Consider the following 57,671-nt stretch of genomic DNA (forward strand, 5'->3'; position numbering starts at 1 on the left):
CCACTCTCATCTTTTATAAATTTATTTCGTCGCAAGAATTGCTGCTTCTACTGCTGCTTTTTCCCGTTGGATCAAATCCACACGTGCTGCGATTTCCTTGATTCCCATGCTGATGTTTCGGCTGATAGCCATATCAGACAATTGTGGTTCAAAGAAAGCTTTGAATTCTGCTAAGCGATCTGCTGTTTTAAAGGTATTGGCTGGGTAGATGACAAACTTGTCAAAGCTCATGTCTCCGCCAAGAGTTGCTTTGACCCATTCCCAATTTTCACGCGCCCAAGTCCAGGCAGATTCCTGGGTGAAGTCATGATGTAAGAAAGTGAAATACCAACTCATTGCCAAGTCTTGTGGTTTCACAACATCCTTGTTCTTCCACTCTGTCAAAATCTTTTCAACTGTGTCTGCATTGGTTGTATAAGCCAAAGCTGTAGACAATTGACGCTTGAAGTTGCCATCTGTCGCTTGGGCATAAGTCGTCAAGTACAAATCAGTCAATTCTTTGCTTTCATGGTGTTTGATTTGGTTAATCAAGATTTGCAAACGAATGGCTGCTGGAAGCTTGCTAATATTGTCTGCATGGGCTGCATAGATTTCGCTTGCTTTGGCGCTTGCTTCTGCATCATCCCCCTTGATCATATTGGCAATCACCAATTGACGAACCATTTCATCCTCATCGGCTTCTCCAGCTTTTGGTTCAAAACCAAGGCGTTCAAAGTTGAATTGGTTAAAGGTTACCAACAAGGCTTTATAGGCTGCTTCGACTTCAGTCCCTTCATCCACAAAGAGGCTGAGACCTTGAAGAATGGATGAAACCGCAGATACAACCAAATAAGAACTTTCTTGCGTTAATTTCTCGATAACTGGCAAGAGGCTTGCATACGAGATGACACCACTTTCTGCTAGGAGACGGCGCTCTTGTACAACTTGAAGCTTGCTGGTGTTATCCAAGGAAGCCATGTTGTCTACAATCGCATCCAAGAGCTCTCCTTGGTAATCGGTAATGTAGTGAGCTGTATTTTCCGTATTGAAACGAAGAGGTTCTTTATTTGCAGCAGCAAGGGCAGCATAACCTGGAATTTCAAGGGTTTCTGTTTCAAGTGTATCTGGAATACCAGACCAGTTGCTGTTCAATGGCACAACCCATTTACGGCCTTGATCTTCATGTTCCCCAATGAAGAATTGTTTTTGGCTGATCTTCAAGGTATCATTTTCTACCACTGCTGTAAGGACTGGATAACCCGGTTGTTCCAACCAAGAATCCATGAAGGCAGCTACATCACGGCCAGATGCATCACCTAGGGCATTCCAAAGGTCACGTCCGATCGTATTGCCGTATTGGTGTTTTTCAAAGTAAGCTTTGAGTCCTTTACGGAATGCGTCATCCCCTAACCAACGACGGAGCATATGCATGAGACGGCTACCTTTCGCGTAGACGATGGCTGGGTCAAAAAGAGTATTGATTTCATCAGGGTGTTTAACTTCCACATGGACCGATTGAACCCCATCGGTTGCATCGCGTTTCAAGGCCAATGGCACACCAGTAGTCTGGAAGTCTTCGAAGATATTCCAGCTTGGTTCGATGGCATTGACAGAGACATATTCCATCATGTTGGCAAAACTTTCGTTCAACCAGAGGTCATCCCACCACTTCATCGTAACGAGGTTACCGAACCATTGGTGAGCCAATTCGTGAGCGACTACAAGAGCGACTTGTTGGCGGCTAACTGCCGTTGAGTTTTCATCGACCAGGAGGTAAACTTCACGGTAAGTCACCAAGCCCCAGTTTTCCATGGCTCCAGAAGAGAAGTCTGGAAGCGCCACGTGAAGAGATTGAGGAATTGGGTACTTAACGCCGTAATAGTCTTCATAAAATTCGATGACACGTACCGCTACATCAAGAGAAAATTCTAAGTTTTTCAAAGGATGGGCTTTGGTTGAGTAGATACCTACGAGAGTGCCATTTTTTGTTTTGGCAGTCACACCTTGAAGATCCCCAGCAGCAAAGGCAAGGAGGTAAGAAGACATCCGTGGAGTCGTAGCAAATTTCCAAATGCCTGTTTCTTTGCGGTTTTCCACATCAATTTCAGGCATATTTGAGAGGGCAATTTCACCTTCTTCTTGGTCAAATTTTAAAGACAGATCAAACGTTGCTTTGGCTTCAGGCTCGTCCACACTTGGAAAAGCTTCACGCGCAAAATGGCTCTCAAACTGGGTAGAGAGGACTTCCTTCTTCACGCCATCAATGCTGTAGTAAGATGGGTAAATCCCTGTCATATTGTCTGTGATCTTACCTGAATAAGTCAAGGTAACTGTTACTTGACCTGTTCCTTCCAATTCAACATAGACTGCTTCATTGTCATCATCAACCGTAAAGGGACGGGCTTGACCTGCAACCTCTACTGTTTCGATGGTCAAATCTTTTTGGTGAAGCGAGATCTTGTCCGCCTTGGCTTGACCTGTGATCACCACACGACCACTAAAGGTCTTAGTTTTACGACTTAAATCCAAAAACACGTCATAATGTTCTGGAACGAATGTTTCTACAAAATGTGCAACTGCTTGCATAATTTCCTCCTTTTTATTTCGATGCTTTCCTATCAAAAGCCCTAATAGGACTATTTTATCACAAAGTCGGGATAAAAGAAAAGACAAGCATGACAATGCCTGCCTGAGAGCTAAAAGAATGGGGCTTTGGGAGTCGAAATCAACGATTTTTAATCAATTCACTTTTCTTCTATTCCCAAAGATTCGTCTTTCTTACATTTCTACAATTTTACCTGTTTCAAAGTAGACAACCCATTCACAGATATTTTTTGCATAATCTCCGATGCGTTCCAAGAAGTTAATCACTTGGAAGTAATCACGACCGGTCAAGATAGACTCAGGATTTTTACGAATTTCTTCTGTCGTCAATTCTTGAATGCTTTCAAAGAAATGATTAATTTCTTCATCACGTGAAGCAACTGTATAGGCCAAATCAACATCGCCTTTGAGGTAGACATCAAGGGTCGCTTCGACAAAGTCTTTGACTTCACGTCCCATTTTGCTGATTTCTTCTTCAACAGATTTAATGCGCACTTCACCTTTCATCCGAATCGTTGCTTTGGCAATTGAAACAGCATGGTCACCCATCCGCTCTAAGTCAGAAACCGCTTTTAAGACGGTCATGACGACGCGAAGGTCTTGTGACACTGGCTGTTGAAGGGCAATGATCTCAAAGGATTTGCGCTCTAACTTCACTTCAAAATCATTGATCTTGGCATCGTCTTCGATGACTTGACGGGCCAATTCACGGTCATGTGTGACAAAAGCTCTTACTGTACGGTTGATCTGGCTCAACACTTCGTTTCCCATTGCATAAAACTGGTTATGCAACTTTTCTAAATCTTCTTCAAATTGAACTCGTAGCATTTTCTTTTTCTTCCTATCCAAATTTTCCAGAGACATAGTCTTCTGTTTCTTTCTTAGCTGGGTTCAAGAACATTTCATTGGTATCATTGTACTCGATCAAATCGCCACCTAAGAAAAAGGCTGTTTTATCTGAAATACGACTCGCCTGCTGCATGGAACGAGTCACCAAAAGCATGGTATAGCGGTCTTTTAGGCCATAGAGGGTTTCCTCAATCTTACCAGCTGAAATCGGGTCTAGCGCTGAGGTCGGCTCATCCAACAGGATGATTTTAGGACTGGTCGCAAGGACCCGAGCCACACAAACCCGCTGTTGTTGACCTCCAGAAAGGCCAATGGCTGAGTCATGTAAACGATCCTTGACCTCATCCCAAATAGACGCACGCTTGAGGGAGGTTTCTACTGCCTCATCTAAGACCGCCTTGTCCTTTATTCCATTGATCATCAACCCATAAGTGACATTGTCATAAATGGACATGGGAAAGGGGTTGGGCTGTTGAAAAACCATTCCGATTTCCTTGCGCAACTCAACAGTATCTGTCCGCGGACCGTAGATATTGTGGCCGTTGTAAAGTACCGTCCCAGTCGTCGTCACTTCAGAGTTTAAGTCTCCCATGCGATTGATGGCTTTTAAAAGGGTTGATTTTCCCGATCCTGATGGACCGATTAAGGCAGTAATCTCTTTTGACGCAAAGTCCAAGGAGACACTATTTAAGGCCTTCTTTTTGTTGTAATACACCGACAAGTCCTTGACTTGTAAAATTGGATCTGTCATTTTATATTCCTTTTTGTCCTTCTACCTTATCCAAAGTGACCTGACACATAATCGTTGGTCGATTGCAATTTGGCATTTTGGAAAATATGCGAAGTCTTGTCATACTCGATCAGGTCTCCAAGGTAGAAGAAGCCGGTATAATCGCTCGCACGGGCAGCCTGTTGCATGCTGTGTGTCACAATGACAATGGTATAATCTTTTTTCAACTCAAGCATGGTTTCTTCCAATTGCGCCGTTGCAATGGGGTCTAAGGCTGAAGCAGGTTCGTCCATCAGTAAGATGTCTGGCTTCACAGAGATGGCACGCGCAATACAAAGTCGCTGCTGCTGACCACCTGAAAGGGTTAAGGCAGATTTATGGAGGTCATCCTTGACCTGATCCCATAGGGCTGCCTGCTTCAAAGAAGTTTCGACCAATTCGTCCAAGACCTTCTTGTCTTTCACACCAGCACGTTCATGAGGGAAGGTGATATTTTTGTAAATCGATTTGGCAAAAGGATTGGGCCGTTGGAAAACCATCCCGATGTGCTTGCGCATTTCATAGACATTGATATCTGGACGGTTAACATCGATTCCTTCATACCAAATTTCACCCGTAACACGCGCAATATCGATGGTATCATTCATCCGGTTCAAACTACGAAGGTAGGTTGATTTCCCAGATCCTGAAGGACCGATCAAGGCTGTAATCTTATTCTTTTCAAACTGCATGTCGACGCCTTTGATGGACTCGTTCGTTCCATAATAGACATGCAAATCTTTAGTCGATAGGACCACCTTTTCTTCAGGAAAAGTAATGATGTGTCGCTCATCCCAATTGTATTTTGACATTTCTTCTCCTTTAAGCAGATGTTAGTTTTTTATGGAGGTAACTTCCGAGTTTGCGGGCTCCAAAGTTAAAGATCAAGATAAAGATCAAAAGAACAGCGGCTGAACCAGCTGAGACTTCGATTGAGTCTGGAATGGTTCCTTCACTATTGACCTTCCAGATATGGACAGCCAAGGTTTCAGCCTGACGGAAGATCGAAATCGGACTGGTTACACTAAAGATGTTCCAGTTTGACCAATCAAGAGCTGGAGCCGATTGACCTGCTGTATAGATCAAGGCAGCGGCTTCCCCAAAGATCCGTCCTGATGCCAATACGACCCCAGTAATAATGCTTGGAAGAGCCTCCGGTACCACGACATGAATCACGGTTTCCCAGCGAGACAAGCCCAATGCTAAACCTGCTTCGCGCTGCGTATGATGGACGTGCTGCAAGCTATCTTCGATATTACGGGTCATCTGAGGTAGGTTAAAGACAGTCAAGGCCAAGGCCCCTGAAATGATCGAAAATCCATATTTGAACTGGACAACAAAGACCAAGTAACCAAAGAGACCTACAACGACAGATGGCAAGGAAGACAAGATCTCAATACAGGTACGAACCAAATTGGTCAAGCGCCCTTTTTTAGCGTACTCAGAAAGGTAAATCCCAGCCCCAAGAGAAAGTGGGAAGGAAATCACCAAGGTAATGACTAAGAGGAAAAAGGAATTATACAATTGAATTCCGATCCCTCCCCCTGCTTGATAAGAAGAGGATCTACCAGTCAAGAAGTGCCAGGATACATGGGGCAAGCCACGGACCAAGATATAAAGGATCAATGAGGCAAGAATCGCAACGATGATCCCTGAAATAGCATACAGTACTCCTGTTGCAATTTTATCCATTCGTTTAGCGTGCATAGTTCTTCTTACCTCTTTCTTTCGTAATCAGTTTAATCACACTGTTAAAGGCAAGACTCATAAGGAGCAATACCAAGGCAAGCGACCAGAGAACATTGTTATTGACTGTTCCCATAACGGTATTTCCGATTCCCATGGTCAAAATAGAGGTGAGGGTGGAAGCTGGTGTAGTGAGCGAGGTTGGTACCACAGCCGAGTTTCCGACTACCATCTGAATGGCCAAGGCTTCCCCAAAGGCGCGCGCCATCCCAAAGACAACCGCTGTAAAAATTCCAGAGCGTGCTGCCTTGAGTGTGACATGCCAGATGGTTTGCCAGCGTGTCGCTCCCATAGCCATACTGGCTTCCCGGTAATGACGAGGAACAGCACGAAGACTATCGGTCGTCATAAAGGTCACTGTCGGTAGGATCATGACAAAGAGGACAAAGACACCTGAGAGAATCCCAAAACCAGTCCCTCCAAAGAGACTACGCGTAAATGGAACAACGACTTGGAGACCAATAAATCCATAAACAACGGAAGGAATTCCTACCAAAAGCTCAATCGCTGGTTGCAAAAACCGTGATCCTTTGGGAGATACTTCCGTCATAAATACAGCTGCACCAATGGCAAACGGTGTTGCCAAGAGGGCAGAGAGCAAGGTTACGATAAAAGATCCCAAAATCATCGGTAGGGCCCCGAATTCCTTAGCAGCAGGGTTCCAGGCGCTACCAAATAGAAAACTAAAGATATTGACTTTATTGACAAAGAAAGTCGACAAGCCTTTTTGAGCCACAAAAATCAAAATCATGGCGACGACGACGACAATCAAACTCATACATAGAAAGGTAATGGTCTTCCCAAATTTTTCTAGACGGGAGTTTTTGGATTTCGTCAGCATTTTTTTTGCTACTTCGTTCATTTTTTACCCAATTCTGTTATTTTTTTGTCACATTTCCTTTTAAATCACGGGTGACTTTCATGTCATTGATAGGAATATAGCCCATCTTTCCAACCACTTTTTGCTGGATCTCATCGGTCATCATATAGTCGATAAAGGTTTTGGCCAAGTCATTTGGCTTCCCTTTGGTATACATATGCTCATAAGACCAGATCGGCCATTTGTTGCTGATGACATTTTCTTTGGTGGGTTGGTAACCATTGAGCTTCATAGTTTTGACACTGCTATCTAGGTAGGTAAAGGCCAAATAAGAGATGGCTCCTGGCGTTTGGGAAACAATATTTTTAACCATCCCGTTTGAATCTTGCTCTTGGGCTTGCTTTGGCTGTTTGCCGTCCATTATGATGGTATCAAAGACAGCTCGGCTACCAGAACCTACGGCACGGTTCACAATCGTGATCTCAAGATCTGGACCACCCAATTGCTTCCAATTGGTATATTCTCCTGTGAAAATCTTCCGCAACTGCTCTGTCGTCAAATTATCGATGGAGATATCTTTATTTGCGATAACGGCTGTCCCTGCTACGGCTACCTGATGGTCAACCAAGCTTGATGCATCAATCCCAGATTTTTCTTCTGCAAAAAGGTCACTATTTCCAATATCGACAGCCCCTGATTGGACCTGGGAAAGTCCTGTACCAGAACCGCCTCCTTGCACGTTGACAATCTTTCCTGGATGTTCCTCAATGTAGCGGTCCACGACTCCTTCCACAAGAGGCTGCAAAGCAGTAGATCCAACGGCCGTGATGGATTCTCCGCGATTGATCCAAGAAGCACAAGCAGATAAACTTCCTGCTAATGCGATCGTCGCTAGTCCTAGGATCAGCTTTTTTGACTTTTTCAAATCGTATCTCCTTGATTGTTTACTATTTCAATTAAACTATTTGCCAAGTGATGTTTTGTAAAAAAACACCTCTACTTCCACTATATCATAGAACAGATTCTTTTCATAGTATTTTACCTAAAACGCAGACCCTTTGGATAGAAATTTTTTAGGGTCTGTCCGGTGACCTTAGCAAAACCTAAACCATTGCCTTCGACCAGGACCTGATACCAACCATTGGGATGATTTTCTTCCAATTGGATCGTCTCTCCCGCTACATAATGGACAAAGTCATCAGGTGTAATGGAAACCCTCGCTTTGACCTCGCTTGGTCTTAGAGCGAGTCCGAGAGCAAAGCTAGGCTCAAAGCGGTTTTTCTTGAAGGTCCCAAGGTGCAAACCATTGCGGGCAATTTTTATTTTTCGAAGATCTGGCAAACCTTTCGGCACCAGATAGAGCTCTTCTCCAAAAGTTTCTAGCACTCCATCGAGTGTAATGAATAGGTGTTTTTTGGCAAAATCTTGCCACAATTTCTTCTGTTCAGCAGTTAATTGGTCTTTCTTGGAAGGAGGTTTCGCAGCTCGATTCTCACCAAGATAACGGAACTTCGCAACGAATTGCCCTTCTCCTTTGAAGAGATGCGGGTACATGCGCGCCGTTTCAGGATAGCCAATGCCATCTGCCATGCCATTGATTTTTTCAATTCTATCCAGTTCCAACTCAAAGTTCTGTAACAACCAGGACACCATCTCTTCGTTTTCTTCAGGAGCCCAGGTACAGGTCGAATAAACTAAAAAACCTCCTGGAGCCAGCATTCTGATGGCATCCTCTAGGATCTCTCGTTGGAGGGAGGCACATTGCTCTGGATAGTCTAGAGACCAATAGTCCATAGCATCTGGTTGCTTGCGAAACATCCCCTCGCCCGAACATGGAGCATCTAGAACAATGAGATCAAAAAAGCCAGAAAAGACCTTTGCTAAACGATCTGCTGACTCATTGGTCACCAGTACATTTCGCGCACCAAAGCGCTCCACATTCTCAACCAAGATTTTGGAACGGCCTTTATGGATTTCATTGGAAACTAGCAGTCCTTGATTGTCCAAGTAGGATAGGAGCTGGGTCGTCTTCCCTCCAGGGGCTGCTGCTAAGTCAAGTACCTTCATTCCAGGCTTTGGCTGAGCTACTTGGGCTACCATCTGTGCAGCTGGCTCCTGCGAGTAGACCAAACCTGTCGCATGCTCGATCGATTTACCAGACACCTTTCCATAATGGCCCCAAGGGGTATTAGGAATAGAGTCCGAAAAGGCTTTTTGGGCTTCTTTCAAAGGATTGGTGCGAAAGGCTGAGACTGCTTCTTGGTCAAACGTCGCAAAAAAAGCAGCAGCATCCTCACCTAGAAGATGCTGGTATTTTTCTGTAAAACCGTTGGGAAAATTCATCTAGTTTCTCCCCTTCTTCAGATAGGTCTGGATTTCAGACAACTTGGCCTTCGGCACCATCATGATGGGCTCAATGGTTTGGTAATTTGGCTGATCTCCATTGAGATTCAAAATGGTATAGCCTAAGCGTTCGCCCATAATGGCAGCAGCTGCATAGTCCCATGGCCAAAGATAGCTAAAGTAAGCCAGAATTCCACCGGAAAGAATTTTTGAAAAACTAATGCCGGCACTTCCATAGACACGGATCCCAAGGCACTTCATCCCCAGATCGACCATTCCCCATTCATTTTTTTCTAGCATACCGACATTAGAGGACATCAAAAGGGTATCGAGAGGCCGGTCCACAAAAGGAGTGAGTTCTAGCTCATTGCGGTAAACTGGAAACTCGCCACCTCCATAAAAAAGCTGATCGCGCATCACATCATAAATCAGGCCAAATTGACCATGGCCCTCTTCAAAGTAAGCCACCATCACAGCAAAATCTTCTTTTTGGGCTACGAAATTATTGGTGCCATCAATCGGATCAATCACCCAAACAGATCCTTCTGAAATGGGGGAACGAAGGCCGTCTTCCTCCGCAAAAATCTGATCCGTCGGGTAACGTCGGGTAATCTTTTCAACCAAATCTTTTTGGACCTGCTGGTCCATCTGGGTTACCAAATCAGTTGGTCCTGTCTTTCTCATGATTTTCAATGAATCATCGAGATGCTGCCGGATATACTCTCCAGCCTCGAGAACGATCTGTTTGGCAAACTCTAACTTATTTCTCAAGTGAAAACCATCCTTGTTCTTTTTGTTTTGCGGCCTGGGTCGCACGGTAAAGAGAATAGCCGCTAACTTGCTCAAACTCTCGTCCAAGACGCTTTTCTTCTCCAATACTTGGTACGACTTGTTTAAAAGCCCGGTAGGCCTTGAGATATTCACCAGCCTCTACCTTGCTCTCATAAGCCTCTTCAACCTTGTTAAAAAAAGAAAGCACTGAAGCAAGCTCTTCAGTGCTCCACGATAAATCCAGTGGGTAACTATAATTTTCTATCATCCATCAAACTTCTCAATTTATTTCTGCTCTCAGAGTGGCAGAGCGTAACTCTTGTTTGCGATAACTTCGTGGCAAGAAGGCCCGAATTTCGTCTTCATTAAAGCCGATTTGCATGCGTTTGTTATCCAAAATAATGGGTCTACGCAAGAGACTTGGATTTTCCTCAATCAGTCGGATCAAGGCAGAAATCGACAAATCCTCCACATCAACGTCTAATTTTTGAAAAATTTTTGAGCGAGTTGAGATGATGTCGTCCGTTCCATTTTCGGTTAAGGCCAAAATACTTGTCAACTCCTGACTGCTCAAAGGACTTGTCATAATATTGTGTTCTTTAAATGGAACATCGTGCTTCTTTAACCAAGCCCGTGCTTTTCGACATGATGTACAACTCGGTGATAAAAATAATGTAATCATGTATTTCACTTCTTTATTGTATCTAACTATTTAACTCTATTATACAAAAAAAAGAGAGGCTTGAAAAGGCTTTTTTGATTTCTCGGCTATTTTTCTGAATTTCAGTGGAAATCAGGAAGCACTTTCATTTTCCTTAACATGGTAAGACGAAGAAAAAGGGGCATGACACCCCTTGAAATTATAGCTCCGACCACTGGCGTGCGACTGCTTCGTCCTCTTCTAATTGAGCTACTAAAGACGCTACACCATCAAACTTGACCATTTCTCGAATCTTGTCCAACCAATGAATGGTTAGGGTATGACCGTAGATATCACCTGTAAAATCGAAGAGATTGACTTCAAAACGCAATTCTTTACCATCAAAGGTGACATTTTTCCCGACAGAGGCCATTCCCCGATAGGTCTGCCCTTTAAAATCAACATCGACTACATAGACGCCATCTGATGATAGATAAGTCCGATCAATCGGGGCTAGATTAGCCGTTGGATAGCCAATAGTCCGACCACGCGCATCCCCGTGCACCACAATCCCTCGACTAGCTAAGGGACGTCCCAGCAGACGTGCCACTTCCTTGACGCGTCCTTCTACAACTGCTTTACGAATACGGGTTGAGCTGATCTTCTCACCTTGATCCAGTACGGGTTCAATGACTTCCACTTGGCCTCCAAAATAAGCGGATAAATCGGAGGCTGTTTTCTTATCACAACCGAAACTATAATCAAAACCAGCAATCAAGACCCGAGCTCTCAAGGCTTTTACAAATTGATCGACAAATTCTTTGGCTGTTTTAGAAGCAAAATCGGTCGTAAAATCAATGAGAAAGAGCTCATCCACTCCTAATTCGTTTAATTTTTGGAACCGATCCTCAGGACTTTGCAGATGGAGCAACAATTCTGGTTGGTAGCGAACAAAAGCTAGCTTGGGTGATTCCGGAAAGGTTAACAAAGCAACCTTCAAGCCTTTTTCATCTGCTATCTGGCGTGCCTTTTTAAAAAGTTCTTGATGCCCTAGGTGCAAGCCATCAAAGTAGCCCAAGACCAAAACCGTCTCACACTCCAAATGGATCTGATTTGCAGTAGTTATCGTACGAATATTCATGAATTTATTGTAACACACTTTCTGTCAGAAAAACTTTGCGAGGTTTGAAAAGTTCTTCCCTTTTCTCCAAAATAGCCACTAGTTTTCCTTGGTAAAAAGCAGCCAACTCTTTTGCCTCACTCTCAACCGGAATAAAGCGTCCCACTTGGACTTCGCCGACCTCTTCTACTGTCAGCTCTACTGTTTCCAGATCTCCAGTCCCAATCTCAAGTGGATGAAGGAAGCTCAAATCTCCTTGGACTACTTTTTCAGCCACTTCTTCTAAAGTCAAGGCATCTTCAAGGGACAAACCGGCTGCACTGGTGCGGATCAAGTGGGACATATGGGCTGCATAACCCAGTTTCTGCCCTAAATCCACCGACAAGGTCCGGATATAGGTCCCCTTACTGCATTTGACACGGAAGGGGAATCGGGCTGTTTTCTCTTCATAAACAATCTCTCCGGTCCTTGCAAACTCATAAATGGTCACTTTTCGAACAGGACGTTCCACTTCTTCTCCTGCACGCGCATATTCATAGAGCTTGCGCCCATTGACCTTGACCGCTGAATACATGGGCGGGACCTGCTCGATCTCACCCACCATCTGAGCAATCATACGGTCGACCTCTGCTGCATCTAAAGGTGCTTCCACTGGGGTCCGCTCTATGACTTCACCGCTGGCATCTTCTGTCGTTGTGGAAAAACCCAGAGTGATTTCACCCTCATAGATCTTGCCCTCATCTTGCATGAATTCAACCATACGAGTCGCCTTTCCTACGGCAATGGGAAGCACTCCTACCACATCCGGATCCAGGGTTCCTCCATGGCCAATCTTCTTGGTCCCCAGAATTTTGCGCAGTTTAAAGACCACATCGTGCGAGGTCATACCCACTTCTTTCTTTACATTAATAATTCCGTCCATCTGATTTGCTCTTTCTAACTGATTGTGTGATCATCCAAGTCACCGATCCTTTATTATACCATGAAAGCTCTCTCTTGTCGCTGATTCCCGTCTCCAAGGTGCTTCTAAAAAATTCCGTAGCAGATTTCAGACAATTTTTCGTTCATTTGATAAAATGAAAATCAAAGGAAGGTGTATAATATGTTAACGTATGATGTAATCGTTGTCGGCTTCGGGAAAGCCGGGAAAACTTTGGCCGCAAAATTGTCAAGCCAAGGGAAAAAAGTCGCTCTGATTGAAAAGAGCAAGTCCATGTACGGTGGTACCTGTATCAATATCGCTTGTATTCCAACTAAGACCTTGATTGTCGCAGCGGAAAAAGGCTTGGATTTTGAGCAAGCCATGAGCGAAAAAAATGCGGTCACCACTCGTCTCAACGGCAAGAACTACGCAACTATTGCTGGAACTGGTGTGGACATTATTGATGCAACAGCTCGTTTCGTTTCCAACAAGGTCATCGAAATTCAAGCTGGTAACGAAAAGGAAGAATTGACTGCTGAAACCATTATTATTAATACTGGTGCAGTACCAACTGTCCTTCCAATCCCAGGATTGGCTGAAAGTAAATTTGCTGTAGACTCAACCGGTATTCAACGTTTGGAAAACTTACCAAAACGCCTGGGTGTCCTTGGTGGTGGACCAATCGGATTGGAATTTGCTCATCTCTACAATACCTTAGGTAGTCAAGTAACAGTATTGGATGCTGCGGACACGTTCTTGCCACGGATTGAGCCAAGCATCGCAGCTCTTGCAAAAGGCTACCTTGAAGAAGATGGTATTCAGTTCCTTCAAGGTGTTCATACCCAAGAAATTAAAGATGGCCAAAACAGCTTAACGGTTGTAACCGATAAAGGAGACTTCGAGTTCGATATCCTCCTCTACGCAACTGGACGTAAGCCAAACACAGCTGGCCTTGGTCTTGAAAACACAGACATCCAAGTTACGGATCGTGGAGCGATTCAAGTCAACCGTCATTTGGAAACCAACGTCCCTGGTGTCTTTGCAGTTGGGGATGTCAATGGTGGTCCTCAATTCACCTATATGTCACTTGATGACTTCCGCATCGTCTTCAATTACCTTACAGGCGATGGAAGCTACAATCTCGAAACACGTAGAAATTATGCGACAACCCTCTTCATTGCTCCTCCATTGGCCCAAGTTGGCTTGACTGAGCAAGAAGCACGAGACAAAGGACTTCCAGTGGCTGTCAAAGAATTGCCAGTTGCTGCCATGCCACGTGGCCATGTCAATGCAGACCTCCGAGGGGCCTTCAAAGCAGTGGTCAATCCAGAAACCAAGGAAATCCTTGGAGCTACGCTCTTTGGAGAAGCTGCTGGTGAACTCATCAACCTAATCACCATGGCAATGGATAACAAGATCCCTTATACTTACATCGCAAAACAAATCTTTACCCACCCAACCATGGCAGAAAACCTAAACGATCTCTTTGCGATTTAACTAACATAAAAAAGCTGGAAATATTCCAGCTTTTTTAGTTTAAGAATCCACAGACAGCCTCTTGAAATACTTTATTTTCTTCATAAAGAGCATGCCCAGAATGCTTTAGAATAAGGAGCTGACAACCCGAAATCGCTTTTGCCAGTTCCTTGGATCCATTCACACCAATCACACCATCTTCGAGGGCACCAAGAACCAAGGTCGGACAATGAATTTCTTTTAAGACCTCAAGGCTATTATGTTCCAGGCAAGACTGAGACTGAATGACAATTCGTTTTTCATCTTTCATTCGTCCCAGGCGACCCATAATATGATAAAGCAACCGCCACTTTTGATAGCTCTTTTGCGTGTAGGAGTGCTGTGCGATATCCAGCATGAGATGCTTAAAATTTCCGGATTGACTGAGTTTTTGCCAATGCTCAATTCGTTCTCTAGCAAGTTGACTAGGCTTTGCAGTGGTCACAGCTAGGATGAGCCTTTGAACCCTTTCTGGAAAATCAACTGCCAACCATTGAGCAATCATTCCACCTTGTGAAATCCCCATGACATAGGCGGTATCTAGGTTTAGTGTCTCCATTGCTTCTGCTACATCTGCTGCCATATCCCGCGTCGTATAGCCCTGTCTCAGCTCATTGATTCGAGAAAAAACATAGATTTTATAGCGCTTAGCAAGTAGACGATAAGAGAGGGAAAAGAGCAGGGCCTTTCCTTTAACCGTCTGCAACCCATCCCCTAAGCCTGGTATGATAACTAGGGGCTGTTTTCCTTTTCCAAATGTCACATAATCCATGCTCTTATCGTTAAAATATAAGGTTTCCCCTTTTGTTGAAGACATTACTTCGTTCCCTCTACTATTTTTTCATGATTTATTTATTTTGAGTTTTTAAATGCAAGGCAAAGCCGGCAGTCACTTTTTCAAATCCAACTGCCTGATAAAACTGATGTGCAACATTTCGTTCAGCGGTTAATCCACTATTTAAAGCCAGTGCCTCAACTCCTTCTTTTACCGCTTGTTTTTTCAATTCATCGATTAGCCTACTAGCAATTCCTTGGCGTCTTGTTTCTTTTGAAACTGACAAAGCTAAAATACGATAGTAAGATCCATCTGCTTCAAAAAAGAAGAGCCTTGCATAACCTAAGAAACCTAAAATTTCTCCGTTTCTTTCAGCTAGAAGACAGCCATAGTGTGGTTGAGAAAGAATCATTTCTAAACGTCGAGACAGCTTAGAAGCGGTCGTTGGATAGCCTAAGTCTTCGTATAAAGACAGTAGGGCTTCAGCATCTTTCATAGTTGCTTTTCGTATCTGCATAGGATCCTCCTATTCTTCCTTCAGCGCATCAAATTTCGCTTTCATGGTTGGATTTTTGCGGGTCAATTTTTTAACAGAAACATCATCCAGCTTGTTGTTAGCAAGACGAAGTTGGTTTTCTGATGTCGTCAAGAACTTCTTAACTTCTTCCATCCGTTTGATGGCCTTGTCAATTTCATCGATAGCCTTGCCGAAATTGACTGAAGCTGAATTGTAGTTCTTAGCAAAGGCAACCTTGAAGGCGTCTAGGTCTTCTTCAAAGTGGGTGATGTCAATATTTTGCTCACGGATCAGTGCTAATTCTTGCTTGTATTTTAGAGAGTTAAGAGCCGCATTGCGTAAGAGACCAATCAACTGGATAAAGAACTGAGGACGCACGACGTACATTTTCTCATACTCATGGCTGACATCGACGATCCCTGTGTTAAAGTAGTCATTGTCTGCCTCTAACATGCTCACTAAAACCGCATATTCACAGTTCTTTTCTCGACGATCCTTGTCTAATTCCTTGTAGAAATCGGCATTCTTATGTTTTTTCTCTGTGCCGTCGGCCTCATTCTTCATCTCAAACATGATGGAAATGAATTCCAGCCCATTTTCATCAAAATCACGGAAGATGAAGTCTCCTTTAGAACCACGAGCAGAAATCTTGTTGTCCTTTTCGAAATAGGCATTTGGGAAGGCGAAACTACGAACCTTGTTAAACTCGCTCTCCGCATACTGTTCTAAACTTTCCCCAATGGCCTTGGTTGACTGTTGGGCCTTGAAATTCTTGTAGAACTCAACCTGCTCATTCGCTGCCTTAAGTTGGGCTTCATAGTTTTGTTTCACCGAAGTCAGAGAAAGCTCGTTTTCTTTTTCTTGTAGGAGGAGCTGATTTTTGACCTGATCACGTTCTTTCTCTAAATCAGAGAGTGTCTTTTGCAGTTGATTCTCATGCTCTAAACGTAAGGTAGCCAGCTGATTTTCCAGCGCCTGAACTTCTTTTTCCTTCTCTAACAGACTTTGGCTAGCCGTTTGCTCCACCTCTTTTTTAGCCAATTCTTTTTCAGTATCAAACTGTTGAACCTGATTTTGTAACCGAGCAATTTCTTGGTCCTTTTTTGCTAACTTCTCTTGTTGCTCATAAAGGGCCTTTTGCTCAGCTAAAGCCAACTCTTGCCGAATCCGTTCGTGGATTTCCTTATCAAACTCAGCTGTCCGTACCTGTGACAAGAGCTCGCTGTATTGACTTTCATTGACTGTAAAGACTTCCCCACAGTTGGGGCACTTGATTTCGTTCATAGCATGCCTCTTTCTCTATTCTTAGTCTATTATATCATGCTACCTGTAAAATCAAAACCAGCAAGCTAGGCCTGCTGGTTTAACCGAGTATTCATTCCTCTATTGGAGACTTTCCTTAGGTGAGGACGGACGGTAGCGACTCCCTTTGGGATTCCATACCTTAGATTTGAGCCTTCCGTCTCAAATCTACCGAGAGAGTGGGACAAAAGTCCTAGCCTCTCAATTGTTTTTGATTGTCGAGCAAGACGCAGTGGTTGAGTGGGCTCTACTACGCTGATTTCATCAGCTTTTACAGCCCTACTCAACTGTGCGGAGGTGGGACGACGAAATCGAATTCTAAAGAATGACCGATTTCTGTCCCACTCTCTTTCCTCACGGCGAAAAGTCTCAACCTATTCCTCACTATTCCCAAAAGTTCTTTTCTTGGAACTTTTTCATGTAGTCATCAATTAGATCCTCGAGGAGATAGTGATTGTTTATGTTCTGAAACAATATACTAGGCTTACTGGTTTCCGTTTATTTCTTTTCAATCGGAGCGACGCTGGCCAAGAGTTTCTTGAGACCCACTTCTGGGAAGTTAATCTTGAGTTCTTGGGTATTGCCACTACCAGAAACTTCTAGGACGGTTCCTTCGCCCCACTTCTTGTGAATAGCAATATCCCCAATGGACCAAGCGACACTTTCTTTGGCACCAGCTTGGTTGCCATTGCCAAAGGGAAGGCTTGAGGACGTGAGGGCACTTGGAGCTGCTTGTCTCTTGCGCTCTTGAAGGGCTTGCGACAGGCTCATTCCTTTTCCAAAGGTCGTTCCGCCACCATTGCTATAGGAAGCCTTAAAGCTCGTGTTAGCCGGACGCGCTAAGCCTTGGTAGGTCAATAAATCTGAGCTAATCTCATTGATGAAACGCGTTGGACGGTTGTAGCTGGTCCGTCCAAAGAGCAAACGAGAATTGGCATTGGTCAGGAAGAGAACCTTCTCTGCCCGCGTGATTCCTACATAAGCCAGACGACGTTCTTCTTCCAACTCATCCGGATCCTCAGCCGCTCGACTAAGAGGAAAGACGTTTTCTTCCATCCCAATCAAGAAGACCACTGGGAACTCCAGTCCTTTAGCCGCGTGAAGAGTCATCAAGGTCACTTCCGAAGTCTCTTGTGCCCCATCATCTGTATCGGCGATCAAGGCCAAGTCGTTCAAGAAACGACTTAAGGTATCTACACCTGATTCATCTTCAACAGACTCGTCGTTTTCATCAAAATTCTTGGTAACAGACAGAAACTCTTGGATATTCTCGATGCGGGCCTGACTTTCCAAATTTCCCTGATTGGTTAGAGCAGTCATATAGCCTGTCTTATCAAGGACTTCTTCGACCAACTCTGTAATGGTCAGCTGGTCCAACTTTTCTCTCAAATCAAGAATGAGATTGGCAAAGTCCCAGATGGCTTGGGCCGCTTTTCCTTTGATGCCAGAGAGCATGATATTGGCTGAAGCATCCAGGAGTGAGGACTCTTGCATTTGGGCAAAATCGCGAATCTTCTCCACTGTACCTGGCCCGATTCCCCGCTTAGGTTCATTGATAATGCGCTCAAAACTGATATTGTCACTGAGGTTAGCAATCAAGTTCAGATAAGCAATGACATCCCGAATTTCCTTACGGCTGTAGAACTTGGTTCCCCCTACCATAGTGTAAGGAATGTTGGACTTGAGCAAGGCTTCTTCAATGGTCCGTGACTGGGCATTTGTCCGGTAGAGAACCGCAAAATCACGGTGTTTGTAGCCCGCTTCGCGACTCAACTCTTCAATGGTTTTAGCAACAAAGACCGCTTCGTCCTGCTCGTCATTGGCCCGGTAATAGACAATCTCTTCCCCGTCTTCATTTTGGGTCCAGAGATTCTTCGGACGACGGTGGCGATTGTTTTTGATGACATCATTAGCTGCTTGTAAAATCGTCTTAGTCGAGCGGTAATTCTCTTCTAGGAGGACGACCTTAGCTTCCTTATAATCCTTCTCAAAGTCCAGGATATTCTGCATATCTGCTCCCCGCCAGCCATAAATAGACTGGTCCGCATCCCCAACCACACAGATATTTTTAAAACGTGAAGCCAAGAGTTTGACCAACTGGTATTGGGCATGGTTGGTATCTTGGTACTCATCTACATGGATGTATTGGAACTTCTGCTGGTAATAGGTCAGCACATCAGGATGCTGGTCAAAAAGACGCAAGGTCAGCATGATCAAATCATCAAAGTCTACTGCTTCAGACTGACGGAGTTCCTTTTGGTAAGCCTCATAACACTTGGCGACGATCTGAGTATACATATCTCCCGCTTGGCCAGCATAGGCCACTTCATCGATCAAGTCATTTTTGGCATTGGAAATAGTTCCCAAAATGGTTCGTTCATTCCATTTCTTAGGATCCAAGTTTAACTGCTTGAGAATACGTTTCATCAAGGTCCGTTGCTCACCCGGATCGACAATGGTAAAGTTACGATTGTAACCAATGTGATCCGCATCTCGGCGCAGGATACGCACACACATGGAGTGGAAGGTGGCAATCAAGCAATCTTGGGTCGCTGGATTTAGCTGATAAGCCCGCTCCTTCATCTCCCGAGCGGCTTTATTGGTAAAGGTAATGGCCAAAATATTCCAAGGATTGACCATCTTTTCATCGATCAAGTAAGCGATGCGGTGAGTCAAGACACGTGTCTTACCAGAACCAGCCCCCGCCATGATCAAGAGGGGTCCTTCTGTCGTTTGGACTGCCTCTGCTTGGCGATCATTCATACCATTCAATAAAGGATTCATCTCATTCTCCTCATTCATTCAATCGTTCTATTATACCACAAAAACCGACCCAGCTTATTCTAAAAAGGGACACATTTGAATTTCACTTCTAAAAACGATATAATAGTAACTTATAAACTATAATGTTCTCATTAGAAGGTTAGGAGGGTGTTTTGGACAAACCAAACAGTAACTTAAAACTGGCCGAACGTGGTGCTATCATTAGTATTCTCGCCTATTTATTGCTTTCATCAGCAAAATTAGCGACCGGTCATTTACTCCACTCATCCAGTCTGGTAGCAGATGGTTTTAACAACTTATCCGATATTATTAGCAACGTTGCCCTGCTCATCGGGATTCGTCTCGCCCGCCAACCAGCTGATCGCGACCACAAATTTGGCCATTGGAAAATTGAAGATTTGGCCAGCTTAGTAACTTCGATTATCATGTTTTATGTTGGTTTTGACGTCCTAAGAGATACCCTCCAAAAGATTTTCAATAATGAATCTATCAGTATCGATCCACTTGGAGCAACCGTTGGAGTCCTTTCGGCCATTGTCATGCTCGGCGTCTACGTTTACAATCTACGCCTAGCAAAACGAGCCAAATCAAAAGCCTTAAAAGCAGCCGCAAAAGACAATCTTTCAGACGTCGTTACCTCTCTTGGAACATCAATCGCGATTGCTGCTAGTGCTTTTAACTATCCCATTGTCGATAAGATCGCAGCTATCATCATTACCTTCTTTATCCTCAAAACAGCCTACGATATCTTTATGGAATCCTCCTTCAGCCTTTCAGACGGATTCGACGATAGCCTGTTAGAAGATTATGAAAAAGCCATTCTCAATTTACCAAAAATCGCCCGCGTAAAATACCAACGTGGACGGACCTATGGAAGCAATATCTACTTAGACGTCGTTTTGGAAATGAATCCCGATCTTTCTGTCTATGAAAGTCATGCGATCACCGAGGAAGTCGAAGACCTTCTTAAGCAAGAATTTGGCGTCTTTGACATTGACGTCCATGTAGAACCAAGCTCGATTCCTGAGGATGAGCTGATCGAAAACGTTGAAAAGAAACTCTTGACCTACGAAAAACGCCTCTATGCTAAGCAAGAGTTTGATACTTTGCTAGCGGATAATTATACCTTGATTGACGATACTGGTCACGAACACCACAAGGCAGAATTAATAAATGCTCTCGCAAGCGACCAAGTTCAATTTCAAAATTTTGAACTGGAGTCCATCAACCAAAAAACCAAACTCATCCGCTATGAATTAGACGGTCAAATCCATACCAGTCTCTGGCGTCGCCACGAAACTTGGCAAAAGATTTTCCATCAAATTACTAATAAAACCAACTAAAAAGCTAGGAAGTATTCCCTGGCTTTTTTACTTGATATCGTCTGTTGCTACATCAGTTCCAAACCACTTCTTAGAGATCTTTTGGAACTGGCCGTTTTGATAAAGTTTGATGAAGGCTTCATCAATTTTTTTCTTCAAAGTTTTATCTGCCTTACGCACTCCTACTGCAAAAGATTCTGATTCAAAACCAATCGGAAAAACATTGTAGTCTTTCAAAATGCCTTCTGTTTCTAGGTAATAATTCGCATAAACCCGATCGATCAATAGTCCATCAATCCGATCATTCTGAAGATCAATCAATGCCTCGTTAAAACTCTGGTATTGGGTAGCTTTCTGATTTTTGACTCTATTTTTTAAGATTTTAGGATTGGCTTCAAAATCCATATAACCAGAAGACCCAGTCTGAGCTCCCAAACGTTTCTCTTTCATCCCATCGACTGATTGGATCCCAGATGCTTTCTTGGTCACCAAGACCTGTTCATTTTTCATATAGGGCTTTGTAAAAGCAACACTTTCCCGACGTTCATCTGTTGCTGAATAGCCATTCCAGATGGCATCAATAGTCCCATTTTTTAATTCCGTCTCCTTCATGTCCCAATCAATGGGTTGCCAGTTGACACGAATCCCATAGGACTCAAAGACTTGATTGGCCAAATCAATATCAAACCCCGCATAGGTTCCATCTTTTTGCTCAAATCCCATGGGAACAAAGGTATTATCAAAACCAATCGTGATGGACTGCTCCTTTTGGTATTTTTGCCAGTTGTCTACTTTAGGATCACTCACAGTCTGACCACAAGCCGTCAGAAGGACGAGACTAAGGACACCTAGCAGCCATGGTATTACACGTTTCATAGGCACCTCCTATTTTGGATCAACCTTGACCAGTATATCCGCAATAGCCTCTGCAAATGGGATATCGTGGGTGACAACAATCTGGGGCATTCCTAGTTCACGGTTCAGCATGATGAGCTTTTCAACTTCCAATCGCAATGCAGGGTCCAAAGCTGAAGTTGGTTCATCATAGCCAATAATTTCAGGATCAATCATCATGGCACGTGCCAAAGCCACCCGTTGCTTTTGACCGCCTGATAAAGAGAATGGATAAGCATCCGCATGGTTTTCAAGTCCCAAGCGCTCCAGCAAGCTCAGCGCTTTTTTACTGGCTTCTGCCTTACTCACATTCATAGTCTTGATAGGAGACAAGATCAGGTTTTCCATAACCGATAAATGTGGAAATAATTGAAAGTCCTGGAAGACAAAACCGAGAAGATTTCGTTTTTCTAGGGCATCTAGAGGCAAGTTTTCACCGTCGTATATAATTTGACCAGAATCAATTGTTTCAAGACCTGCTAGCATACGAAGCAAGGTCGTCTTTCCTCCTCCAGAAGGACCAACAATGGCGACAATCTGTTTTTCAGGAACGAGCAGATTAAAATCTGATAAGATCTGCTTATCTCCAAAACGTTTCGAAATCTGTTTTAATTCTAACATGACCTTCTCCTCCTATTTGTAGTATGAAAATTTCTTTTCAACACGCTTAGCAATCACCGTTACGATCCCAATGAGAATCAAATAAATGGCGCCCGCCAAAAACATAGGTGCTAGACTGGCATCACGATTGGCTGCTGTCCGACTCGCTAAGATCAAATCACTGATTCCCAATGCATAGACCAAGGATGTATCTTTGACCAAGGACATCACTTCGTTAAAGACACTTGGAAGGACGATCTTGACTACTTGAGGCAAAATGATATACTGAATCGTTTGCCAGGAGCTTAGTTTTAAGACCTTAGCCGCCTCATACTGGCCATTTGGAATGGCAACGATCCCTCCACGAAAGATCTCGGCAAAATAAGCTGCATAATTCAGCGTAAAAGCTATAATTGCTGCAGGAAGACGGTCAATACGAATACCGATACTTGGTAGAACATAATAAATAAAAATTAATTGAAGTAAGAGGGGCGTTCCTCGCATAATCCAAATATAGATGGTTAAGAGCCCATGCAGGATCTTCGAACGTAATTGAAGTAGAAAAGCAACGACAATCCCCAGTGGGATCGACAAGATCAATACAACAGCAAATACTTGTAAGGTCAGACTGGCACCCTTTAACAAACTTGGTAAAATTTCCAAAGCATACTGCATAGCATTCTCCCCCTTAAAAAATAATTAAAAATTATCATACCATAACTATTCAAAAAATACTAGATAAATTTGAAAATCTATTAAAAAAATAGCCTTTCGGCTATTCTTCTACTTTAATAAATCCAAATTTGTTAAGAGGATAGAGACGAAGGTTTACAACTCCTTCAATTTGATTTTTGTGGATGTAACCAAATTCACGACTATCTTCCGTATCACTACGGTTATCATTTAAGACCAAATAAGTGTTGGACGGCACACGGCCAGCCTTGGTTCCCTTTAATTCTGATAAGAAGAAATCATCCGTATAATAGCCATTGCTAGTCGGAGCCGCTAAATGCTTGTTGAGCATTTTATTCAGGTAAACTTCTGGTGTCGCTTTTCCGTTCAAATACAGGACATCGTCCACATAACTGACTTTATCCTTCCCGATCGCAATCACCCGACCAAGGTATTCTTTTCCCCCCACCTTGTATAAGACCAAATCACTGCGATCAATGTGAGCATTGCTGGTTGCTACGACAAGATCCCCTTTTTTGACAGAGGCATTGGCCATCTTTTCATTGATATGAAAAGGATGAAATACAAACAAACGCAACAATACCAGTACCAAAACCAGTAACCCCGCAATGATAACATTTCTAATTAAATCTCTCCTTGGCATATCCGTCTCCCTTCCTTTTGATTTATTATACCATGTTTTTGATCTTTAAAAAAGAGAAAGTAAATATTAGTGAGAATTTTGATCAAGCCTTTTTCCAACTAAAAAAACCTCGCTTGCGATCTAATGATCGCAAACAAGGTTTTGAAATTTCTGTATTAGATTAGCGAACTGTACGGATACGCATTGTGTTTGTACGAACAGCTTCTCCAACTGGTACACCAGCAACGATAACGATATCATCACCAGATTTAACAAGACCAGCTTCAACTGCTTTACGTTCAGCAATATCGAACATATCATCAGTTGATGAAGGAGCTTGTGTCAACATAGGGATAACACCCCAGTTCAACATCAATCCACGTTCAGTCAATTCGTCAAATGTCAATGCCAAGATATCAGCATCTGGACGGTATTTAGAGATCAAACGTGCAGTGTGACCTGTCTTAGTCAATGTAACAACCAATTTGATGTCCATTGAGCTTGTAGCATCTTTAACTGCTGATGCCATAACTTCTGTCTTAGAATGACGTTCAAAGGCAGCTGGATTCAAACGACCATATTCTTTCAAAAGAGTTTGAGCGTTCATATCGATTTTCGCCATAGTCGCTACAGATTCAATTGGGTATTTACCATTTGCAGATTCACCTGAAAGCATTGTAGCATCCGTACCATCGATAACAGCGTTGAAGACGTCAGATACTTCAGAACGAGTTGCACGTGGTTTTTCAGTCATTGTTTCAAGCATGTTTGTTGCAGTGATAACAACTTTACCAGCAGCGTTTACTTTAGAAGTGATCATCTTTTGATAAACTGGAACCATTTCGAATGGTACTTCAATACCCATGTCACCACGAGCGATCATGATACCATCAGTTACTTCAATGATTTCATCCAAGTTTTCGATACCTTGTTGGTTTTCGATCTTCGCAAACAATTGAACGTGGCTATTACCAGTTTCTTCACAGATTGCACGAACTTCTTGAACGTCTTTTGCAGTACGTACAAATGAGATAGCGATGAAGTTGATTCCTTGTTTCAAACCGAAACGAATATCATCGTTATCGCGATCAGCAAGAGCTGGGAAAGGAATTTTTGTATTAGGAATGTTTACACCTTTTTGTTTTGCGATGATACCATCGTTTTCAACTTTAACAACAAATTCACGTTTAGCAGCATCTTTTTCGATAACACGAAGACCCAATTTACCATCGTCCACCAATACTTGGTGACCAACTTCAACATCATCAAAGATGTCAAGAGCTCCGGCAACGTTCAAAGCGATAACGTCACGAGTTGATTTAATTCCTTGTTTTGTCGCAATACGAAGAGTTTCACCAGTTTTGTATGAATATTCTTTTGCTTCACCTTCGAACAATTCAGTACGAATTTCAGGACCTTTTGTATCAAGAAGGTAACCAACTTTTTTACCAGCGATTTCTTCTGCACGTTTAACAGTTGCCATACGTTCACCTTGTTCAGCATGGTCACCATGTGAGAAGTTGAAACGGAAAACATTAGCACCAGCTTCGATCAATTTAGCAATATTTTGTGCTGAAGCTTCAACGTCAAGTTTTTCGCCCCAGTATCCATCTTCGCCAAATTTCTTACCACCACGGATTTCGACCGCAGGACCTAAAGTTGCAACGATTTTAACACGTTTGTTCATGATATACGACTCCTTTTTTATATATCTGTCTTTTTAAGACATGTTAACGAATTTAAGTAATGAAATTAAATAGATGACAAGCTACGGTTCAATTCAGCAAGACCAAGATCTGCTTTGTGCGGATTGTTTACGACGATCTTACCATCATCCGTCAAGCTAAAGAGAGCACCATCTTTTGCATCACCAAGGATTGGGTTTTCCACCATTTTTTCATTGCGGATCCCAACAGCTACACCACCGATCCCTTGCTTCAGAAGTTTAACAGCGTGAGCACCCATACGAGATGCAAGGACACGGTCACGCGCAGTAGGCGAACCACCACGTTGGATATGTCCAAGCTCCGTCACACGAAGGTCACTTTCATCACCAGCTTCTTTCAAAGCCTTACCAAATGCAGCCGCAGACATCACACCTTCAGCAAGGACAATGATGTTGTGCGTACGACCTTTTTTATAACCTTCTTTGATGCTTTCAACCACATCTTTGATAGCGAATCCTTCTTCAGGGACGATGATTTCATCCGCACCAGACGCGATACCTGACCAAAGCGCGATATCTCCAGCATTACGCCCCATCACTTCGATGACGAAAGTACGACGGTGACTAGATGAAGTATCACGAATCTTGTCGATGGCATCCATTGCAGTTGTCACTGCAGTGTCAAAACCAATGGTAAAGTCTGTTCCAACGATATCGTTATCGATTGTTCCAGGAAGACCAACAGCTGGGAAGCCAAGCTCTGTCAAGCGCATCGCTCCGTGATAAGAACCATCTCCACCGATGACAACTACACCTTCGATACCGTGTTTTTTCAACTGCTCAATCCCTTTTAATTGGCCTTCGCGCTGAGCGAATTCAGGATAGCGAGCTGAGTGAAGGAAAGTACCACCACGTGAAATGATATCTCCAACTGATGAAGCATCCAGCGGATGAATTTCTCCAGCAACCATTCCCGCGTATCCATCATAGATACCGAAAACTTCCATGCCTTCTGAAATTGCTTGACGAACTACCGCTCGAATAGCAGCGTTCATACCAGGGGCATCTCCCCCACTGGTTAAAACAGCAATACGTTTCATTTCGTTATTTGCTCCTTTTTTCTTTTACATTCTACGTAATTATAACACAAATGGGACTAAATATCTCGTATTTTCCATAGTTTTTATCGATAAATCGTTTTCAGAACCAGATTCTTGAGTTCTGCTTCTAACTCTTTGTTTTTTTGAACTGGATACCCTTTCAGTTGCAAGGTTTTCTTTTCATCTTCATAGCGCATCACAACAGGATAAGGACCAGGATATTTCTTCAAAATCGAAAGAATGGTCTGATCCTGGCTGTGATCTGCCAATTGAATCCAGAATTTCTCATTGGTCGCTAATTGCGCTTCTGATAGAACCATTTGCAAGTGACCCTCTCGTTCTTGGATTTTCCCAGACAAGTAATAAAAGCCACTTTCTTTGATCAAAGAAGAAAATCGATTGTAGGTTTCTGGGAAAAGGGTCACATCCAATTTTTTCTTGGTGTCACTGACTTGTAGGAAAGCCATGAGATCCCCTGCCTTCGTCCGAATCGTTCGGATGGATTGAACTTCCACCAAAATCCGAGCTTGTTGGCCTTGCTCCAGTTGCGAGATCGGCTGGATCTCAAAAGGACTCATTTGCGCAATAGTGGCTAAGGGATGAGGACTTAATCCAACCCCGATAAGAGCTTGCTCTTTCTCATATTTTTCAGCTTGGCTAAAGTCTTCTGTCTCCGTCCAAGAGTAATTGGAATCCCCGAACAGACTGCCCAATTCATCCGCAAAGACCAACAAATTCGGTAAATTTTGAAGGACTTTGCGCCTGTTTTTCTCAAAACTATCAAATAAGCCAAGCTCGACCAAAGGAGTTAATAAAGGCAATTTGTGATACTGATTTGGAAGTCGTAAAATGAAATCTTCGACACTTTCAAAGGGACGATTGTCGATGATCCAATAGGCAAACTCTCTCGGAAATCCCTTGATGTTTTTCATGCCTAAGTAGATTTTTCTATCTTGAAACTTATCCCTGTATGGAATGGTATTAATCGATAAGGAAGCTACTTTAAAGTCAAACTGGAGGGCATCTGTCAGATAGTCACTGCTAGAATAATTGAGCATGACATCAAAGAAAACATCTGGATAATGGACCTTGAAATAAGCCATTTGAAAAGCTAAGGCAGAGTAGGCATAGGCATGGGACCGGTTAAAACCATAGCCAGCAAATTTTTCCATGATGGCAAAGACTTCTTGAGCTTTTTCTTTGGTATGACCGAGATTTTGAGCCCCTGTGATGAAATCATCTTCCATCTTGTGCATTTCTGCAGCATTTTTTTTGCCCATGGCACGCCGCAAGATATCGGCTTTCCCAAGGCTAAATCCTGCAAAACGCTGAGCCACCTGCATCACCTGCTCTTGGTAGAGCATAATTCCATAGGTAGGCTCTAAGATATCTGCGATAGAGGCATCTAAAATTTCCACCTTCTCTTGGCCATGCTTTCGTTTTACAAAATTGTCAATGTAATCACTAGCTCCTGGACGATTAAGAGAGGTGGTCGCTACCACTTCTTCGAAATGATTGGGTTTCACACGCCTCAAAAGGCGAATGGCCCCGGCCTGTTCAAATTGGAAAATACCCTTGGTGTCTCCTGCCGCAAACAAGGCCAGCGTTGCTGGATCTTCTAAATCAATAGCTTCAATTCGTATATCTTCTTGATACTTTTCATAGACTGCTTCCTTCATTTTTTGAACAAAGGTTAAATTGCGCAAGCCTAAAAAGTCCATTTTCAACAGACCATTGGCTTCTACTGCATGGGCATCATACTGAGTAATGAACATGTCCTCTCCATACTTTAGAGGAATATGATCGGTCAAATCTTGGTCACTCATCACGACCCCAGCTGCGTGGATCGAAGTCTGTCTAGGTTGGCCCTCAATTCTTTTCGCAATCTCAAAGCCACGCTCAAATTCCGTTCGGCTATGGATTACTTGTCGAAAGGCCAGGTTCTTCTTATAAGCGGTCGTCAATGTATCTCTAAAACCAATTCGCTTGGTAATAGAGGTCAGTTCGTACTCAGGAACTCCAAAGCGTTTAAAGACATCGCGAATGGCTTGCTTAGCCCCAAAAGTTGAAAAGGTTACAATCTGAGCCGCATGGTAACTTCCATAACGGTCTCTCACATAGCGGATAAATTCAGGACGATAGATATCAGGAATATCAATATCAATATCCGGCATGGTATAGCGCTCCACATTTAAAAAGCGCTCAAAGAGGAGGTCCTTCTCCACAGGGTCAATCCCTGTAATCCCTAGGGAATAGGCAATCAGTGAGCCTACAGCAGATCCACGTCCCATTCCCATGTAATAGCCTTGAGAGCGTCCGAAACGAAGGAGGTCCCAGACAATCAAGAAATAATCATCAAAGCCCATTTGGTGAATAATCTCTAACTCATGCTCCAATCGTTCCTGGTAGATTGAACCTCTTAAGTTTTTCTGAACAAGACCAGCTTGAGCCAATTCTCTCAGTTCTTCTACTGCTGGTTTTTTATGGTTAAAACGAGGCAATTTTAACTGGGTATCAATTTGGTAATGAATACCTGCTACTAACTGTTCTAGATTTTCTACCGCCTGAGGAAAGGCTACTTCAAAGTCTTTTCTCAAATCTTGGGGACTTTTTAAGGCCAAGCTCGCATCCATCGAACCTGTTTCTGTTAAGGTTTGATTTTCCTTAATCGCAGCAAGCATCTGGAGAGCTTCCAGATCAGACCTTTCGAAATAACGTACCGTATGAAGAGGGAGAACAGGATGCGTAAATGAGGTTGCGGGTATGTCCGCAAAAACCCCAATATAGTAATCACAGGATAAAGGCAACTCCTCATTAGCATAAGGAGCCGGAACAATGACTGCGACATGCTGCATCAAGTGCTTCACATCTTCCCAGCTGTTCTTTCCCATCATTTTACTCGTTGAAATCTTCATCAAGTTCTGATAGCCTTGGGTTGACAAGGCCAACAAGCGAAAAGGAATGGTTTGATCCCCAAGCTCCAGCCCAATTTCCAGACCGATTAAGGGGTTGAGGTGAGCGGCCTCGCAAGCTTCGATAAACTCATAAGCACCATACAAATTGTCAACATCCATGATTCCCAAGGACTCATAGCCCATGCTTTTGGCTTTCTCGACATAATCTGTCAAGCTGACCACACTTTCCATGAAGGTATAAACTGTTTTGGTATCTAGCTGTGCAATCACTTTTTCTCCTTTCTGCATTGTCTATTTTGGTGACCCCTTTGGTCACTCCTTTTTGTACAAAAAAACACCACTGTTACACAATGATGTCTCAACAACGGAAGACATGGGATTCGAACCCACGCACGCTTTTACACGCCTACCGCGTTTCCAACACGGCCTCTTAAGCCTCTTGAGTAATCTTCCAAAATTATATATGGAGCCGGTGGGAATCGAACCCACGTCCAAACACCTGCCAGAATATTTGTCTACAACTATAGGTTATGTTTTGTTTTAACAGCCTCTCGACACATAACTCAAGCCCAAAAACTGCGAGTCTATTAATCTCTTATCAAGCTACTAGACAAAGCTTGATCGTATCTCGCTCAAATAAAGACCTGTCATCAAACGCGAGCGATTCGAATCGGGTCACGCCTGCTGGTGTTTAGGCAGCTAAAGCGTAAGAATTATTATTTTTTGCAGTTATATTTAACTGAGCGTTTACGTCGCCACACGAGTCGCAAAATATACCTCATAATGCCTGTCGAATCCGTAACGACCCCAAAACGAATACATTTAGTATATCAAAATGCAGCTAAAAATGCAAAAGAAAAAAATTGAACAAGGAAGCTTTCCTTTCGAGGCTTCCTCGTTCAATCCCTTGTTGATTATTGAAGGTTCAACTTGTACTTGCTGATGTAGTGAATGGTGAAGTACATAGAAACAATCTTAATCACTTCATAGATGAGTCCTGGTATAAATGAGATTCCCAATTCCTCCATATTCCCATAGTTATAGAGCAGACGGAGTAAATCATTCAAATCTCTAACTGGTTGGACTGCTATACCAATGATGCTTAACACAATGCACAAGAGAAAGAAAAACAGAATCGCCTTCAATCCACGACGATTTTGGAACAGTTGGCCAAGTGCGATTGATACATAAAATAGTAAGATTCCTGAAGCTGTGGTAAAAATCCACCAGATGATAATCCAATAAACGGTGGAATGACTAAAAGCCTCGAAAATACTAAATACAGGAGAGAGGTCTTGTCCCATGACAGCTCCCATCACAAGTATCGTGACAAAACTGCTAAAAAGTAGGAGGAATATACAATATAGACTCGCTACTAAGGCTCCCACAAATTTAGACAAAATGATGGCATGAGGGCTAGCTGGAAGGGTCCAGGTCAAATAGCCTTCGCGTTCGTATAAGTTAGAATAGAAACGACGGATAATGATATAGTAGTTACTGAGATAAAGGCCGATCACACCACCAAAAATGAGAATCCCAAGAATTCCTGATACTACTCTCAAGGTACCTACATCCATATGTAAAAAACTTGGTACAGAACTTGCACCGATAATACCTGTTAGTATGGACAAACCTAGTGCAATCAGGGTGATCAATAAATACCACTTAGCTGTCGATTTAAATTCATATTTTAATAATTTACCAAACATGGGTGCCTCCTAATAAACACGGAATTGATCACGGAAGATCGCATCGATTGATTTTCCGTGTTGATTGCGCAAAACAGTCGTATTTTCATGCAAGAGGATTCTTCCTTGGTTGATGAAAATCGCCTCATCCAAAACTTGCTCAATATCCGCAATCAAGTGAGTTGAAATTAAAACAGATGAGTTCGGACGTCTATTTTGAATAATAGTCCGCAAGATATAATCACGCGCAGCCGGGTCCACTCCCCCAATTGGTTCATCAAGAACATACAAGTCAGCTTCCCGACTCATCACCAAAATCAATTGCACTTTTTCCTTATTCCCTTTTGAAAGGCTATTCAATTTTTGATTTGGAAGCAAGTGCAAGTCATTGAGCAATTGGTAAGCACGTTGGACATTAAAATCTGCATAAAAATCTTGGAAATAGCGGATAGCATCCACGATTTTCATATTTTCATTCAGATAAGTCGTATCTGGCAAATAAGAGACGACTTTTTTAGAGGCTGGGGATGGCAATTGCCCATGAATATAGATATTGCCAAGGCTTGGTTGCAACAAACCATTAATCAATTTAATAATGGTTGTTTTCCCACTACCATTGGGACCAAGGAGGCCAATAATACGGCCAGGTTGGATATTCAAACTAACATCCATGAGAGCCACTGCTTGCCCATAGTTTTTCGTTACATGGTCCAAGTAGACCAAAGGATACTGATTCATGTAAATCTCCTTTTTTTCTATTTATGCTATTATACCTTGTCTCCTAAATGTTTGCAACTGTATATGAAAATTTGCAAAGAATTTGTAAAAGTTGTTCAAAAAACGGTTTAAACAGAAAAGGAGGCTGGGACAAAAATCCTAGCCTCTCTGATTTGTTTTGATGAATACTGTATCCATTGAAAATTTTTAGCTAATGCCAAGAGCAATTCGTGCATAGCGACTCATCTTTTCAACCGTCCAAGCAGGATACCAGACCAATTTCACATCAACAGTTGATACTTCTTCTACATCTGCCAACGCATCGTGGATCTGATCTGTCAATAAATCGGCCAAGGGGCATCCCATAGTGGTCAACGTCATATCAATCACGGTTGCACCTGTTTCACCATCAAAATGAATCTCATAAACAAGACCCAAATTGACAATGTCAATTCCAAGCTCAGGATCAATGACTTCTTCCAAGGCATTTAAAATTTTATTCTTGATTACTTCAATTTGCTCTGTTGTATAGGCCATTCTACACTTCCTTTCGTTTCTATTTTGCCTAACCAAAATTTAGCTAAATCAGGTCAGGTTAAAGATGTCCGCAGGACCTTCCTCGCTTCCAAAGTTCTTGGCTCGGGTTAAAAATGTTCACTGGACCTAGGTCGCTTTTTCATTTCTTGGCGACCGTTAAAAATGTCCCCCGGACATTTTTAATCCTCAATAAAATCACGCAATGGTTTGCTTCTGCTTGGGTGGCGGAGTTTGCGGAGGGCTTTGGCTTCGATCTGACGGATCCGTTCACGGGTCACGTTGAAGACTTTGCCGACATCTTCCAAGGTCCGCATTTTACCATCATCGAGACCAAAACGTAAACGTAGGACGTTTTCTTCACGGTCTGTCAGGGTATCGAGGACTTCATCCAATTGTTCGCGCAAGACAACACGAGTGGTGTAGTCTACTGGATTTTCAATCACTTCGTCTTCGATAAAATCTCCCAAATGGCTATCGTCCTCTTCCCCGATTGGCGTTTCCAAAGAAACAGGCTCTTGGGCAATCTTCAAGATTTCACGCACCTTATCTGGCGTCATATCCATGCGCTCAGCGATTTGTTCAGGTGTTGGGTCTTGTCCCAATTCTTGTAAGAGGTTACGTTGTTCCCGAACCAACTTGTTAATGGTTTCCACCATGTGAACCGGGATCCGAATGGTACGCGCTTGGTCTGCAATGGCCCGAGTGATGGCCTGACGGATCCACCAAGTGGCATAAGTAGAGAACTTAAACCCTTTGGTATAGTCAAACTTATCAACCGCCTTCATCAAGCCCATGTTTCCTTCTTGGATCAAATCCAAAAATTGCATGCCACGACCGACATAACGCTTCGCAATGGAAACGACCAAACGAAGGTTGGCTTCTGCTAGACGTTGCTTGGCTTCCAAGTCACCTTGTTCTACCAAAATAGCCAATTCTTGCTCTTCTTCGTTGCTCAACAAAGGAACAACCCCAATTTCTTTCAGGTACATCCGAACTGGGTCGTTGACTTTTGCAGAGTTACTTCCAAGCAATTCCTCATCTGTTAATTCGGGTTCTTCTTCATTGGTTAACACACGCGCACTTGGATTGCCGTCTTTATCTGTGATCGAAATTCCTGCATCTTGAATCCGTTGCAAAAGATCATCAATTCCGTATGCATCTAGTGAGAAAGGGATCACCAATTTGTCATTAATATCATCATCTGTAGCAGTCCCACTTTTCTTGTGGCCACGAATAAATTCTGCAATTTGAACGTCTAATGTTGTAATATCTTTTTGTTCTTTCGCCATTCCTACTCCATTCTTCTTTTTTGAGCGATCAAACGCTCAAGCTCCAATAAAGCTGTTTCTGCATCTCCTGTAGAGGAGGCTTCTTTCACTTTATTTCCAATTTGTTGGTTTTCTTTACGAAGCAACTCGCGCTGACGCGTCTCTTCAACTTCTTCTAATTCACCATCCGAAATCTCTTCTGGTAGGTCTTCTTCTAACATACGATACCAGGCATGCTGAACCCCTTCTGGTTGTTCTGATAAATCCTGAGAACTAACCTCACCATTTTGACAAAGTAACTTGTACAAAACTTGAAGCTCAGGCGTATCGAAGGAAAAATCCGATCGCAATCGGTAATCATTCAGAATCATTGGAAAATCCTTCATCCGATTCAAGAGATGATTTTCCGCCTTCACCAAGCGCGACATTCCACGATTTGGCAAGAGATCCACTGAAAAATTAGATCGTTTAGAAGCTCCACTCTTTTGCGTGGCTTCTCTCTGTTGCAATCGGCTATTATTGACAAGCTGCTCAACCTGCAAATAATCAAAATCTGGTAGCAAATCAGCTAGTTTATATATATAGGCATTTTGTGCAGTGATAGACTGCGTCTGTGCAATAATAGGGGCAAGCTTTTCGACAAATTCAATCTGCGCTTGCAGGTTCTCAATATAGGAAGGTTTCCAATAGTGCATTAAGAACTCGACCTTACTGATTCTGGAATCCTTTAATAGACTTGCCAACTCTTCCGGTGATGTTTTCTTAAGATACTCATCCGGGTCCATCTGGTCTGGAATACGCACGATTTCAAGATCCAGATCTTGCAAGACATCTAAGGCCTTGACCGTCGCCTCTAACCCTGCCTTGTCTCCATCATAGGTCAAAATCACTTTTTTTGTAAAGTGGGATAAGTGATGGACATGCTCTGGAGTCAGTGCTGTTCCCATGGAGGCCACTGCATTTTCAATCCCAGCTCGATAAGCCGCAATGACATCCATAAAGCCTTCCATCACATACATTTCACGGAGCTTTTTGGCACTCGTCCTAGCCTGGTCTAAATGATAGAGTTCAAAACTTTTATTAAATAAACGCGTGCTTCGACTGTTCTTGTACTTGGCTTGATGACTACCATCCACAGCCTCTTTCCATAGCCGACCTGAGAAGGCAATCACACGCCCTGTATCATCTGTCAGGGGAAACATGATCCGATCCTGAAAGGAATCAAAAACTGTCCCAGCATCGGAGATCGTAAACAAACCCGAATCTGTAATGACCTTTTCAGAAAACTTCTCAGAGAGATTTCGATAAAGATAATTTCCTTCTGCAGGAGCCAAGCCCAATTGAAAATGGCGGATAACCTCATCAGTCAGGCCACGTTCATGCAAGTAGCTTCGCGCTTCTTCCCCCATCTTGGTCGTCATCAGAATGGCTTGGTAAAACTTACTCGCCTCCTGATGAATGTCATATAAGTCTTGATTGGGGTTCACAAGGGTTGGTTGATGCGGCCTTGCTTGGTTTTGGATGGCAATCCCCGCCTTTTCAGAAACGATTTGAACCGCATCCATAAAAGTAACCCCTCGGTATTCTTCAATGAACTTAAAGACATCCCCAGAACGACCACATCCAAAGCAATGGTAAAACTGCTTATCTTCAACAACATTAAAGGAGGGAGTCTTTTCTCCATGAAAAGGGCAAAGGCCTAAATAATTGCGACCTGCCTTACTGAGAGAAACTACTTCCCCAATGATTTCAACAATGTTGACACTGTTTTTAATCTCTGCTATTTGCTCTTTATCAACCATAAACAGTGCCTCCATTCTACCATAGACTATCATTTTCTATTTTATACTAAAAATCCCTAAATGTAAATTTTTTCCTATCAATTTCAATCATAATGGACACATTTTCAAAAAAATATCACTAATTTAAAAAATTTTAGGCAAATTCCTTGTCAGCTCCATCAATTTCCGTTATACTATCAAAGTAAAAAATTATTATGAAAGGACATATTTAGGATATGTTAAAAGATTTAAAAGCTTTCCTCCTTCGTGGAAACATCGTTGACCTTGCTGTAGCAGTCGTTATCGGAGCTGCATTTGGAGCTATCGTAACATCACTTGTTAACGATATCATCACTCCACTTATTTTGAAACCAGCTATGAAGGCTGCTGGTGTTGAACAGATTGCACAATTATCATGGAACGGTGTGGCATACGGTAGCTTCTTGAGCGCTGTTATCAACTTCCTTGTTGTTGGTACTGTTCTTTTCTTCGTAGTAAAAGCTGCTGAGAAAGCTCAAAACCTTGGTAAAAAAGAAGAAGCTGTTGAAGAAGAAACTCCTGCTCCAACTCAAGAAGAGTTGCTTGCTGAAATCCGCGACTTGCTTGCAAACAAATAATCAGATAAAAAGACCCGATCTTCTAAAAAGAAGGTCGGATTTTTTGTTGCTCATGATAGCCCAAGGAAAACAAAAAACAGACCGAAGTCTGTTCCTGTATTCTATTAGAATTTTTTACGTTTACGAGCTGCTTCTGATTTACGTTTACGTTTTACAGAAGGTTTTTCATAGAATTCACGTTTGCGTGTTTCTTGAAGAGTACCAGCTTTAGTAACCGCACGTTTGAAACGACGAAGAGCATCGTCAAGAGATTCATTCTTACGTACTACTGTTTTTGACATGTTTTTCACTCCCTTCAAGCCTAAAATCTTATTTATTTTATCACACTTCTATATAGCTGTCAAGATTTTTTGCAACTTTTCTAGCATTCTAGGTAAGGACCTTTTTTCTTATCCCAGCTTTTTCATTCAACCCATTTTATGATACAATGGAGTCTAAGAAAACATGAAGGAGACACCATGTCAGAAATTTATGATATTACCATTATCGGTGGCGGACCGGTCGGTTTGTTTGCTGCCTTTTATGGCAATCTACGTCAAGTAAATGTCAAATTAATCGATTCTCTTCCTCAATTAGGAGGACAGCCAGCTATTTTGTATCCTGAAAAAAATATTCTCGATGTCCCGGGATTTACCAATTTAACAGGGGAAGAATTGAGCAATCGCTTGATCGAGCAAGTTCAGGGATTTGATACTCCAATCTACCTCAATGAAACGGTTGAAGACATTCAAAAAGAGGGAGAAATTTTCACCATCACCACTTCTCGCCAAGTGCATCAGTCTAAAGCTGTGATTATTGCCATGGGTGGTGGGGCCTTTAAACCACGCCCTCTTGATATAGACGGGGCTGAGGACTTTGACAATGTTCACTACCATGTTTCAAACATCCAACAGTATGAAGGAAAACAAGTGACTGTCCTTGGTGGTGGGGATTCCGCTGTAGACTGGGCTCTTGCTTTTGACAAGATCGCTCCGACAACCATCGTTCACCGTCGGGACAACTTCCGTGCCCTCGAACACAGTGTAGAAGAACTCAAACAATCTTCTGTTACTATCAAAACACCTTTTGTCCCAAGTCGCTTGATTGGTGAAAATGGTCATGCCACTCACCTTGAGATTACAAAAGTCAAATCCGATGAAACCGAGCTCATTCCAATTGATCACTTATTTGTCAATTATGGTTTTAAATCTTCGATTGGAAATTTAAAATCATGGGGCGTAGAATTGCAACGCCATAAAATTAAGGTTAACCGAAAACAAGAAACGAGCCTCGCTGGAATTTATGCCTGCGGAGACTGTTGCTTCTACGAAGGAAAGATTGATCTGATTGCGACAGGTCTCGGTGAAGCTCCAACAGCTGTGAACAACGCTATCAACTACATCTATCCAGATAAGAAGGTTCAACCCACTCACTCAACCAGTTTATAATAAAAAAGGCCAGTGGCCTTTTTTAGAATGTAGACAAACTATTTTTTACTAAAATGAGTACAGTATTCTACAAGGAAGTCGAAATAAATTCTAATTTTTAAAATTAATTAAAAATATATAAAAATTTTCCGCCATGAGAAAAGTGCTTGAAATGCGATCATTTCAAGCACTCGGGAGTTTTGAGACCTTAGGCTCAAAACTAAGTCATGGAACTTCGAAGAAGTTCGCTGACGTCCGTACTCACCTAAGGAAAGTTTTTAAGATGACTTTGTCTTCAATCTGAAAGGCCCCTCGGGCTTTTTTATTTATCTAAATCATCAGCAATCTTATTGATTTTTCGTAAACGGTGGTTAACACCGCTTTTTGAAATAGGAACTTGTAAGCTATCTGCGATCTGTTGGATGGAATAATCTGGATGGTTCATCCGGATATAGGCCACTTCTTGCAGATCACTTGGTAAACTTCCTAAACCGATCGTATCCACAATTTTACTGATATTATTGATGGTTTTCATGCTGGCTGTAACTGTTCTTTGAATATTGGCCATCTCGGCATTGTTGGCCCGATTGAGGTCATTACGCGTCTCTCTCATGACCTTGATCTCCTCAAATTCTTGCATGGCGTTCATAGCGTCCACTACAATCAGAAAATCGATGATATCTTCAGCCCTTTGCAGATAAGTCACTACACCCTTCTTCCGCTCAATGGTTTTGGCATCTAACAGAAAGCCTTGCATGAGAAGGGCTATTCCTTCAGCGTGGTCGGTATATACTGAATTGATCTCCAGCTGGTATTTGCCTTTTTCGGGATCTTTGATAGAGCCACTCGACAGAAATGCCCCTCTCAGATAGGCCCGACTTGCTGCCTCATCTTTAGAAATGCTGGCATCAATGCCCGTCTCAATCCCGAAAAAGGAATCTGCCAAATGAAGGTCTGCTAGAATAGCTTCTACTTTTTCATCCAAGAAAACCGTATAGACCCGATTTTTCCGTAAATTTGTCTTTTGGTGATGGCGAATATCTGATTTGACCCCATAAAAATGAAGCAACAATTCGTAGATATGACGAGCAATTTTAGCATTTTCTGTCGTCACCGACAAGGTCAAACCACCCGTAGAAATTCCAAGACTCCCAGACATCTTAATAATGGCAGCCAATTCACTCTTTTCAAATCGTTTGAGGGACAGCAATTCTTCTTTGACGCGAACCGTAAAACTCATTTTCTCACCTGCACGATCTGCATCAGCTCTTCGACTACTTTTTCACCATCATGAAAGGCTCCGCCATTGACTAGCTTTAAGAAATCAGAAGAAATCACTTGGGGGACTTGCGAGTGCAAACCCTTAAAATCGTGCTCGACCTGCACCAAGTATTCATCAAATTTATTACTGTTCATATAAGCTGCGGGAACCTGATTGATATTGACGAGAACAGTATCGATGAACTTTTCTCCCAAATGTTTGTGGAGTACGGCCACGTGGTCACTATCTTTGAAATGTTCGGTCTCTCCTCTTTGGGTCATGATGTTGCAGACATAGGCTACTTGGGCCTTGGTTTCAAGAATAGCTTTCCCGATCTCATCGATCATCAAATTAGGGAGGATAGAGGTAAAGAGAGAACCTGGCCCCAAGACCACCATATCACTTTCAAGAATAGCTTCTACCACTTTTTTACTAGCTTTTGGGCGCTCTTGATCAAAGGTATTGGTCACAAATACATGATCAATCATACCGGCGTAGTTGGCAATATGGCTTTCCCCAACCACTTCTTTTCCATCCTGAAAGACGGCATGTAGGGTCAAGGGCCGATCACTCGACGGATAAATCTTACCTGTCGTGTGGAAGAACTTGGTTAACAACTGCATGGCATTATAGGTCGAGCCTTGCATCTCTGAAATCCCTGCAATGATCAAGTTCCCCAAAGGATGACCAGCCAAAGGCCCATCATCATCGGCAAAGCGGTATTGAAAGACCTTCTCATAAAAACGAGGCATATCTGACATGGCAACCAGCACATTTCGAAGATCTCCAGGTGGTGTCAATTTTTGGATATTCTTTCGCAATTCACCAGAACTGCCTCCGTCATCCGCAACCGTGACAATGGCCGTAATATCAACTGGTTTCTTTCGTAAACTATCAAGGATAACAGAAATTCCTGTCCCACCACCAATAACCGTTACTTTAGGTTTTCTCATGAGCGATTCACCGTTTCTTTCCGTCTGTCCTTGTCTCTATGACTGCAATTGACCTGCCAATTTTTTTCTAAATCATGCGCTAAGCGCTCTGCAAAGGCTACTGAACGGTGTTGCCCACCGGTACAGCCCATAGCGATGGTGAGAACGGATTTACCTTCTCGTTTATAAGATGGTAAAATAGGAACGATCAAGTCATGGAGGTGACGATAAAAGTCCTCTGATTCAGGGTGATCCATGACATAATCATAAACAGCTGGATCTTGCCCTGTTAAATTCCGAAGCTCCAACTTGTAGTATGGATTTGGCAGAAAACGCACATCAAAGACCAAGTCAGCATCGATCGGAAGGCCATATTTAAAACCAAAAGACATGACCTCAACTCGAAAATCTGGCTGATTGTCTTGACTAGCAAATTGTTCAGCAATTTCTTTCCTTAGATTACGAGGTGTTAACTCAGTCGTATCGACCACATTTTGACTAATATTTTTAAGCGGAGACAAGAGCTCTCGCTCCAAGGTAATCCCATCCAAGACACGCCCATCTGCTGCCAGAGGATGGCTTCGGCGTGTTTCCTTGTATCGCGCCACCAACTCACTATCAGTCGCATCCAAGAACAAGACCTTGAAATCGAGGTCTTCTTGGTTGTCCAATTCATCCAAGACGGTGGGAATCTCATTGAAAAAAGAACGACTTCGCATATCCACAACAACTGCTAATTTATTATTGTCTGGACTAAGACGCATGAGTTCAATAAATTTAGGCAATAAGGCTGGTGGCATATTGTCAATAGTAAAGTAACCCAAATCCTCAAAAGATTGGATGGCGACGGTCTTACCAGCACCGCTCATCCCTGTCACTACGACCAGTTGAATCTTACTTTCTGTCATTTTCTCCTCCCAAATTAAAACAGAGTGGCAACCAGCTTCCTGCTCTCCACTCTGTCTTTTGTCTTTGAATCGTTATTAGGCTTTGATTTCCGCAATAACTTCAATTTCAACCTTCACATCACGTGGCAAGCGGGCTACCTCAACAGCTGATCGAGCTGGAAACTCATTGGTAAAGGCTGTTTTATAGACCTCATTAAAAGGTACAAAGTCATTCATATCACTTAAGAAGCAAGTGGTTTTGACCACATGATCAAAGTCTGTTCCGGCTTCTTTTAGAATGGCTCCGATATTTTTTAACACTTGCTCTGTTTGCTCTTGAATGGTTTGGCCAATGATTTCTCCTGTTTCAGGGGACAGGGGAACTTGACCACTTGCAAATAAGAGATTGCCGACAATTTTCCCTTGAACATAAGGTCCAATTGCTGCAGGTGCTTGATCTGTATGAATTGTTTTTCCCATCGTATTCTCCAAGTCTATTTACTTTTGCTGGTTTTCTTTTGCTAATTTTTCCCTTTGGAGACGCAATTTGCGTTTAGGGTTTAGCGTATTAAACAGTTCTTCTAATTTTTCAGCATTCCAAACATCGGCAGCTGAAACAAAATTTCCATTTTCATCTCGAAAAGAGATTGGTTTATCTCCCACTGAAAAAGCCTCATTTCTTATTTGGAATCCTAGATTCGGTCAGGATACACTTTAATCTACAAACTCAAATTCAAAGTTTCCGATCCGAACGATATCGCCATCTTTGGCCCCACGCGCACGGAGAGCTTCATCAACCCCCATTCCACGCAATTGACGGGCAAACTTCATCACCGCTTCATCACGATCAAAATTGGTCATGGTAAAGAGTTTTTCTAGTTTGTCACCAGACAAGACCCAAGCGGCATCGTCATCACGACTAATATCAAAGGCTGGTTGGTCTTCATCAAAGCCGTAGTAAACTTCTTCTTGCGCCAGTTCATCTTCAGTATACAAGAGGAATTCAGGCGTTTTATCAACCAACTCTGCCGTTGCTTCTAACAAATTGTCCAAGCCTTGTTGCGCTAGGCTAGAGATCGGAAAGATTTGTGGAAGCTCATCAAACTCATCGTAATTGGCCGCTAGTTTTTTCTTAAATTCTTTCAAATTTTCTTGGCTCTCTGGCATGTCCATTTTATTCGCCACAATAATCTGTGGACGCTCCATGAGACGAAGATTATAGGTTTCAAGTTCGTTATTGATCTGAACATAATCTTCATAAGGATCACGTCCTTCACTGGCTGACATATCAATGACATGCAAGATGACACGGGTGCGCTCGATGTGGCGAAGGAACTGAGTTCCTAATCCGACACCTTGGCTAGCTCCTTCGATCAATCCAGGAAGGTCAGCTACCGCAAAGGATTCTCCAGACGGTGTTCGAACCATTCCCAAATTTGGAACGATGGTTGTGAAATGGTAGGCTCCAATCTTTGGCTTAGCTGAAGTGATGACGCTAAGAAGGGTCGACTTCCCAACAGATGGAAAACCAACCAAACCAACGTCCGCCAAAATCTTGAGTTCCAGTGCCAATTCGCGTTCTTGACCAGGTTCTCCATTTTCAGAAATTTCAGGTGCTGGATTCTTTGGTGTTGCAAATCGAATATTGCCTCGTCCGCCTCGGCCACCGTGAGCAACAATATATTCTTGACCATTTTCGACCAAGTCCGTAATGACTTTCCCCGTCTCGACATCTCGCACGGTCGTCCCTTGGGGAACGCGTACATAGAGGTCTTCGGCGCCACGTCCATGCATGCCCTTGGTCATTCCTTTTTCCCCATTTTGGGCTTTGAAATGACGGTTATAGCGGAAGTCCATTAGTGTGCGCAAGCCTTCGTCTACTACGAAGATGACATTGCCACCACGACCTCCATCACCGCCCCAAGGCCCCCCATTGGGGACATATTTTTCACGACGGAAGGCCACCATGCCATCTCCGCCATTTCCAGCCTTGACCTTAATCTTAGCTGTGTCTAAAAACATACTCATAAATGAATGATTTCCTTTATATCTATGTGCACCTTAACTTAATAAGAAAGGGCACCGATTGCTGTAGCAAAAATCGCACCAACTGTTACGATCAACATGATCACAATAACCACCATGGTAATCATTTCAAATGGTGTTTTTTTGCGTTTTCCGTTATCTCCAAAAGCCACTTTTTATACCTCGTTACTATAAATTCATTAGCCCTATTTTACCACGAAATAGGGGATTTTTCAAATAGAGCCTACACAAAAAGAGACTGGGACAAAAGTCCTAGCCTCTTCATTGCTTTTGGATTGTCGAGCAAGACGCAGTGGTTGAGTGCTCAAAGCACTGCTTTGAGGTGGCGGATAGAACTTGCGAAGCAAGTATCCTAAGTCTTTGTTCGCTTTTTATGCTTCAAAGATGCCCTATGTTGACGGAAACTATGTTTCCTTTATCTGCAACCTTCAACAGTCTCCCAGACTGTTGAAGCTATGCAGAGGTGGGACGACGAAATCGAATTCTAACGAATGACCGATTTCTGTCCCACTCTCTTCGATTTACTTTAAAATGAGTCTAGGGTAAGCCAATCTGGCTCCTTAGCAGGCGTTTCTCCTATCTAGCTTCAGAGGATATTAAAGCCCGATTTCTGCTTGGACAACTGCTGCAATGGTATCTACATAGTAGTCTACTTCTTCATGTGTAGGTGCTTCTGCCATGACACGAAGAAGAGGTTCTGTTCCACTAGGGCGAACCAGGATCCGGCCATTTCCTGCCATTTCCGCTTCCATTTTTTCAATGATCTCACGAATAGCAGGCACTTCCATCGCCTTGTCTTTCATACTATTTTCAACCCGGATATTGACCAGTTTTTGAGGATAAATGGTCACTTCTGCAGCCAATTCAGACAATTTCTTGCCGGTTTCTTGCATGATTTTTGTCAATTGAACCCCTGTTAATTGGCCATCACCAGTTGTGTTGTAATCCATGATGACTACGTGACCAGATTGCTCACCACCAAGGTTGTATCCTGACTTGCGCATTTCTTCGACCACATAGCGGTCTCCAACAGCCGTGATTTCTTTGTGAATTCCTTTTGCATCCAAGGCCTTGTGGAATCCGAGATTGGACATGACAGTTGTGACGATTGTATTTTTTTCGAGTAAGCCTTGACTTGATAGGTAGGATCCGATGATGTACATGATCTTATCACCGTCTACGATCTCTCCATTTTCATCAACAGCGATCAAGCGGTCACTATCGCCATCAAAGGCTAGACCAATGGTTGCACCAACTTCTTTCACTTTTTCTTGTAAGTGCTCAGGGTGCGTGGAGCCAACACCATCATTGATATTCAAACCATCTGGCGTTTCACCAATAACCGTCAATTGTGCTCCCAAGTCTGCAAAGACCTGACGAGCACTTGTTGAAGCGGCACCATTTGCAGTATCCAAAACAACATGCAAGCCGTCCAATTGAACCCCTGTAGATACGAGGAATTCTTGGTATTTGCGCAAGCCTTCTGGATATTCCATGACCGTTCCTAAACCTTGAGCACTTGGACGTGGAAGGGTATCTTCAGGCGCATCCAATAGAGCTTCAATTTCAAGTTCCCGATCGTCATCCAACTTGAAACCATCACCACCAAAGAATTTGATTCCGTTGTCCAACGCTGGATTATGGCTAGCAGAGATCATCACTCCTGCGCTTGCTTTTTCAGTACGGACCAGATAAGCAACACCTGGAGTTGCAATCACTCCCAATTTGTAGACACGAATCCCCACGGATAAGAGTCCGGCAATCAGAGCGTGTTCCAACATTTCACCAGAAATACGCGTATCGCGCCCAACAAACACTAGGGGTGTTTCTTCTTCATGTTGGCTCAAGACATAGCCACCGAAACGGCCCAACTTAAAGGCCAATTCTGGCGTTAATTCTACATTTGCTTCTCCACGGACACCGTCCGTTCCAAAATATTTACCCATTATGTATTACCTTTTACTTTCTAATTGCTTGAACTGGAGGAAGTCGACGAAGAGCTACTTGAGCTGGACGAAGACGAGTTCGTCTTGGTTGTCACCTGGATGTGCATCTCACCAGGTTTTACCACACCTGGTAGGACATTTCCTTGGGCATCTACCGCATTTAAAGAAACAGTTCCACTATAGTTTCCACTGATCATTTCACTGGAAGGGAAGACCGCTTCGACATGATCGATCCGACTCAAGGTTTCTTGGTCACTTGTTACTTCTACTTTAGAAGTTTCTAGAGAAATATCCGTTACCGTCACCCCTTCAACGATCTGATTGTGAGGGATCGTAGCCCTAACAGAAAATGATTTTTTCGCTTTTTTACCAATTTTCACCGAAACCTTCTGTGGCTCAACGGTAGCTGTCAAACCGGCCGGTAGGTCTTTTACGACCAAGGGGACTTCAATCGTTCCTTCTTTTTCCTTCCGAAGATCGGCGACCACTCGAAACTTCCGAGTGCTTGGCTGCATTTCACTAGCAAGGGCAACACGATTGGACCCTTTCAGAAAAACGGTCACTTCTGAGGTCAAGCCACTAACGAAGTAGGTTTGATCATTGTACTTGGCATCAATCGGGATGTTGGTTAAGGTATTGGTATAGGTTTCCGAGCTAACCTGCCTTGCACTACTATTGTTTTGAAAATTAAAGGAAGAGGCATTGATAAACAAGATGACGGACAATAAGACCGAGGCAAAAACATACAGAAATTCTTTTTTGGATCTCATTTTACCAACCTCCCCAAAATTCGTTCTTTTAAGCTACGATCTTTCTTTTCGTCAGGGACAAGAAAACTCCTTAATTCTTTTTCGAACTCATCTAGCGTCAGATCGTGCAAAAATCTGCCATTATTGGTCACAGAGATCCCACCTGTTTCTTCAGATACTACAAAAGTAAAGGCGTCTGACACCTCTGAAAGACCAATAGCTGCCCGGTGACGGGTTCCAAATTCTTTTGAAATCATACTACTTTCTGTCAAAGGTAAATAGGCACAAGAAACTGCGATCTTATCATTTCGAACAATAACAGCACCATCATGCAAAGGTGTGTTTGGAATAAAGATGTTGATTAATAATTCACCAGAGACCTCAGCATCCAAAGGAATCCCGGTCGAAATATATTCTTGAAGGGTTCTAGCTCCTTGAATGGCCACCAAAGCTCCTATCTTACGAGGACTCATATAAGCTACTGCCTTAACATAGGCTTGGACCATCTTCTCTTCCTGACTGACTTCACTGGTCACAAAGAATTCTGTGGCACGCCCTAGTCGCTCCAAGCCAACCCGAATTTCTGGAGAAAAAATCACAACCAGAGCGATGACCCCATACGTAATGACCTGATTGATCAACCAAGAAATCGTCGTTAAACCTAAAAAGTTGGCTAAAAATTGAAGCAAGAAAAAGATAATGACACCCCGCACCAAAATCATGATTTTGGTACCGACAATCGCCTTGATCAAAAAATACAATAACCAAGCTACTAGGGCAATATCAATGACGTTGATAACGATACTCCACCAATTTGGAAACAAACTCGTCCAAAATTGTGGATTTGTAATCTGTTGAATGTTCATAAGCTCACACCTACCACTTCTCTTAAAGACATCAATCTATTATATCACGTTTCATAAAATTTTTCTGTAACCTTCTGATGCTTTTTATGATAAAATATGATTTATGAAGATAAATACAACCTTGGGCGTCTTGGCAGGCAAGCTATCCGGCTCTATTCTTGAAAAAATGGGGCGCGGATCAACCCTCCCTGGAAAATTAGCCCTCAAATTTGATAAAGATATTCTTAGCCAATTGGCTAAAAACTACGAGATCGTTGTCATCACTGGGACGAATGGAAAAACCTTGACCACAGCCCTAACCGTTGGGATTCTACAAGAGGCCTTTGGACCCATTTTGACTAATCCAAGTGGGGCCAATATGATTTCTGGGATCACGACGACCTTTATAAGGGCTAAGCACTCGAAATCAAATCGCCCGATTGCTGTTCTTGAAATCGACGAGGCCAGCCTCTCTCGGATTTGTGATTACATTCAGCCAAGCCTTTTTGTGGTTACCAATATTTTCCGAGACCAAATGGATCGCTACGGAGAGATCTATACGACCTATCAGATGATCTTAGATGCCATTCAAAAGGTCCCAACTGCAACGGTTCTGTTAAATGGTGATAGTCCGCTCTTTAATAGTCAGACTCTTTCAAATCCCATCCAATATTATGGCTTTGATACTGAAAAATCTGAACCACAACTCGCTCATTACAATACGGAAGGCATCCTGTGCCCGCATTGCCACAATATCCTCAAGTACAAGCTCAATACTTATGCCAATCTTGGAGATTATATTTGTGAACACTGTGGCTTCCACCGGCCGTCTCTCACTTATACACTATCGGATCTGCTCTCTCTAACTCAGAATTCTTCTAATTTCCGGATCCAAGGCCAAGACTACCACATCAATATTGGTGGCCTTTACAACATTTACAATGCCTTGGCAGCTGTTTCCGTTGCAGGATTCTTTGGAGTTCAACCGGAAGTGATTAAGCAAGGATTTGACCGTAGTCGGGCCGTCTTTGGCCGTCAGGAAACCTTTAAAATCGGTGATAAAGAATGTACCTTGGTCCTGATTAAAAATCCGGTCGGAGCGACCCAAGCCATTGAAATGATCAAACTTGCTCCCTATCCATTTAGTTTATCAGTCCTTTTAAATGCAAACTATGCGGATGGGATCGACACTAGTTGGATTTGGGATGCAGATTTTGAGCAAATTACCCAGATGGACATTCCTGAGATCAATGCTGGTGGAGTACGTCACTCTGAAATTGCTCGTCGCCTTCGGGTCACTGGCTATCCTGCCGAAAAGATCACAGAGGTCGCTGGCTTAACGGAGGTCTATGAACGAATCAAACAGCAAAAAACGTCGCATGCTTATATTTTAGCGACTTATACAGCTATGTTAGAATTCCGCGAGCTTTTAGCTCAAGAACACCTGATTGAAAAGGAGATGCACTAATGACTTATACTTCCCTTGAATCTTCTCATCAGGTTCAATACCCTTATAGTCTACGCATTGCCCATCTCTATGGCAACTTGATGAATACCTATGGAGACAATGGAAATATCCTCATGCTCAAGTATGTAGCAGAAAAACTTGGGGCTCATGTGACAGTCGATATCGTCTCCCTCAAAGACCGATTTGATCCAGATACCTACGATATCGCCTTTTTCGGTGGAGGACAAGATTTTGAACAAACCATTGTTTCAGAGGACCTACCCGATAAAAAAGAAGACCTCGAGCGCTTTATTGATGAAGATGGTGTGGTCCTTGCTATCTGTGGTGGCTTTCAACTTCTAGGCCAGTACTACATTGAAGCTTCTGGCAAACGCATTGAAGGGCTCGGTATTATGGGGCATTATACCCTCAACCAAGAAAACAACCGCTACATTGGTGATATCAAAATCCACAACGAAGAATTTAACGAAACCTATTATGGTTTTGAAAACCACCAAGGTCGGACCTTCTTGGCTGAGGATGAAAAACCGCTAGGTAAGGTTGTCTATGGAAATGGGAACAACAAAGAAGATGGGTGCGAAGGACTTCACTACAAGAACGTCTTTGGCAGCTACTTCCACGGTCCCATTCTTTCTCGGAATGCCAATTTAGCCTATCGCTTGGTGAGCACTGCCTTAAAAAATAAATATGGCAAGGACCTTTCCCTACCGGCTTATGAGGAGATTCTAAGTTTAGAACAGCCGGAAGAATACGCTGATGTGAAGAGCAAGGCTGAATAAAGCCACCATTTATGAGGAGATACAAATGACGAAAAAGAAAGTTCAATATGTCGCACTTTTGATATCCATTTTATTGATTGCGATCATTTCACTAGCCAATATGCAGACTGTGACAGTAAATTTTCTACTGGTCCAATTCAAACTGCCATTAATTATTTTGATCTTAATCTGTGTTTTGTTGGGTTCCTTGGTTACCTTCTTGGTCAGCCTCCCAAAAGACTTTTCACTAAAAAATGAACTCAAGTCAGCCAAAAAGCAGTTGGGACAAAAAATGGCAAAAGAAGAAAAAGTAAAAGACTAAAAAAGCACCGATTGGTGCTTTTTTCATGTTGTTCTAATGATTTTTTGCTTGTAGCTGCTTGGCGACTACTTGTGCTAGGAGTGAAAAGAGAATAACTCCAGCTCCAATTAGGAGAAAGGATTCTACTCGGACACTTGGTAAACAAGTCATCAAGCCTTTAGCCACAGGCATAAAGAGAATGGCTAGGGTAAAAATGGTGCTTAAGACCCGGCCCAGGTAGTCTCCTTCTACCTTGGTTTGCACTTGGGTAAAAAAGTGAATATTAAAAATCGTCATAAAGAGTTCACAGACTAAATTTCCAGAAAAGGAAAGAAGGTGAGGAAGTGGCAAGCCCAACATGAACACTCCCACTCCTGTGAGGATTATTAAGAACAAAAGTGTATTCATGCTCGATTTAAATTTATTTGCTATGAGTGCTCCGATGATGGAGCCAATTGCACCCATGGTTAAGATAGTTGCATAGGCTCCGTCTACACCATAAAGTTTATTTGAAAAAGGGAGCAAAAACTCAAAAGCTGCAAAAAAGAAATTTACACTTGAAGCCACTAACAAGAGAAAGAAAATTTCTTTTTGATGCCTGATATAGTGCAAGCCATCTTTGATATCCGCAAAAATATCTTTCCCTGTAAAACTCTTATGCTCTTGAACCTTTGGTTCTTCTTTTGGAAGTAAAGCCACTAGAGAAAAAGCAATGAAAAAAGTCAAAGCGTCTAGTAAGAGCGTCATATGAAGACTAGCAAATTGTAAAACAAGGAAAGAGAGCACAGGTGAACTAACACCAACTACCTGCAAGACCAACTCCAAGTGTGCATTATAGGTCACTATCTCGTCCTTTGCTACCACCTCTGTGATAATAGCTTTATTGGCAGGCCGAGAAAAAGCAAAGGCAATAGCCTGGACAATATTGGCAACAATCAGGGCCGCAATCATCCAACGATCGTTCCTGATAAAAGAAATCGCCAAACAAAGGAGTCCACAAACCAAGTCGGTCGTCATCAAAATCTTGCGACGGGAAAAACGGTCTGAAATCACGCCTCCAAAGGGATTAGCTAGTATAGCTGTCACCAACTCCGAAATTTGATAAATCCCTAATACTGTCTTTCCCACCGTCCCCATCGAGGCCAGCCAAACACTATTCCCATAATCATAGAGCATATTCCCTATTTTATCGATCGCGCCACGAGCAATTAATTGGACTGCATGTCGATTCATAAAAAAACCTCCTTCATTTTCTGAAACTATTGTATCAGTTCATGAAAGAGATTTTCATTTTGTCCCTTATTTGGGAAAATTAATAAATTACAATTTTATAAAAGAATACCTACTGTACTTTTGATTGAAGCAGCTTAGCTACTAGCTGAGCCAAGAGTGAAAAGAGAATAACTCCAGCTCCAATCAGGAGAAAGGATTCTACTCGGACACTTGGCAACCAAGTCATCAAACCTTTGGCGATGGGCATAAAGAGAACAGCCAAAGTATAAATCGTACTCAAGACTCTCCCCAGATAATCATCTTCCACCTTGGTTTGCACTTGAGTAAAAACGTGGATGTCGAAAATGGTCACAAAAAATTCACAGACCAGATTTCCCGAAAAAGAAAGATAAGTCGGAAGAGGCAAGCCCATCATGAACACTCCTACACCTGCCATGATCAGTAAAAACAGGAGAATTTTCATACTTGATGTAATTTTATTGGCAACAAGTGCTCCAAGAATAGATCCAATAGCTCCCAATGTTAAGATGGTCGCATAAGCCCCCTTGCCCCCGTAAAGTCGATTGGAAAAGGGAAGTAAAAACTCAAAAGCCGCAAAAAAGAAATTCACGCCGGAAGCCACCAACAAGAGAAAGAAAATGTCTTTCTGATGCCAGATATAGTCTAACCCCTCCTTGATATCAGAGAAAATATCTTTCCCCGTAAACTGTTTCTTTTCTTGAACCTTTGCTACTTCTTTCGGAAGGAATGCCACTAGGACAAAGGCAATGAAAAAGGTCAGCGCATCTAGCAAGAGGGTCGCATGGAGACTGGCAAATTGTAGAACTAGGAAAGAAAACATGGGAGAACTGACACTAACAACTTGTAAGACCAGCTCCAAGTGCGCATTATAGGTTACAATCTCTTCTTTCTCCACAACTTCTGTAATAATGGCTTTATTGGCAGGTCGAGAAAAACCAAAGGCAATGGCCTGGACAATATTGGCAACAATCAGAGCCGCAATCATCCAACGATCATTTCTGATAAAAGAAATCGCCAAACACAGGAGACCACACACCAAGTCGGTCGTCATCAAAATCTTGCGACGAGAAAAACGGTCTGAAATCACCCCTCCAAAAGGATTCACGAGGATCCCTGTCACTAACTCAGAAATCTGATAGATTCCTAATACCGTCTTTCCTATAGTCCCCATTGAGGCCAGCCAGACACTATTCCCATAATCATAGAGCATATTTCCAATTTTGGTAATCGCTCCACGACTAATTAATTGGACCGCATGTCGGTTCATAAAATCTCCTTTATCTCTCTCCTATTTAGGAACATTCATCTATTACAAATTTATCAAAGTGTTCTTGATAGTAAGCTACCTGCTCTGGAAGACCTAGCACATCAAAAATATGCATAGCCTCTTGCATTTGCTGACTCCCTTCTTCTGTTTGCCCCTTCTGATAAATGGCAAAGCCCTTGAGATAATGAAAGATATTGCGTTCATAGAGTTTGATGCTCTTGCCGATAATCTTTTCCACATAAGCTTCAAAATAACTAGCACTTTCAAAAGAACGGTGTTCTAAACAATGCTGGTAGCAATTGAGAGCTAGAATCAAGACCAGCTTTCGATGACGACCAATTTCCTTGTAGAAATCTTCCCGCTCCATCACTTCTCTACCAAGCCGAGTGACATAATCCACATCATAAAAACTATAAAGATTGCCAAAGAGGATCAACTCATACATGGTCCATTCTTCCGTTTGAAAGAGATAGTCCGCCACCTTGTCCAGATCGCTCTGCTTCATCGTGTAGCTGGCATCTCTCTGGCAAATCAGCCCTTGTAACAAAATCCAGTTCAATTCAAAATAAAGGGGATTGGTCGAACTCTTAGCTTTTTCAAGTTCCTCCTCTTGAAGCCTTTGAAAACCCGCAATATCGTTTGCATAATAAAGAGGAACCAACTGAGCAATTAGGGACACATGCTCATGGTGTTGAAAATTTCTGGCCTTATCCATAAAATTTTCAATCGTCACATGGATATTGTCTAATATCTCAAAGAAGCGCGACGTAGCCAGATCCGACTCCCCCAATTCAAAACGGGATAACTGGGAGGTCGAGCAAGCTTCTCCAGCGGCTCCTTTCAATGAATAATTTTTACTGATTCGAAATTCACGAAAAACTTTGCCTAGATCTTCCATTTACTCCACCTGCTCTGACAGTTCTGCCCACTCTTCCATGACCTCTTCCTGCTGGACAGTCAATTGGTCCAGGTCACTCTGGAGTTGAACTAAGTCGGCTGCATCATTGGTGCTCTGCATGGTTTCGGTGATGGTTTGGATTTTCTGATCTAGCTCTTCCATCTCTGCTTCCAATTGCTTAATGCGACGGGTGATTTTGCGGAGTTCCTTTTGGTTTTGTTTTTGCAGATGATAATCATTGCTGGTGTCTTCTTCGGTCGAAGAAACAGGCACAGCTTCTGCTTGCGCTGCAGCAAGGGCCTCTAACTCTGCTTTCTTCTCCAGATAATAATCATAGTCTCCCAGATAAAGGGTCGAGCCCTCTTCTGAGAGTTCCAAGACTTGGGTCGCTACCCGATTGATAAAGTAGCGGTCGTGGCTGACAAAGAGCAGAGTCCCATCAAAATCAATCAAGGCATTTTCCAGTACTTCCTTGCTATCGATGTCCAAGTGGTTGGTCGGCTCATCGAGAATCAAGAAGTTATTATTCTCCATAGAAAGCTTGGCTAGAAGCAAGCGCGCCCGCTCTCCACCCGACAGCATGCCGACGGTTTTCTTGACATCATCCCCAGAGAAAAGAAAGGCTCCAAGGCGATTTCGGATTTCCACTTCTGGTGTCAGTTTAAAGTCATTCCAGAGCTCATCCAAGACACTGTTGTGAGGGGTTAGCTTACTTTGGGTCTGGTCATAGTAGCCCACCTCGACATTGGCCCCAAAACGGGCTTCCCCCTTGATAAAAGGAATCTGTCCAACGATAGACTTGATAAGAGTAGACTTCCCGATCCCATTTGGCCCCACAATGGCGACCGCATTCATCTTGCGGATATCCAGATTGATAGGCTCGGACAGAACTTGATCGTCATAGCCGACAGCTGCCTCTTCTACTGTCAAGACAACATTTCCCGATGTCTTATCGGAATGGAAGGTCATATGGGCAGACTTGGTCCCAGCTTCAGGCTTGTCTAAGCGCTCCATTTTTTCCAACTGCTTGCGACGAGACTGGGCCCGCTTGGTGGTTGAGGCCCGCACCAAATTACGATTAACAAAGTCTTCAAGTGCTGCAATCTCTTTCTGTTGTTTCTCGTAGTTCTTGGCTTCGGTCAGGAGTTTTTGCTCTTTTTGCTCGACGAAGCTGGAGTAATTGCCGACATAGCGGTCCAAGGAATGCTTGGTCAAATCTACTGTCACAGTTGCGACTTTATCTAAGAAATACCGATCGTGGCTGACAATGAGTAGGGCCCCACTATAATTGACCAAGTAGTTTTCCAACCAGGCGATGGTCTCAATATCCAAGTGGTTGGTCGGCTCATCCAGCACCAAGAGATTTGGCTTTTCTAAGAGCATCTTGGCCAGAGCCAGACGGGTATTTTGCCCACCAGACAGCTCCTCAATCTTCATCTGCCACATGGATTCATCGAACTTGAAACCATTTAGAATAGCTCGGATATCTGCCTCATAGGTGAAGCCACCAGCTTGACGGAATTCTTCCGATAAACGGTCATAATCCTGCATGAGCTTTTCTAGGTCAGCCCCAGTTTTTTCCCCCATCTCAAGCTCCATCTGCCGCAAACTTTTCTCGGTCTTTCGGAGATCGTCAAAGACATGGAGCATCTCATCGTAGATAGTATTGGTCGACTCAAAGCGGCTATCCTGGGCCAGATATGAGAGAGAAAGGTCCCGTTTTTTATTGATTTCCCCAGAAGTCGGCTCTTCTTCTCCCACCAAGATTTTTAAGAGCGTAGATTTCCCTGCTCCATTCTTTCCGACCAGGGCAATCCGGTCCCGCTCATCTATTTGCAGGCTGATGTTATCAAAAAGAACCTCCCCTGCAAAAGAGCGTTCAATTTTGTTGGCTTGTAAAATAATCATGTCCCTATTTTACTATCTTTTTACAGATTAAACAAGGAAAGATGAGCCCTCAAAAAAATCCTGAGCCCCTTGAGGCCCAGAACTTTTAGAAAGTAGTTCAAATCTGATTACTCCTTATACAATTGTCGGACTGCTTCCACATCCATATCTTGAATACTATAGAAAGAGCCAGCTGGTTGCATGACGGACTCCCCATCATTGTGGTCCAAGCCAATCGCATGACCTAATTCATGCTCAGCTGTGTTGACAATACGTTCATTACTGTAATTATAAGTATAGTTTAAAAGATAGTGACGGTTGAGTCGAATCGTCACATGTGTGAACCGATTGGTCATCAGGTTGGTCTGAGAGGAAGATTCTCCTGCTGCGGAGACCGAAGCATTGTCCATCTCGGTCAAGACCACATTGGCCTCTTTTTCATTTGTGACCAGTTTGAAAGTAAAGGCACCTGTTTGGTTCCATGCCTCAATGGCATCCCGATAGGCTTTTATAAAAGTTTGACTGATATTGGGATCTAGATAAACCGTGGCCTCTGGCTGATCCCATCTAGCTCCATTGTGTTCGTGATTGTCCGTCTGGTTCGACTGAGAATTTGGAGCCATCCCAAATCGAGCAGCAAAGCCCTGATCACCAAATAAATTTCCAGCTTGATACATAACTTTTTGGGCAGCATTTCCAAGGCCACTCGCCCCAGAAGCCGAAGAATCTGTGAAATAGAAAATCCCAACTAGGATTAAAAAACTAATCCCAATTGTCCAGAAAAATCCCCAAAAGAGGCTCCAGGTCATGCGCAGAGTCCATCTCAACCATCGAAAAATAGTTTTCATACAGTCTCCTTTCTCTTAAAGAAGGGATGCAATTGTATCACTCGATCCTTAAAAATATCTTAAAAAAGCACCGTTTCCACATTAATTATGAACGGTTACTTTTCCTGTCTGGTAATCCAGACTGATCCCGCTTTGAACATTGGGCACAAAGACATTAAATTCCAGCGTCCCATCACTCGATTTGGCTTCAATCTGAGAGCCTAGAGGTATCAGATCATCCGGTTGATTATAGATCAAGGTCACCCGATAGCGGACTCGCTTGTTCTTATCCAAAGCCTTTCGAACTAAAGTCTCATAGTAGTTTTGACCCGTAGAATCCTCGTCCTTGGCCTGGTTGGACCAGGCTGTTTGCACGGCAATATTTTTGGGATTGCTAGTCGAGGCATCAAAGCCTTTGAGATTGCCAATCAAAGCATAGCCCAATAAATGCCCCCGATCTACCGCATGGTCATATTCACCTGATAGATTATGGACCTGATGCCAACCTGCTGGTTTCCAATCGGTTTGACCACTTCCTGTTGCTTCCCGATCCCGGTATTGTCGCGTTGCCTTGCTCATCAAGGCATTGGCAACCGTAGGTACAGTCTTTCCCTGTACTTCTTTCGTCTTGTTATCCGCATAGGGTTGACTAGCGACACTGGCATCCAGATCGGTCCGATTCCCTTTGACCACAAAGGCTCCCGTTCCATTCCACTCTAACTGATCTCCTAATTGTGAACGAGCGGAAGTTGTCAGGACAGAACTGGCTAATTCCTTACTAGGGGTTTTATTTTGACTACTGGTCACCACGGAAACAACCTGGTCACTTCCACCTTTCTGAGCTGGTTGATGGATAAAATAGCCACCAATCGCTAGGGCTGTAGCGACCAAAAACCCTGCCAAGGTTTGTTTGGTACGTTTGGTTACTTTTTGTTTTGTCATATCTTTCTCCAAAAAAGAGCAGCGCTAGATGGGTCATTGACTCGATTCGCTGCTCTCCTTTTTCTCAATTTCATTTAAATCTTATTTGCCAGTTAGCTTTCCAATAATCTCTGACCAAGTACTAGGTGAAAGAATAGACCATGGATTTTTTCCATCTCCAATCACCCCATAGCCAATGACCAAACCTACCGCAAAAATCATGATTCCGATCACAGCTAAAAGAAGAACAATTCCTAGCTGTTTTGCAACATATTTAAGATTCGTTTTCATCGTCTGCTTCCTCTACACGTTTCACATCTGCACCAAGTGCCACCAATTTTTCATGGAATTGGTAATAGCCACGATCCAGGTGATTCAATTTGCTGACCTTTGTTTCTCCTTCAGCCACCAAGCCCATCAAGATCAAGGTTGCGCTGGCACGTAAATCCGTAGACATGACCTCTGCACCTTGGTAACTTTCACCACCAACGATGCGAGCTGTATCCCGCATAATTTCAGAATGAACCCCCATCCGGCGCATTTCTTCCAAATGCTGGAAGCGATTTTCAAAGACCGTTTCAATCATGGTTGATTCACCCTTGGCCATCGCCATCAAGGCTGTAAATTGAGCCTGCATATCTGTTGGAAATCCTGGGTAAGGAAGAGTCTTAACAGAAACTGGACGAAGCTTACTAATATCTGATTGGATCCGAATGCCATTGTCTTCTTCGGTTACCGTAACTCCCATCTCCTGCATCTTCGAAAGAAGCGGACGATTATGCTCCCAAATGGCATCTTCAATCAAGACATCTCCACCGGTCATGGCTGCCCCAATCATGAAGGTTCCTGCCTCGATCCGGTCTTGAACCACATTGTGAACCGCCCCATGTAAGCTCTCCACTCCGACGATGGTTAAGGTCTCTGTTCCTGCACCCTTGACATTTGCACCCATTTTATTAAGCAAGAGTGCTAGGTCAACAATTTCAGGTTCTCGAGCTGCATTTTCAATGACCGTCACGCCATCTGCCAAGGTAGCTGCCATCATAATATTTTGCGTCGCCCCTACTGATGGGAAGTCCATATAGATATGTGCCCCCTTGAGACGATCAGCTTTGGCTTCGATATAACCAGCGGCTTGAGTAATCTCAGCTCCCATGGCTTCTAAACCTTTGAGGTGAAGGTCAATCGGACGGCTACCGATCGTACAACCTCCAGGCATGGAAACTTTAGCATGGCCATTACGTGCCAAGACTGGACCCAAGACAACAATCGATGCCCGCATCTTGCTCACATACTTGTAGGGTGCTTCCTCAGACAACTTTGCTTGCGCATCCACGACTACCATATTTTCTTCTTCATTGAAGGTCACCTGCGCATTTAAGCCACGAACCACATTGTTCATGGTAAAGACGTCTGATAAAACAGGCACATTTTTCAAGGTTGTCACCCCCTCACTTGCAAGCACTGTTGCTGCAAGAAGAGGAAGAACCGCATTTTTTGCCCCTTCAATTTTAACGGTTCCAACCAGACGATTATTCCCACCATGAATGATTATTTTTTCCATACGAGATTTTTCTCCAATTCCTTTAAGTCACGACTTCTATCATACCATATTTTTGACAAAATGTGGTTAGAACTGACCAATAAAAATCTGCCGACTCATCTCGTAAATACTAATAAAAAATGAGCTGGCTAAATAGCCTAAGGCAACACTGAACAACAGAATTAAGAAGCGAATTTTGATTGCATTTTCCGCACTAACTTTTAAAAATTTTTCCCATCTTACCAAGTTGAAGAGTAAATAATAGGCAAAAAAGATAAACAATAAATGGCTGGAAAGATTAAATATCATTTGAATCATATCGCTATTATATCATATTTGCTTTCTAGTTTCTTCTTTTAATTTGACTCCCAACAAAAATAAGGTGAGGACGCACCTCCACCTTATTTTGAATATGTTATAAACGATTTCCGACATTAATCCGGTTAATGGCGCGTTGAAGAGCAATTTTAGCACGACGTTCCATATCAACCGAATGCTGATCTTTGGCTTCTTCAATCGCTTTTTCAGCTCGCAGTTTGGCCCGTTCTGCACGACTAATATCAATATCTCGAGCACGTTCAGCAGAATCGGCAACGATG

At 42.9% G+C, this 57,671-nt stretch carries 57 protein-coding genes, 1 tRNA gene and 1 other RNA gene (1 of these 59 running past the window's edge); 7 read left to right on the top strand and 52 right to left on the bottom strand.

The window, feature by feature from the left end:
- Positions 1 to 21: 21 nt before the first annotated feature.
- The 13 genes from HA044_RS03135 to truB all read right to left on the bottom strand — a co-directional run bounded on the left by HA044_RS03135 (position 22) and on the right by truB (position 12,563).
- Positions 22 to 2,565: a M1 family metallopeptidase gene (locus tag HA044_RS03135; RefSeq protein ID WP_187539195.1), complete on the bottom strand. Its 2,544-nt coding sequence runs from the start codon at positions 2,563 to 2,565 to the stop codon at positions 22 to 24.
- A 192-nt stretch (positions 2,566 to 2,757) separates the two neighbouring features.
- Positions 2,758 to 3,411: a phosphate signaling complex protein PhoU gene (phoU, locus tag HA044_RS03140; protein WP_187539197.1), complete on the bottom strand. Its 654-nt coding sequence runs from the start codon at positions 3,409 to 3,411 to the stop codon at positions 2,758 to 2,760.
- A 13-nt stretch (positions 3,412 to 3,424) separates the two neighbouring features.
- Positions 3,425 to 4,183 (bottom strand): phosphate ABC transporter ATP-binding protein PstB, encoded by a 759-nt coding sequence (pstB, locus tag HA044_RS03145; protein WP_187539199.1) that lies wholly within the window; start codon positions 4,181 to 4,183, stop codon positions 3,425 to 3,427.
- A 26-nt stretch (positions 4,184 to 4,209) separates the two neighbouring features.
- Positions 4,210 to 5,013: a phosphate ABC transporter ATP-binding protein PstB gene (gene pstB / locus HA044_RS03150; RefSeq protein WP_187539201.1), complete on the bottom strand. Its 804-nt coding sequence runs from the start codon at positions 5,011 to 5,013 to the stop codon at positions 4,210 to 4,212.
- A gap of 10 nt (positions 5,014 to 5,023) precedes the next feature.
- On the bottom strand, positions 5,024 to 5,908 hold the full coding sequence (gene pstA / locus HA044_RS03155) for a phosphate ABC transporter permease PstA (RefSeq protein ID WP_187539203.1): 885 nt from the start codon (positions 5,906 to 5,908) through the stop codon (positions 5,024 to 5,026).
- Positions 5,898 to 6,809, bottom strand: a complete 912-nt coding sequence (pstC, locus tag HA044_RS03160) for a phosphate ABC transporter permease subunit PstC (protein ID WP_187539205.1) — start codon at positions 6,807 to 6,809, stop codon at positions 5,898 to 5,900. Before pstC ends, pstA begins: the two co-directional genes overlap by 11 nt.
- 16 nt (positions 6,810 to 6,825) lie before the next feature.
- Positions 6,826 to 7,692: a phosphate ABC transporter substrate-binding protein PstS family protein gene (locus HA044_RS03165; RefSeq protein ID WP_187539207.1), complete on the bottom strand. Its 867-nt coding sequence runs from the start codon at positions 7,690 to 7,692 to the stop codon at positions 6,826 to 6,828.
- Between the two features lie 113 nt (positions 7,693 to 7,805).
- Positions 7,806 to 9,110, bottom strand: coding sequence for an RsmF rRNA methyltransferase first C-terminal domain-containing protein (locus tag HA044_RS03170; protein WP_187539209.1), 1,305 nt, complete (start codon positions 9,108 to 9,110; stop codon positions 7,806 to 7,808).
- Positions 9,111 to 9,881 carry an inositol monophosphatase family protein gene (locus tag HA044_RS03175; RefSeq protein WP_187539211.1) on the bottom strand — a complete coding sequence of 257 codons (771 nt, stop codon included), beginning with the start codon at positions 9,879 to 9,881 and terminating at the stop codon, positions 9,111 to 9,113.
- Positions 9,871 to 10,149 carry a UPF0223 family protein gene (locus tag HA044_RS03180; RefSeq protein ID WP_187539213.1) on the bottom strand — a complete coding sequence of 93 codons (279 nt, stop codon included), beginning with the start codon at positions 10,147 to 10,149 and terminating at the stop codon, positions 9,871 to 9,873. Before HA044_RS03180 ends, HA044_RS03175 begins: the two co-directional genes overlap by 11 nt.
- A 12-nt stretch (positions 10,150 to 10,161) precedes the next feature.
- Positions 10,162 to 10,563 (bottom strand): Spx/MgsR family RNA polymerase-binding regulatory protein, encoded by a 402-nt coding sequence (locus HA044_RS03185; RefSeq protein ID WP_187539215.1) that lies wholly within the window; start codon positions 10,561 to 10,563, stop codon positions 10,162 to 10,164.
- 178 nt (positions 10,564 to 10,741) lie between these two features.
- A complete protein-coding gene (locus HA044_RS03190) occupies positions 10,742 to 11,662 on the bottom strand; it encodes a bifunctional riboflavin kinase/FAD synthetase (protein WP_187539217.1) in 921 nt (306 codons plus the stop codon).
- A gap of 4 nt (positions 11,663 to 11,666) precedes the next feature.
- Entirely contained in the window at positions 11,667 to 12,563 is an 897-nt protein-coding gene (gene truB / locus HA044_RS03195) for a tRNA pseudouridine(55) synthase TruB (RefSeq protein WP_187539220.1), read from the bottom strand.
- Positions 12,564 to 12,743: 180 nt separating this feature from the next.
- Between truB and HA044_RS03200 the strand changes: the two genes are divergently transcribed.
- Complete coding sequence (locus HA044_RS03200) at positions 12,744 to 14,060, top strand: FAD-containing oxidoreductase (RefSeq protein WP_187539222.1); 1,317 nt, start codon at positions 12,744 to 12,746, stop codon at positions 14,058 to 14,060.
- A 34-nt stretch (positions 14,061 to 14,094) separates the two neighbouring features.
- Here the strand turns inward: HA044_RS03200 and HA044_RS03205 are convergent, their stop codons facing one another.
- From HA044_RS03205 to pcrA, 4 genes are all read right to left on the bottom strand, one after another.
- A complete protein-coding gene (locus tag HA044_RS03205) occupies positions 14,095 to 14,895 on the bottom strand; it encodes an alpha/beta fold hydrolase (RefSeq protein ID WP_187539224.1) in 801 nt (266 codons plus the stop codon).
- Positions 14,896 to 14,926: 31 nt separating this feature from the next.
- Positions 14,927 to 15,370: a GNAT family N-acetyltransferase gene (locus HA044_RS03210; protein WP_187539226.1), complete on the bottom strand. Its 444-nt coding sequence runs from the start codon at positions 15,368 to 15,370 to the stop codon at positions 14,927 to 14,929.
- Positions 15,371 to 15,379: 9 nt separating this feature from the next.
- The gene (locus HA044_RS03215) at positions 15,380 to 16,654 is read right to left on the bottom strand and encodes a DUF2130 domain-containing protein (protein ID WP_187539228.1); all 1,275 of its coding nucleotides are present in this window, start codon (positions 16,652 to 16,654) and stop codon (positions 15,380 to 15,382) included.
- Between the two features lie 516 nt (positions 16,655 to 17,170).
- On the bottom strand, positions 17,171 to 19,456 hold the full coding sequence (gene pcrA / locus HA044_RS03220; protein WP_187539230.1) for a DNA helicase PcrA: 2,286 nt from the start codon (positions 19,454 to 19,456) through the stop codon (positions 17,171 to 17,173).
- A 152-nt stretch (positions 19,457 to 19,608) separates the two neighbouring features.
- On the opposite strand from pcrA, the gene HA044_RS03225 reads away from it, so the two are divergent.
- Positions 19,609 to 20,799: a cation diffusion facilitator family transporter gene (locus HA044_RS03225; protein ID WP_187539232.1), complete on the top strand. Its 1,191-nt coding sequence runs from the start codon at positions 19,609 to 19,611 to the stop codon at positions 20,797 to 20,799.
- 27 nt (positions 20,800 to 20,826) lie between these two features.
- Here the strand turns inward: HA044_RS03225 and HA044_RS03230 are convergent, their stop codons facing one another.
- From HA044_RS03230 to dnaG, 14 genes are all read right to left on the bottom strand, one after another.
- Entirely contained in the window at positions 20,827 to 21,654 is an 828-nt protein-coding gene (locus tag HA044_RS03230; RefSeq protein ID WP_187539234.1) for an amino acid ABC transporter substrate-binding protein, read from the bottom strand.
- A gap of 9 nt (positions 21,655 to 21,663) precedes the next feature.
- Positions 21,664 to 22,293 (bottom strand): amino acid ABC transporter ATP-binding protein, encoded by a 630-nt coding sequence (locus tag HA044_RS03235; RefSeq protein ID WP_187539236.1) that lies wholly within the window; start codon positions 22,291 to 22,293, stop codon positions 21,664 to 21,666.
- 12 nt (positions 22,294 to 22,305) lie between these two features.
- Positions 22,306 to 22,947: an amino acid ABC transporter permease gene (locus HA044_RS03240; RefSeq protein WP_187539238.1), complete on the bottom strand. Its 642-nt coding sequence runs from the start codon at positions 22,945 to 22,947 to the stop codon at positions 22,306 to 22,308.
- Between the two features lie 100 nt (positions 22,948 to 23,047).
- On the bottom strand, positions 23,048 to 23,608 hold the full coding sequence (lepB, locus tag HA044_RS03245; protein WP_187539240.1) for a signal peptidase I: 561 nt from the start codon (positions 23,606 to 23,608) through the stop codon (positions 23,048 to 23,050).
- Between the two features lie 160 nt (positions 23,609 to 23,768).
- Positions 23,769 to 25,274 (bottom strand): pyruvate kinase, encoded by a 1,506-nt coding sequence (pyk, locus tag HA044_RS03250; protein ID WP_187539242.1) that lies wholly within the window; start codon positions 25,272 to 25,274, stop codon positions 23,769 to 23,771.
- A 65-nt stretch (positions 25,275 to 25,339) separates the two neighbouring features.
- A complete protein-coding gene (pfkA, locus tag HA044_RS03255; RefSeq protein WP_187539244.1) occupies positions 25,340 to 26,353 on the bottom strand; it encodes a 6-phosphofructokinase in 1,014 nt (337 codons plus the stop codon).
- 83 nt (positions 26,354 to 26,436) lie between these two features.
- A complete protein-coding gene (locus tag HA044_RS03260) occupies positions 26,437 to 29,538 on the bottom strand; it encodes a DNA polymerase III subunit alpha (RefSeq protein ID WP_316250187.1) in 3,102 nt (1,033 codons plus the stop codon).
- 95 nt (positions 29,539 to 29,633) lie between these two features.
- Positions 29,634 to 29,721: transfer RNA gene (locus tag HA044_RS03265), tRNA-Ser, on the bottom strand.
- Positions 29,722 to 29,729: 8 nt separating this feature from the next.
- Positions 29,730 to 30,077, bottom strand: a transfer-messenger RNA (tmRNA) gene (gene ssrA, locus HA044_RS03270).
- Positions 30,078 to 30,182: 105 nt separating this feature from the next.
- Positions 30,183 to 30,977, bottom strand: coding sequence for a hypothetical protein (locus HA044_RS03275; RefSeq protein ID WP_187539248.1), 795 nt, complete (start codon positions 30,975 to 30,977; stop codon positions 30,183 to 30,185).
- A 9-nt stretch (positions 30,978 to 30,986) separates the two neighbouring features.
- Positions 30,987 to 31,694 carry an ABC transporter ATP-binding protein gene (locus HA044_RS03280; RefSeq protein ID WP_187539250.1) on the bottom strand — a complete coding sequence of 236 codons (708 nt, stop codon included), beginning with the start codon at positions 31,692 to 31,694 and terminating at the stop codon, positions 30,987 to 30,989.
- 186 nt (positions 31,695 to 31,880) lie between these two features.
- A complete protein-coding gene (locus tag HA044_RS03285) occupies positions 31,881 to 32,210 on the bottom strand; it encodes a metal-sulfur cluster assembly factor (protein WP_187539252.1) in 330 nt (109 codons plus the stop codon).
- Positions 32,211 to 32,389: 179 nt separating this feature from the next.
- Positions 32,390 to 33,499 carry an RNA polymerase sigma factor RpoD gene (rpoD, locus tag HA044_RS03290; protein WP_187539254.1) on the bottom strand — a complete coding sequence of 370 codons (1,110 nt, stop codon included), beginning with the start codon at positions 33,497 to 33,499 and terminating at the stop codon, positions 32,390 to 32,392.
- A 2-nt stretch (positions 33,500 to 33,501) separates the two neighbouring features.
- Positions 33,502 to 35,280, bottom strand: coding sequence for a DNA primase (gene dnaG, locus HA044_RS03295; RefSeq protein ID WP_187539256.1), 1,779 nt, complete (start codon positions 35,278 to 35,280; stop codon positions 33,502 to 33,504).
- A 215-nt stretch (positions 35,281 to 35,495) separates the two neighbouring features.
- Here dnaG and mscL point away from each other — a divergent pair, with 215 nt between their 5' ends.
- Complete coding sequence (gene mscL / locus HA044_RS03300; RefSeq protein WP_187539258.1) at positions 35,496 to 35,876, top strand: large conductance mechanosensitive channel protein MscL; 381 nt, start codon at positions 35,496 to 35,498, stop codon at positions 35,874 to 35,876.
- Positions 35,877 to 35,980: 104 nt separating this feature from the next.
- Here the strand turns inward: mscL and rpsU are convergent, their stop codons facing one another.
- Positions 35,981 to 36,157 (bottom strand): 30S ribosomal protein S21, encoded by a 177-nt coding sequence (rpsU, locus tag HA044_RS03305; protein WP_000048054.1) that lies wholly within the window; start codon positions 36,155 to 36,157, stop codon positions 35,981 to 35,983.
- 177 nt (positions 36,158 to 36,334) lie between these two features.
- On the opposite strand from rpsU, the gene HA044_RS03310 reads away from it, so the two are divergent.
- On the top strand, positions 36,335 to 37,303 hold the full coding sequence (locus HA044_RS03310; RefSeq protein ID WP_187539260.1) for an NAD(P)/FAD-dependent oxidoreductase: 969 nt from the start codon (positions 36,335 to 36,337) through the stop codon (positions 37,301 to 37,303).
- Between the two features lie 301 nt (positions 37,304 to 37,604).
- Here the strand turns inward: HA044_RS03310 and whiA are convergent, their stop codons facing one another.
- The 10 genes from whiA to cdaA all read right to left on the bottom strand — a co-directional run bounded on the left by whiA (position 37,605) and on the right by cdaA (position 45,969).
- Positions 37,605 to 38,522 (bottom strand): DNA-binding protein WhiA, encoded by a 918-nt coding sequence (gene whiA, locus HA044_RS03315; RefSeq protein ID WP_187539262.1) that lies wholly within the window; start codon positions 38,520 to 38,522, stop codon positions 37,605 to 37,607.
- Positions 38,519 to 39,496, bottom strand: a complete 978-nt coding sequence (locus HA044_RS03320; RefSeq protein ID WP_187539264.1) for a YvcK family protein — start codon at positions 39,494 to 39,496, stop codon at positions 38,519 to 38,521. Before HA044_RS03320 ends, whiA begins: the two co-directional genes overlap by 4 nt.
- Positions 39,493 to 40,383, bottom strand: a complete 891-nt coding sequence (gene rapZ / locus HA044_RS03325) for an RNase adapter RapZ (RefSeq protein WP_187539266.1) — start codon at positions 40,381 to 40,383, stop codon at positions 39,493 to 39,495. Before rapZ ends, HA044_RS03320 begins: the two co-directional genes overlap by 4 nt.
- 75 nt (positions 40,384 to 40,458) lie before the next feature.
- Positions 40,459 to 40,842: a RidA family protein gene (locus HA044_RS03330; protein ID WP_187539268.1), complete on the bottom strand. Its 384-nt coding sequence runs from the start codon at positions 40,840 to 40,842 to the stop codon at positions 40,459 to 40,461.
- An 18-nt stretch (positions 40,843 to 40,860) separates the two neighbouring features.
- Positions 40,861 to 41,025, bottom strand: coding sequence for a hypothetical protein (locus HA044_RS03335; protein ID WP_003006512.1), 165 nt, complete (start codon positions 41,023 to 41,025; stop codon positions 40,861 to 40,863).
- Between the two features lie 51 nt (positions 41,026 to 41,076).
- Positions 41,077 to 42,390 carry a GTPase ObgE gene (gene obgE / locus HA044_RS03340; RefSeq protein WP_187539270.1) on the bottom strand — a complete coding sequence of 438 codons (1,314 nt, stop codon included), beginning with the start codon at positions 42,388 to 42,390 and terminating at the stop codon, positions 41,077 to 41,079.
- Between the two features lie 38 nt (positions 42,391 to 42,428).
- The gene (locus tag HA044_RS03345; protein WP_003011566.1) at positions 42,429 to 42,560 is read right to left on the bottom strand and encodes a DUF4044 domain-containing protein; all 132 of its coding nucleotides are present in this window, start codon (positions 42,558 to 42,560) and stop codon (positions 42,429 to 42,431) included.
- A 444-nt stretch (positions 42,561 to 43,004) separates the two neighbouring features.
- On the bottom strand, positions 43,005 to 44,354 hold the full coding sequence (glmM, locus tag HA044_RS03350) for a phosphoglucosamine mutase (protein ID WP_187539273.1): 1,350 nt from the start codon (positions 44,352 to 44,354) through the stop codon (positions 43,005 to 43,007).
- 20 nt (positions 44,355 to 44,374) lie between these two features.
- Positions 44,375 to 45,124 (bottom strand): YbbR-like domain-containing protein, encoded by a 750-nt coding sequence (locus HA044_RS03355; protein WP_187539274.1) that lies wholly within the window; start codon positions 45,122 to 45,124, stop codon positions 44,375 to 44,377.
- Positions 45,121 to 45,969: a diadenylate cyclase CdaA gene (gene cdaA, locus HA044_RS03360; protein WP_187539276.1), complete on the bottom strand. Its 849-nt coding sequence runs from the start codon at positions 45,967 to 45,969 to the stop codon at positions 45,121 to 45,123. Before cdaA ends, HA044_RS03355 begins: the two co-directional genes overlap by 4 nt.
- Before the next feature lie 103 nt (positions 45,970 to 46,072).
- On the opposite strand from cdaA, the gene murT reads away from it, so the two are divergent.
- The 3 genes from murT to HA044_RS03375 are packed head-to-tail and all read left to right on the top strand — an operon-like array spanning position 46,073 to position 48,496.
- Positions 46,073 to 47,416 (top strand): lipid II isoglutaminyl synthase subunit MurT, encoded by a 1,344-nt coding sequence (gene murT / locus HA044_RS03365; protein ID WP_187539278.1) that lies wholly within the window; start codon positions 46,073 to 46,075, stop codon positions 47,414 to 47,416.
- Entirely contained in the window at positions 47,416 to 48,195 is a 780-nt protein-coding gene (gatD, locus tag HA044_RS03370) for a lipid II isoglutaminyl synthase subunit GatD (RefSeq protein ID WP_187539280.1), read from the top strand. Before murT ends, gatD begins: the two co-directional genes overlap by 1 nt.
- Before the next feature lie 25 nt (positions 48,196 to 48,220).
- Positions 48,221 to 48,496 carry a lipopolysaccharide assembly protein LapA domain-containing protein gene (locus tag HA044_RS03375; RefSeq protein ID WP_187539282.1) on the top strand — a complete coding sequence of 92 codons (276 nt, stop codon included), beginning with the start codon at positions 48,221 to 48,223 and terminating at the stop codon, positions 48,494 to 48,496.
- Positions 48,497 to 48,529: 33 nt separating this feature from the next.
- Here the strand turns inward: HA044_RS03375 and HA044_RS03380 are convergent, their stop codons facing one another.
- The 10 genes from HA044_RS03380 to HA044_RS03425 form a co-directional block, all read right to left on the bottom strand.
- Positions 48,530 to 49,708 (bottom strand): MFS transporter, encoded by a 1,179-nt coding sequence (locus HA044_RS03380; RefSeq protein WP_187539285.1) that lies wholly within the window; start codon positions 49,706 to 49,708, stop codon positions 48,530 to 48,532.
- A gap of 109 nt (positions 49,709 to 49,817) precedes the next feature.
- Positions 49,818 to 50,996: an MFS transporter gene (locus HA044_RS03385; protein ID WP_187539287.1), complete on the bottom strand. Its 1,179-nt coding sequence runs from the start codon at positions 50,994 to 50,996 to the stop codon at positions 49,818 to 49,820.
- Positions 50,997 to 51,021: 25 nt separating this feature from the next.
- Positions 51,022 to 51,894: a MutR family transcriptional regulator gene (locus HA044_RS03390; protein ID WP_187539289.1), complete on the bottom strand. Its 873-nt coding sequence runs from the start codon at positions 51,892 to 51,894 to the stop codon at positions 51,022 to 51,024.
- Positions 51,895 to 53,802 carry an ABC-F family ATP-binding cassette domain-containing protein gene (locus HA044_RS03395; protein ID WP_187539291.1) on the bottom strand — a complete coding sequence of 636 codons (1,908 nt, stop codon included), beginning with the start codon at positions 53,800 to 53,802 and terminating at the stop codon, positions 51,895 to 51,897.
- A 107-nt stretch (positions 53,803 to 53,909) separates the two neighbouring features.
- Positions 53,910 to 54,629, bottom strand: coding sequence for a M57 family metalloprotease (locus HA044_RS03400; protein ID WP_187539293.1), 720 nt, complete (start codon positions 54,627 to 54,629; stop codon positions 53,910 to 53,912).
- A gap of 81 nt (positions 54,630 to 54,710) precedes the next feature.
- On the bottom strand, positions 54,711 to 55,550 hold the full coding sequence (locus HA044_RS03405) for a DNA/RNA non-specific endonuclease (protein WP_187539295.1): 840 nt from the start codon (positions 55,548 to 55,550) through the stop codon (positions 54,711 to 54,713).
- Positions 55,551 to 55,631: 81 nt separating this feature from the next.
- On the bottom strand, positions 55,632 to 55,820 hold the full coding sequence (locus tag HA044_RS03410; RefSeq protein WP_187539297.1) for a DNA-directed RNA polymerase subunit beta: 189 nt from the start codon (positions 55,818 to 55,820) through the stop codon (positions 55,632 to 55,634).
- Complete coding sequence (gene murA / locus HA044_RS03415) at positions 55,804 to 57,093, bottom strand: UDP-N-acetylglucosamine 1-carboxyvinyltransferase (RefSeq protein WP_187539300.1); 1,290 nt, start codon at positions 57,091 to 57,093, stop codon at positions 55,804 to 55,806. Before murA ends, HA044_RS03410 begins: the two co-directional genes overlap by 17 nt.
- A gap of 66 nt (positions 57,094 to 57,159) precedes the next feature.
- Complete coding sequence (locus HA044_RS03420) at positions 57,160 to 57,390, bottom strand: DUF1146 family protein (protein ID WP_187539302.1); 231 nt, start codon at positions 57,388 to 57,390, stop codon at positions 57,160 to 57,162.
- Positions 57,391 to 57,487: 97 nt separating this feature from the next.
- Positions 57,488 to 57,671: the 3' portion of a F0F1 ATP synthase subunit epsilon gene (locus HA044_RS03425; RefSeq protein ID WP_187539304.1), read on the bottom strand. It continues 236 nt past the right edge of the window; the window shows 184 of its 420 coding nt (coding positions 237-420); its start codon lies beyond the right edge, outside the window; it ends in the stop codon at positions 57,488 to 57,490.

Source organism: Streptococcus sp. IMAU 99161 (genome assembly GCF_014435245.1).
In the GTDB taxonomy this organism is placed as follows: domain Bacteria; phylum Bacillota; class Bacilli; order Lactobacillales; family Streptococcaceae; genus Streptococcus; species Streptococcus lactarius.

What these genes read in the sequence shown, in the direction of transcription:
- HA044_RS03395 (WP_187539291.1), bottom strand. Translation starts at nt 53,802, where the DNA reads ATGATTATTTTACAAGCCAACAAAATTGAACGCTCTTTTGCAGGGGAG.
- lepB (WP_187539240.1), bottom strand. Translation starts at nt 23,608, where the DNA reads ATGCCAAGGAGAGATTTAATTAGAAATGTTATCATTGCGGGGTTACTG.
- HA044_RS03185 (WP_187539215.1), bottom strand. Translation starts at nt 10,563, where the DNA reads ATGATTACATTATTTTTATCACCGAGTTGTACATCATGTCGAAAAGCA.
- HA044_RS03240 (WP_187539238.1), bottom strand. Translation starts at nt 22,947, where the DNA reads ATGCAGTATGCTTTGGAAATTTTACCAAGTTTGTTAAAGGGTGCCAGT.
- pstB (WP_187539199.1), bottom strand. Translation starts at nt 4,183, where the DNA reads ATGACAGATCCAATTTTACAAGTCAAGGACTTGTCGGTGTATTACAAC.
- HA044_RS03285 (WP_187539252.1), bottom strand. Translation starts at nt 32,210, where the DNA reads ATGGCCTATACAACAGAGCAAATTGAAGTAATCAAGAATAAAATTTTA.
- HA044_RS03170 (WP_187539209.1), bottom strand. Translation starts at nt 9,110, where the DNA reads ATGAATTTTCCCAACGGTTTTACAGAAAAATACCAGCATCTTCTAGGT.
- HA044_RS03420 (WP_187539302.1), bottom strand. Translation starts at nt 57,390, where the DNA reads ATGATTCAAATGATATTTAATCTTTCCAGCCATTTATTGTTTATCTTT.
- pstA (WP_187539203.1), bottom strand. Translation starts at nt 5,908, where the DNA reads ATGCACGCTAAACGAATGGATAAAATTGCAACAGGAGTACTGTATGCT.
- HA044_RS03330 (WP_187539268.1), bottom strand. Translation starts at nt 40,842, where the DNA reads ATGGGAAAAACAATTCATACAGATCAAGCACCTGCAGCAATTGGACCT.
- HA044_RS03190 (WP_187539217.1), bottom strand. Translation starts at nt 11,662, where the DNA reads ATGAATATTCGTACGATAACTACTGCAAATCAGATCCATTTGGAGTGT.
- HA044_RS03385 (WP_187539287.1), bottom strand. Translation starts at nt 50,996, where the DNA reads ATGAACCGACATGCGGTCCAATTAATTAGTCGTGGAGCGATTACCAAA.
- HA044_RS03390 (WP_187539289.1), bottom strand. Translation starts at nt 51,894, where the DNA reads ATGGAAGATCTAGGCAAAGTTTTTCGTGAATTTCGAATCAGTAAAAAT.
- obgE (WP_187539270.1), bottom strand. Translation starts at nt 42,390, where the DNA reads ATGAGTATGTTTTTAGACACAGCTAAGATTAAGGTCAAGGCTGGAAAT.
- rpoD (WP_187539254.1), bottom strand. Translation starts at nt 33,499, where the DNA reads ATGGCGAAAGAACAAAAAGATATTACAACATTAGACGTTCAAATTGCA.
- HA044_RS03275 (WP_187539248.1), bottom strand. Translation starts at nt 30,977, where the DNA reads ATGTTTGGTAAATTATTAAAATATGAATTTAAATCGACAGCTAAGTGG.
- dnaG (WP_187539256.1), bottom strand. Translation starts at nt 35,280, where the DNA reads ATGGTTGATAAAGAGCAAATAGCAGAGATTAAAAACAGTGTCAACATT.
- HA044_RS03410 (WP_187539297.1), bottom strand. Translation starts at nt 55,820, where the DNA reads ATGAAAACGAATCTTAAATATGTTGCAAAACAGCTAGGAATTGTTCTT.
- HA044_RS03205 (WP_187539224.1), bottom strand. Translation starts at nt 14,895, where the DNA reads ATGTCTTCAACAAAAGGGGAAACCTTATATTTTAACGATAAGAGCATG.
- HA044_RS03200 (WP_187539222.1), top strand. Translation starts at nt 12,744, where the DNA reads ATGTTAACGTATGATGTAATCGTTGTCGGCTTCGGGAAAGCCGGGAAA.
- HA044_RS03310 (WP_187539260.1), top strand. Translation starts at nt 36,335, where the DNA reads ATGTCAGAAATTTATGATATTACCATTATCGGTGGCGGACCGGTCGGT.
- pstB (WP_187539201.1), bottom strand. Translation starts at nt 5,013, where the DNA reads ATGTCAAAATACAATTGGGATGAGCGACACATCATTACTTTTCCTGAA.
- HA044_RS03405 (WP_187539295.1), bottom strand. Translation starts at nt 55,550, where the DNA reads ATGACAAAACAAAAAGTAACCAAACGTACCAAACAAACCTTGGCAGGG.
- gatD (WP_187539280.1), top strand. Translation starts at nt 47,416, where the DNA reads ATGACTTATACTTCCCTTGAATCTTCTCATCAGGTTCAATACCCTTAT.
- whiA (WP_187539262.1), bottom strand. Translation starts at nt 38,522, where the DNA reads ATGAGTTTTACGGTTCGCGTCAAAGAAGAATTGCTGTCCCTCAAACGA.
- pfkA (WP_187539244.1), bottom strand. Translation starts at nt 26,353, where the DNA reads ATGAAACGTATTGCTGTTTTAACCAGTGGGGGAGATGCCCCTGGTATG.
- cdaA (WP_187539276.1), bottom strand. Translation starts at nt 45,969, where the DNA reads ATGAACATTCAACAGATTACAAATCCACAATTTTGGACGAGTTTGTTT.
- HA044_RS03215 (WP_187539228.1), bottom strand. Translation starts at nt 16,654, where the DNA reads ATGAACGAAATCAAGTGCCCCAACTGTGGGGAAGTCTTTACAGTCAAT.
- HA044_RS03135 (WP_187539195.1), bottom strand. Translation starts at nt 2,565, where the DNA reads ATGCAAGCAGTTGCACATTTTGTAGAAACATTCGTTCCAGAACATTAT.
- glmM (WP_187539273.1), bottom strand. Translation starts at nt 44,354, where the DNA reads ATGGGTAAATATTTTGGAACGGACGGTGTCCGTGGAGAAGCAAATGTA.
- HA044_RS03235 (WP_187539236.1), bottom strand. Translation starts at nt 22,293, where the DNA reads ATGTTAGAATTAAAACAGATTTCGAAACGTTTTGGAGATAAGCAGATC.
- HA044_RS03400 (WP_187539293.1), bottom strand. Translation starts at nt 54,629, where the DNA reads ATGAAAACTATTTTTCGATGGTTGAGATGGACTCTGCGCATGACCTGG.
- HA044_RS03320 (WP_187539264.1), bottom strand. Translation starts at nt 39,496, where the DNA reads ATGAGAAAACCTAAAGTAACGGTTATTGGTGGTGGGACAGGAATTTCT.
- truB (WP_187539220.1), bottom strand. Translation starts at nt 12,563, where the DNA reads ATGGACGGAATTATTAATGTAAAGAAAGAAGTGGGTATGACCTCGCAC.
- rpsU (WP_000048054.1), bottom strand. Translation starts at nt 36,157, where the DNA reads ATGTCAAAAACAGTAGTACGTAAGAATGAATCTCTTGACGATGCTCTT.
- HA044_RS03375 (WP_187539282.1), top strand. Translation starts at nt 48,221, where the DNA reads ATGACGAAAAAGAAAGTTCAATATGTCGCACTTTTGATATCCATTTTA.
- HA044_RS03230 (WP_187539234.1), bottom strand. Translation starts at nt 21,654, where the DNA reads ATGAAACGTGTAATACCATGGCTGCTAGGTGTCCTTAGTCTCGTCCTT.
- HA044_RS03280 (WP_187539250.1), bottom strand. Translation starts at nt 31,694, where the DNA reads ATGAATCAGTATCCTTTGGTCTACTTGGACCATGTAACGAAAAACTAT.
- murA (WP_187539300.1), bottom strand. Translation starts at nt 57,093, where the DNA reads ATGGAAAAAATAATCATTCATGGTGGGAATAATCGTCTGGTTGGAACC.
- pcrA (WP_187539230.1), bottom strand. Translation starts at nt 19,456, where the DNA reads ATGAATCCTTTATTGAATGGTATGAATGATCGCCAAGCAGAGGCAGTC.
- rapZ (WP_187539266.1), bottom strand. Translation starts at nt 40,383, where the DNA reads ATGACAGAAAGTAAGATTCAACTGGTCGTAGTGACAGGGATGAGCGGT.
- mscL (WP_187539258.1), top strand. Translation starts at nt 35,496, where the DNA reads ATGTTAAAAGATTTAAAAGCTTTCCTCCTTCGTGGAAACATCGTTGAC.
- HA044_RS03180 (WP_187539213.1), bottom strand. Translation starts at nt 10,149, where the DNA reads ATGATAGAAAATTATAGTTACCCACTGGATTTATCGTGGAGCACTGAA.
- HA044_RS03355 (WP_187539274.1), bottom strand. Translation starts at nt 45,124, where the DNA reads ATGAGATCCAAAAAAGAATTTCTGTATGTTTTTGCCTCGGTCTTATTG.
- phoU (WP_187539197.1), bottom strand. Translation starts at nt 3,411, where the DNA reads ATGCTACGAGTTCAATTTGAAGAAGATTTAGAAAAGTTGCATAACCAG.
- HA044_RS03380 (WP_187539285.1), bottom strand. Translation starts at nt 49,708, where the DNA reads ATGAATCGACATGCAGTCCAATTAATTGCTCGTGGCGCGATCGATAAA.
- murT (WP_187539278.1), top strand. Translation starts at nt 46,073, where the DNA reads ATGAAGATAAATACAACCTTGGGCGTCTTGGCAGGCAAGCTATCCGGC.
- HA044_RS03210 (WP_187539226.1), bottom strand. Translation starts at nt 15,370, where the DNA reads ATGCAGATACGAAAAGCAACTATGAAAGATGCTGAAGCCCTACTGTCT.
- pyk (WP_187539242.1), bottom strand. Translation starts at nt 25,274, where the DNA reads ATGAACAAACGTGTTAAAATCGTTGCAACTTTAGGTCCTGCGGTCGAA.
- pstC (WP_187539205.1), bottom strand. Translation starts at nt 6,809, where the DNA reads ATGAACGAAGTAGCAAAAAAAATGCTGACGAAATCCAAAAACTCCCGT.